Origin of the sequence: Ruoffia tabacinasalis (genome assembly GCF_042652985.1) — a bacterium.
Taxonomy (GTDB): domain Bacteria; phylum Bacillota; class Bacilli; order Lactobacillales; family Aerococcaceae; genus Ruoffia; species Ruoffia tabacinasalis.
The window spans coordinates 1-57671 of the sequence record NZ_JBHSHQ010000011.1; the positions used below are offsets into that span (position 1 = coordinate 1).

The 57671-nt window shown below is 38.1% G+C and carries 57 protein-coding genes, 1 pseudogene, 1 riboswitch and 2 other annotated features (1 of these 61 running past the window's edge); of the genes and pseudogenes, 41 read left to right on the forward strand and 17 right to left on the reverse strand.

Translation table 11 applies throughout. The features are described from left to right. Positions 1 to 128: 128 nt before the first annotated feature. On the forward strand, positions 129 to 890 hold the full coding sequence (locus ACFO5Y_RS01890; RefSeq protein ID WP_197103733.1) for a LysM peptidoglycan-binding domain-containing protein: 762 nt from the start codon (positions 129 to 131) through the stop codon (positions 888 to 890). A 531-nt stretch (positions 891 to 1421) separates the two neighbouring features. On the opposite strand, the gene ACFO5Y_RS01895 is transcribed toward ACFO5Y_RS01890, so the two are convergent. The 4 genes from ACFO5Y_RS01895 to ACFO5Y_RS01910 all read right to left on the reverse strand — a co-directional run bounded on the left by ACFO5Y_RS01895 (position 1422) and on the right by ACFO5Y_RS01910 (position 5721). Beyond that, positions 1422 to 2087 (reverse strand): DUF6320 domain-containing protein, encoded by a 666-nt coding sequence (locus tag ACFO5Y_RS01895; RefSeq protein ID WP_197103735.1) that lies wholly within the window; start codon positions 2085 to 2087, stop codon positions 1422 to 1424. Beyond that, a complete protein-coding gene (locus ACFO5Y_RS01900) occupies positions 2077 to 3468 on the reverse strand; it encodes a condensation domain-containing protein (protein ID WP_331459498.1) in 1392 nt (463 codons plus the stop codon). The genes ACFO5Y_RS01895 and ACFO5Y_RS01900 overlap by 11 nt, the downstream gene beginning before the upstream one ends. Further along, the gene (locus ACFO5Y_RS01905; protein WP_197103737.1) at positions 3449 to 4408 is read right to left on the reverse strand and encodes an alpha/beta hydrolase; all 960 of its coding nucleotides are present in this window, start codon (positions 4406 to 4408) and stop codon (positions 3449 to 3451) included. Before ACFO5Y_RS01905 ends, ACFO5Y_RS01900 begins: the two co-directional genes overlap by 20 nt. Positions 4409 to 4665: 257 nt before the next feature. Next, complete coding sequence (locus tag ACFO5Y_RS01910; RefSeq protein WP_197103739.1) at positions 4666 to 5721, reverse strand: peptidoglycan-binding protein; 1056 nt, start codon at positions 5719 to 5721, stop codon at positions 4666 to 4668. Between the two features lie 182 nt (positions 5722 to 5903). Between ACFO5Y_RS01910 and rlmD (ACFO5Y_RS01915) the strand changes: the two genes are divergently transcribed. The 3 genes from rlmD (ACFO5Y_RS01915) to rlmD (ACFO5Y_RS01925) all read left to right on the forward strand — a co-directional run bounded on the left by rlmD (ACFO5Y_RS01915) (position 5904) and on the right by rlmD (ACFO5Y_RS01925) (position 9831). Next, positions 5904 to 7274, forward strand: a complete 1371-nt coding sequence (rlmD, locus tag ACFO5Y_RS01915; RefSeq protein WP_197103741.1) for a 23S rRNA (uracil(1939)-C(5))-methyltransferase RlmD — start codon at positions 5904 to 5906, stop codon at positions 7272 to 7274. A gap of 209 nt (positions 7275 to 7483) precedes the next feature. Then, entirely contained in the window at positions 7484 to 7765 is a 282-nt protein-coding gene (locus tag ACFO5Y_RS01920) for a DUF1538 family protein (RefSeq protein ID WP_331459499.1), read from the forward strand. A gap of 515 nt (positions 7766 to 8280) precedes the next feature. Next, a complete protein-coding gene (gene rlmD, locus ACFO5Y_RS01925; RefSeq protein ID WP_197103745.1) occupies positions 8281 to 9831 on the forward strand; it encodes a 23S rRNA (uracil(1939)-C(5))-methyltransferase RlmD in 1551 nt (516 codons plus the stop codon). Positions 9832 to 9917: 86 nt separating this feature from the next. Here rlmD (ACFO5Y_RS01925) and ACFO5Y_RS01930 read toward each other — a convergent pair whose 3' ends face one another. Beyond that, positions 9918 to 10778 (reverse strand): patatin-like phospholipase family protein, encoded by an 861-nt coding sequence (locus ACFO5Y_RS01930; protein ID WP_197103747.1) that lies wholly within the window; start codon positions 10776 to 10778, stop codon positions 9918 to 9920. 114 nt (positions 10779 to 10892) lie between these two features. On the opposite strand from ACFO5Y_RS01930, the gene ACFO5Y_RS01935 reads away from it, so the two are divergent. From ACFO5Y_RS01935 to ACFO5Y_RS01945, 3 genes are read left to right on the forward strand one after another with little or no spacing between them, the layout of a single operon-like run. Then, the gene (locus ACFO5Y_RS01935) at positions 10893 to 11219 is read left to right on the forward strand and encodes a TetR/AcrR family transcriptional regulator (RefSeq protein ID WP_197103749.1); all 327 of its coding nucleotides are present in this window, start codon (positions 10893 to 10895) and stop codon (positions 11217 to 11219) included. Further along, positions 11213 to 11491 carry a TetR-like C-terminal domain-containing protein gene (locus ACFO5Y_RS01940; RefSeq protein ID WP_159431711.1) on the forward strand — a complete coding sequence of 93 codons (279 nt, stop codon included), beginning with the start codon at positions 11213 to 11215 and terminating at the stop codon, positions 11489 to 11491. The genes ACFO5Y_RS01935 and ACFO5Y_RS01940 overlap by 7 nt, the downstream gene beginning before the upstream one ends. Beyond that, complete coding sequence (locus tag ACFO5Y_RS01945) at positions 11491 to 12381, forward strand: DegV family protein (protein ID WP_231606820.1); 891 nt, start codon at positions 11491 to 11493, stop codon at positions 12379 to 12381. Before ACFO5Y_RS01940 ends, ACFO5Y_RS01945 begins: the two co-directional genes overlap by 1 nt. Before the next feature lie 645 nt (positions 12382 to 13026). Here ACFO5Y_RS01945 and pdxR read toward each other — a convergent pair. Continuing rightward, positions 13027 to 14415: a MocR-like pyridoxine biosynthesis transcription factor PdxR gene (gene pdxR / locus ACFO5Y_RS01950; protein WP_197103753.1), complete on the reverse strand. Its 1389-nt coding sequence runs from the start codon at positions 14413 to 14415 to the stop codon at positions 13027 to 13029. Between the two features lie 134 nt (positions 14416 to 14549). On the opposite strand from pdxR, the gene pdxS reads away from it, so the two are divergent. Continuing rightward, positions 14550 to 15407, forward strand: a complete 858-nt coding sequence (pdxS, locus tag ACFO5Y_RS01955; protein WP_197103755.1) for a pyridoxal 5'-phosphate synthase lyase subunit PdxS — start codon at positions 14550 to 14552, stop codon at positions 15405 to 15407. 800 nt (positions 15408 to 16207) lie between these two features. On the opposite strand, the gene ACFO5Y_RS01960 is transcribed toward pdxS, so the two are convergent. Further along, positions 16208 to 17056, reverse strand: coding sequence for an NAD(P)H-binding protein (locus ACFO5Y_RS01960; RefSeq protein ID WP_197103757.1), 849 nt, complete (start codon positions 17054 to 17056; stop codon positions 16208 to 16210). Positions 17057 to 17158: 102 nt separating this feature from the next. On the opposite strand from ACFO5Y_RS01960, the gene ACFO5Y_RS01965 reads away from it, so the two are divergent. The 5 genes and pseudogenes from ACFO5Y_RS01965 (at position 17159) to ACFO5Y_RS01985 (ending at position 20991) form a co-directional block, all read left to right on the forward strand. Beyond that, entirely contained in the window at positions 17159 to 17632 is a 474-nt protein-coding gene (locus ACFO5Y_RS01965; RefSeq protein WP_197103759.1) for an Rrf2 family transcriptional regulator, read from the forward strand. Between the two features lie 35 nt (positions 17633 to 17667). Continuing rightward, positions 17668 to 17796: pseudogene (locus tag ACFO5Y_RS01970) on the forward strand (TfoX/Sxy family protein); the annotation flags it as partial. 343 nt (positions 17797 to 18139) lie between these two features. Further along, positions 18140 to 18349 carry a cell division protein MraZ gene (locus tag ACFO5Y_RS01975; protein WP_197103761.1) on the forward strand — a complete coding sequence of 70 codons (210 nt, stop codon included), beginning with the start codon at positions 18140 to 18142 and terminating at the stop codon, positions 18347 to 18349. 501 nt (positions 18350 to 18850) lie between these two features. Then, on the forward strand, positions 18851 to 19453 hold the full coding sequence (locus ACFO5Y_RS01980; RefSeq protein WP_138405393.1) for a CadD family cadmium resistance transporter: 603 nt from the start codon (positions 18851 to 18853) through the stop codon (positions 19451 to 19453). A gap of 347 nt (positions 19454 to 19800) precedes the next feature. Beyond that, a complete protein-coding gene (locus ACFO5Y_RS01985; RefSeq protein ID WP_197103763.1) occupies positions 19801 to 20991 on the forward strand; it encodes an NAD(P)/FAD-dependent oxidoreductase in 1191 nt (396 codons plus the stop codon). A 526-nt stretch (positions 20992 to 21517) separates the two neighbouring features. After that, positions 21518 to 21615, reverse strand: a riboswitch (SAM riboswitch). 631 nt (positions 21616 to 22246) lie between these two features. On the opposite strand, the gene ACFO5Y_RS01990 is transcribed toward ACFO5Y_RS01985, so the two are convergent. Then, positions 22247 to 22525, reverse strand: a complete 279-nt coding sequence (locus tag ACFO5Y_RS01990) for a MarR family winged helix-turn-helix transcriptional regulator (RefSeq protein ID WP_197103765.1) — start codon at positions 22523 to 22525, stop codon at positions 22247 to 22249. Between the two features lie 643 nt (positions 22526 to 23168). Between ACFO5Y_RS01990 and spxB the strand changes: the two genes are divergently transcribed. After that, positions 23169 to 24947, forward strand: coding sequence for a pyruvate oxidase (spxB, locus tag ACFO5Y_RS01995; protein ID WP_197103767.1), 1779 nt, complete (start codon positions 23169 to 23171; stop codon positions 24945 to 24947). 334 nt (positions 24948 to 25281) lie between these two features. Then, positions 25282 to 25920, forward strand: a complete 639-nt coding sequence (locus tag ACFO5Y_RS02000) for a DNA alkylation repair protein (protein WP_197103769.1) — start codon at positions 25282 to 25284, stop codon at positions 25918 to 25920. A gap of 565 nt (positions 25921 to 26485) precedes the next feature. On the opposite strand, the gene ACFO5Y_RS02005 is transcribed toward ACFO5Y_RS02000, so the two are convergent. Next, positions 26486 to 28144, reverse strand: coding sequence for a hypothetical protein (locus ACFO5Y_RS02005; protein WP_197103770.1), 1659 nt, complete (start codon positions 28142 to 28144; stop codon positions 26486 to 26488). A 145-nt stretch (positions 28145 to 28289) separates the two neighbouring features. Here ACFO5Y_RS02005 and ACFO5Y_RS02010 point away from each other — a divergent pair, with 145 nt between their 5' ends. From ACFO5Y_RS02010 to ACFO5Y_RS02080, 15 genes are all read left to right on the forward strand, one after another. Next, positions 28290 to 28490: a putative quinol monooxygenase gene (locus ACFO5Y_RS02010; protein ID WP_197103771.1), complete on the forward strand. Its 201-nt coding sequence runs from the start codon at positions 28290 to 28292 to the stop codon at positions 28488 to 28490. 608 nt (positions 28491 to 29098) lie between these two features. Beyond that, a complete protein-coding gene (locus ACFO5Y_RS02015; protein ID WP_380706334.1) occupies positions 29099 to 29380 on the forward strand; it encodes a putative immunity protein in 282 nt (93 codons plus the stop codon). Beyond that, complete coding sequence (locus ACFO5Y_RS02020) at positions 29377 to 30738, forward strand: aldehyde dehydrogenase (RefSeq protein ID WP_197103772.1); 1362 nt, start codon at positions 29377 to 29379, stop codon at positions 30736 to 30738. Before ACFO5Y_RS02015 ends, ACFO5Y_RS02020 begins: the two co-directional genes overlap by 4 nt. A 15-nt stretch (positions 30739 to 30753) precedes the next feature. Beyond that, positions 30754 to 31296, forward strand: a complete 543-nt coding sequence (locus ACFO5Y_RS02025) for a DUF1697 domain-containing protein (RefSeq protein ID WP_197103773.1) — start codon at positions 30754 to 30756, stop codon at positions 31294 to 31296. 16 nt (positions 31297 to 31312) lie between these two features. After that, complete coding sequence (locus tag ACFO5Y_RS02030) at positions 31313 to 32185, forward strand: Rossmann-fold NAD(P)-binding domain-containing protein (protein ID WP_197103774.1); 873 nt, start codon at positions 31313 to 31315, stop codon at positions 32183 to 32185. A gap of 6 nt (positions 32186 to 32191) precedes the next feature. Then, a complete protein-coding gene (locus ACFO5Y_RS02035) occupies positions 32192 to 32524 on the forward strand; it encodes a putative quinol monooxygenase (RefSeq protein ID WP_197103775.1) in 333 nt (110 codons plus the stop codon). 717 nt (positions 32525 to 33241) lie between these two features. Beyond that, positions 33242 to 34045 (forward strand): ATP phosphoribosyltransferase regulatory subunit, encoded by an 804-nt coding sequence (locus ACFO5Y_RS02040; RefSeq protein ID WP_138404154.1) that lies wholly within the window; start codon positions 33242 to 33244, stop codon positions 34043 to 34045. After that, entirely contained in the window at positions 34042 to 34650 is a 609-nt protein-coding gene (gene hisG / locus ACFO5Y_RS02045; protein WP_197103776.1) for an ATP phosphoribosyltransferase, read from the forward strand. Before ACFO5Y_RS02040 ends, hisG begins: the two co-directional genes overlap by 4 nt. After that, positions 34651 to 35892, forward strand: a complete 1242-nt coding sequence (gene hisD, locus ACFO5Y_RS02050; protein WP_231606821.1) for a histidinol dehydrogenase — start codon at positions 34651 to 34653, stop codon at positions 35890 to 35892. It begins immediately after the preceding gene. Beyond that, entirely contained in the window at positions 35889 to 36878 is a 990-nt protein-coding gene (locus tag ACFO5Y_RS02055; protein ID WP_197103777.1) for a pyridoxal phosphate-dependent aminotransferase, read from the forward strand. The genes hisD and ACFO5Y_RS02055 overlap by 4 nt, the downstream gene beginning before the upstream one ends. Continuing rightward, complete coding sequence (gene hisB / locus ACFO5Y_RS02060; RefSeq protein ID WP_197103778.1) at positions 36871 to 37455, forward strand: imidazoleglycerol-phosphate dehydratase HisB; 585 nt, start codon at positions 36871 to 36873, stop codon at positions 37453 to 37455. The genes ACFO5Y_RS02055 and hisB overlap by 8 nt, the downstream gene beginning before the upstream one ends. Positions 37456 to 37469: 14 nt before the next feature. Then, on the forward strand, positions 37470 to 38171 hold the full coding sequence (locus ACFO5Y_RS02065; protein WP_197103779.1) for a HisA/HisF-related TIM barrel protein: 702 nt from the start codon (positions 37470 to 37472) through the stop codon (positions 38169 to 38171). A 1-nt stretch (position 38172) separates the two neighbouring features. After that, positions 38173 to 38931, forward strand: a complete 759-nt coding sequence (gene hisF, locus ACFO5Y_RS02070; RefSeq protein WP_197103780.1) for an imidazole glycerol phosphate synthase subunit HisF — start codon at positions 38173 to 38175, stop codon at positions 38929 to 38931. Continuing rightward, positions 38924 to 39550, forward strand: coding sequence for a bifunctional phosphoribosyl-AMP cyclohydrolase/phosphoribosyl-ATP diphosphatase HisIE (gene hisIE / locus ACFO5Y_RS02075; RefSeq protein ID WP_138404160.1), 627 nt, complete (start codon positions 38924 to 38926; stop codon positions 39548 to 39550). The genes hisF and hisIE overlap by 8 nt, the downstream gene beginning before the upstream one ends. Before the next feature lie 11 nt (positions 39551 to 39561). Further along, positions 39562 to 40368: a PHP domain-containing protein gene (locus ACFO5Y_RS02080; RefSeq protein ID WP_197103781.1), complete on the forward strand. Its 807-nt coding sequence runs from the start codon at positions 39562 to 39564 to the stop codon at positions 40366 to 40368. 163 nt (positions 40369 to 40531) lie between these two features. Here the strand turns inward: ACFO5Y_RS02080 and ACFO5Y_RS02085 are convergent, their stop codons facing one another. The 5 genes from ACFO5Y_RS02085 to argF all read right to left on the reverse strand — a co-directional run bounded on the left by ACFO5Y_RS02085 (position 40532) and on the right by argF (position 46182). Then, on the reverse strand, positions 40532 to 41722 hold the full coding sequence (locus tag ACFO5Y_RS02085) for an aspartate aminotransferase family protein (RefSeq protein WP_197103782.1): 1191 nt from the start codon (positions 41720 to 41722) through the stop codon (positions 40532 to 40534). A 4-nt stretch (positions 41723 to 41726) separates the two neighbouring features. After that, positions 41727 to 42626, reverse strand: coding sequence for an acetylglutamate kinase (argB, locus tag ACFO5Y_RS02090; RefSeq protein WP_197103783.1), 900 nt, complete (start codon positions 42624 to 42626; stop codon positions 41727 to 41729). 10 nt (positions 42627 to 42636) lie between these two features. After that, complete coding sequence (gene argJ, locus ACFO5Y_RS02095) at positions 42637 to 43851, reverse strand: bifunctional glutamate N-acetyltransferase/amino-acid acetyltransferase ArgJ (protein ID WP_197103784.1); 1215 nt, start codon at positions 43849 to 43851, stop codon at positions 42637 to 42639. Between the two features lie 22 nt (positions 43852 to 43873). Further along, complete coding sequence (argC, locus tag ACFO5Y_RS02100; RefSeq protein WP_197103785.1) at positions 43874 to 44911, reverse strand: N-acetyl-gamma-glutamyl-phosphate reductase; 1038 nt, start codon at positions 44909 to 44911, stop codon at positions 43874 to 43876. Positions 44912 to 44959: 48 nt separating this feature from the next. After that, positions 44960 to 45175, reverse strand: a binding site (T-box leader). A gap of 2 nt (positions 45176 to 45177) precedes the next feature. After that, positions 45178 to 46182, reverse strand: coding sequence for an ornithine carbamoyltransferase (gene argF, locus ACFO5Y_RS02105; protein WP_197103786.1), 1005 nt, complete (start codon positions 46180 to 46182; stop codon positions 45178 to 45180). A gap of 54 nt (positions 46183 to 46236) precedes the next feature. Beyond that, positions 46237 to 46448, reverse strand: a binding site (T-box leader). 365 nt (positions 46449 to 46813) lie between these two features. Here argF and pyrR point away from each other — a divergent pair. From pyrR to ACFO5Y_RS02125, 4 genes are all read left to right on the forward strand, one after another. Next, on the forward strand, positions 46814 to 47320 hold the full coding sequence (gene pyrR, locus ACFO5Y_RS02110) for a bifunctional pyr operon transcriptional regulator/uracil phosphoribosyltransferase PyrR (protein WP_197103787.1): 507 nt from the start codon (positions 46814 to 46816) through the stop codon (positions 47318 to 47320). A gap of 112 nt (positions 47321 to 47432) precedes the next feature. Then, a complete protein-coding gene (locus ACFO5Y_RS02115) occupies positions 47433 to 48329 on the forward strand; it encodes an aspartate carbamoyltransferase catalytic subunit (protein WP_197103788.1) in 897 nt (298 codons plus the stop codon). After that, a complete protein-coding gene (locus ACFO5Y_RS02120) occupies positions 48326 to 49591 on the forward strand; it encodes a dihydroorotase (protein WP_197103789.1) in 1266 nt (421 codons plus the stop codon). Before ACFO5Y_RS02115 ends, ACFO5Y_RS02120 begins: the two co-directional genes overlap by 4 nt. Positions 49592 to 49603: 12 nt before the next feature. Continuing rightward, positions 49604 to 50533 carry a dihydroorotate dehydrogenase gene (locus ACFO5Y_RS02125; RefSeq protein WP_197103790.1) on the forward strand — a complete coding sequence of 310 codons (930 nt, stop codon included), beginning with the start codon at positions 49604 to 49606 and terminating at the stop codon, positions 50531 to 50533. A 444-nt stretch (positions 50534 to 50977) separates the two neighbouring features. Here the strand turns inward: ACFO5Y_RS02125 and ACFO5Y_RS02130 are convergent, their stop codons facing one another. Then, positions 50978 to 51286 carry an MGMT family protein gene (locus ACFO5Y_RS02130; RefSeq protein WP_197103791.1) on the reverse strand — a complete coding sequence of 103 codons (309 nt, stop codon included), beginning with the start codon at positions 51284 to 51286 and terminating at the stop codon, positions 50978 to 50980. Between the two features lie 250 nt (positions 51287 to 51536). On the opposite strand from ACFO5Y_RS02130, the gene ACFO5Y_RS02135 reads away from it, so the two are divergent. The 3 genes from ACFO5Y_RS02135 (at position 51537) to ACFO5Y_RS02145 (ending at position 53447) form a co-directional block, all read left to right on the forward strand. Further along, positions 51537 to 52301, forward strand: a complete 765-nt coding sequence (locus tag ACFO5Y_RS02135) for a macrolide 2'-phosphotransferase (RefSeq protein ID WP_331459500.1) — start codon at positions 51537 to 51539, stop codon at positions 52299 to 52301. 23 nt (positions 52302 to 52324) lie between these two features. Next, positions 52325 to 52627, forward strand: a complete 303-nt coding sequence (locus tag ACFO5Y_RS02140; protein ID WP_231606822.1) for a DUF1294 domain-containing protein — start codon at positions 52325 to 52327, stop codon at positions 52625 to 52627. Between the two features lie 100 nt (positions 52628 to 52727). After that, the gene (locus ACFO5Y_RS02145; RefSeq protein ID WP_197103792.1) at positions 52728 to 53447 is read left to right on the forward strand and encodes a dihydrofolate reductase family protein; all 720 of its coding nucleotides are present in this window, start codon (positions 52728 to 52730) and stop codon (positions 53445 to 53447) included. Positions 53448 to 53502: 55 nt separating this feature from the next. Here ACFO5Y_RS02145 and ACFO5Y_RS02150 read toward each other — a convergent pair whose 3' ends face one another. Both ACFO5Y_RS02150 and ACFO5Y_RS02155 read right to left on the reverse strand, forming a co-directional pair. Beyond that, positions 53503 to 54201, reverse strand: a complete 699-nt coding sequence (locus ACFO5Y_RS02150; RefSeq protein WP_138404174.1) for a PspA/IM30 family protein — start codon at positions 54199 to 54201, stop codon at positions 53503 to 53505. Between the two features lie 24 nt (positions 54202 to 54225). Then, on the reverse strand, positions 54226 to 55290 hold the full coding sequence (locus ACFO5Y_RS02155) for a hypothetical protein (protein WP_197103860.1): 1065 nt from the start codon (positions 55288 to 55290) through the stop codon (positions 54226 to 54228). Between the two features lie 176 nt (positions 55291 to 55466). Here ACFO5Y_RS02155 and ACFO5Y_RS02160 point away from each other — a divergent pair, with 176 nt between their 5' ends. From ACFO5Y_RS02160 to ACFO5Y_RS02175, 4 genes are all read left to right on the forward strand, one after another. Continuing rightward, positions 55467 to 56294, forward strand: coding sequence for an exodeoxyribonuclease III (locus ACFO5Y_RS02160; RefSeq protein ID WP_197103793.1), 828 nt, complete (start codon positions 55467 to 55469; stop codon positions 56292 to 56294). Between the two features lie 136 nt (positions 56295 to 56430). Continuing rightward, entirely contained in the window at positions 56431 to 57201 is a 771-nt protein-coding gene (locus ACFO5Y_RS02165) for a M15 family metallopeptidase (protein ID WP_197103794.1), read from the forward strand. 31 nt (positions 57202 to 57232) lie between these two features. After that, on the forward strand, positions 57233 to 57580 hold the full coding sequence (locus tag ACFO5Y_RS02170) for a zinc ribbon domain-containing protein YjdM (protein WP_138404178.1): 348 nt from the start codon (positions 57233 to 57235) through the stop codon (positions 57578 to 57580). A 66-nt stretch (positions 57581 to 57646) separates the two neighbouring features. Then, positions 57647 to 57671, forward strand: partial view of a serine hydrolase gene (locus tag ACFO5Y_RS02175; RefSeq protein ID WP_197103795.1) — the 5' portion only. It continues 908 nt past the right edge of the window; the window shows 25 of its 933 coding nt (coding positions 1–25); its start codon is at positions 57647 to 57649; its stop codon lies beyond the right edge, outside the window.

A 57671-nucleotide genomic window follows, 5' to 3' on the forward strand; every position in this document is an offset into this window, starting at 1 on the left:
CTCCTGTTACTACTGCAGGGTGGTCCCTTTTTCAACAGCAAGGTGGTCCCTTTTTCAATTGACATATACAGTAAGATTAAGTTAGAGAAAGAGAGCACTTAAGTTTGAAATTGAAAGAGGTGGGAACGATGAGAAAAGTAAAATTATTAATGGTTCCTTTAGCAATATTGACACTTGCTGGCGCAATGAACACGAGCGTTGGAACCGTCATGGCCCAAGCAAACGCAGACTACAGTACAGGCACAGTGATTACTCATACGGTTAGACCAGGCGAATACCTCAACAAAATCGCAAACGACTACGGCGTAACAGCTAACGAATTAAGATTATGGAACCATTTAACTACTGATTTATTACAAATTGGGCAACAATTAAAAATCGTCACAGACGCTGAAACACCACCGCCAACAGGCTCAGTATATACAGTAAGAGCTGGAGATACTTTATGGCGTATCGCTAACACTTATGGTGTAACAGTCAATCAGATTAAATCATGGAACAATCTATCATCTGATTTCTTATACATTGGCATGCGACTTGTTGTATCTGATCAAGGTACAACACCACCTCCATCTGAAGGATTAACTTATACAGTCAGATCAGGAGATACATTATGGAGCATTGCGAATCGTTACGGCGTAACGGTTAACCAATTGAAGTCATGGAACAATTTGTCATCTGATTTCTTAGCCATCGGCATGCGCTTAAATATTAGAGGTGGCGATAATCAACCGCCATCACAAGGAACCGTTCACCGAGTACAGCCCGGCGACACATTATTTAACTTAGCTTACCGCTACGGAACTTCAGTCAATCAATTAAAAGCATGGAATAACTTAACATCAGACTTAATCTATATCGGCACTTACTTAAGAGTGTCACAACCATAATATAGATTGAACAGCGCCAACCACTTCGGTGATTGGCGCTGTTTTTGTGTTGGGAGCGGGATGCAGGATTTAATTTCCCCTGTCATTCGGTGACAAGTCCCGTTAAGTGTTTAATTTCCCATGTCATTCGGTGACCCGTCCTGTTAGGCGTTTAATATCCCCTGTCATGTGATGACGTGTCCTGTTAGCCGTTCAATTCCCCCTGTCATGTGATGACGTGTCCAGTTAGCTGTCCAATTTCCCTTGTCATTGTGTGACCTGTCCAGTTAGGCGTTCAATATCCCGTGTCATTATGTGACCCGTCCCGTTAGTCGTTTAATTTCCCCTGTCATTCGGTGACCCGTCCTGTTAGTCGTTTAATTTCCCCTGTCATTATGTGACCCGTCCCGTTAGCCGTTCAATTTCCCTTGTCATATTGTGACAAGTCCCGTTAGACGGTTAATTTCCCCTGACATCCAATGACAAGTCCAGTTAAACTTTCAACTCCAATCCAAACAAAAAGCACCGACCGAAGTCGATGCCAATCGCATTTTATATAAATGTTCGTTTCTTGATTTCTCCCCAAATCACTTGGCCTTTTGTCACTAGCATATAAATCAACACAATTAAACCAAAACCAAAGGAAATTAGGGAAGGGGTTTTAAATTGAATCCAACCGATTAAAAGGAAGATTATCGGCACTAAACTCAAGATTGCTACTGCAGCCCAGTATAGAACATAGTCACCTGGTTTCATGCGGGTCATCCGTGCGGTGATGATCATACTAATTAAAGTCGAGCTACATATGATAGGAACTGCATAAGTTAGCGACCAAGCTGACCAACCAATCGTGTAATCTAAGTAAATGCACATGAGGGACAAGATGATTAATAAATAGAGTAAGCTTTTGGCAATGTTACGACGCTTGCGAATCAAGGTCAGCACTGCCAACCACATTGTAATTATTCCAAAGGCTGCCCCTTGAAACAATTGGATACGACCGTGATAGAGTAAGCCAATCCCAAGAATAACTGCCACAACAATTAAAGAGAAAGCCATCAAAAATTGAGTAATGAAACGGCGATTAAATTGCAAGGGCACATCTGGCATTGAACTGGATGTGACTGGAATATTACTATCAAGAGGCGCCTCACAAAGAGGGCATTTATCCCAATCACCTTTCACGCTCACGTGGCATTCTGGACACTTACGCATCATAACGACCTCCCAACTCTTCTTCAGTCACTTTGTTTACCGTCATCGTCACCGGAATATTCTCGTCACTTAAGAACCTAACATAATGACGGTAAATATCTGTTTCAATAAATGGGGACGTAAAAGTTATCGTCAATACATCATTATGACTAATTGCGCAAAACTGCGGACGAACCGCAATCGTATGGAAGTAAACTTGATGAATCATTTGATCAACTAAATAAGGGAAACTAACTAAACCAAGATTGGAAATCGCAAAAGTGAGCTTACGATTATTCATGTAATTAGCAAATTTTAAAGCCAAATCTTTAATCGGTCGTAAAATAATCCGACTTAAAGGATGGTACTCATATTGAATTAACTGACTAAGCCAAGTTTCTAAAGTTTCTTTCTCTAGTTGCGGATCTAGCTGATTTTTTAATTCCTGAGAAATTGCTTCTAAAGAATTGTCACCATTCTTCTTATATTTATATTCCAACCGTGTCACCGCAAAGAAATTTCGCGCGGAATCAGAAGGGAAGAACTGACGCAAATTCACTGGCACAGAGACAGCCATCGTCTCATTCCCTTGGAAATTCGGTTCGGCTTTGCGAATCGATTCCATAAAGACAGCAGTCAGATAAACTGTTAAAGAAACATTCATCGCTTTCGCTTTTTTCAAAATATCTTTGACAGGCATTTCCAATTCAACGACGCGCGGACGGTAATCCGACGTGTAAGTTCCTTTGTAGCGATAGACTTTCCGACTCGGTTTGGGTTCATTTTCAACGGCAGGGAATAAGAAGTTTTTTGCCTTGGCACCGACCATTGTAACTCCACGTAAAGCCGACTGAGCAGCTTTCGAAAAGTTCAATTGATCCTTTCGTCTAAAATGGCGCTCGAAACTGTCTTCACTCGATTGGTCATGAATATAAGTCGAAACTTCAACGTCTTCATCTTTTAAATCAGGATGTTTTAAACTCAAGTACTCGGTAATTAAATCTTGAAAGAACCACATCGCTCCCGTTCCGTCAGATAAGACGTGAAAGACCTCAAGACTCACGCGCTTCTTCCAGTACATAACGCGAAATAATAAATTCCGTCGATCGAAAAAATATAAAGGGCGACAAGGCGTGTTCGTATCCGGCTCTACTTTGGGCTTCAAATCACTTTCTTCCAAGTAATACCAAAAGAAACCGCGTCTTAATACACTGTGATAAAGTAAATTTTGCTCAAAGACTTTACTCAAAGCTTGTTGTAACAAGTCAGGGTCCACAGTATCAGTGACTTCAGCACTAATTCGAAACACTTTACTATCACGGTTAGACATCGCCGCTAAGAATATATTTGATGCGTTATCTAGGCGAACCCATTTTTTACGTTGATTAACTTTCTGATTCTCCACGTATGTCACTCCTTCTCAAGTGATTCTCTAAAAAGTCTTTGATTAATAAATACGTTGTATCAATAATATCTTCATTTAATGGGGCAAATAGAAAATTATGAACAGTATCTTTAGCGCGCATAATTTCCACTTGGTTCCCAGCTTCTAACAACATGTAGCCATAAACTTCACCTTCATCACGTAAAGGATCAAATTCAGATGAAATGACTAAAGTGTCCGGTTGATTACTAAAATCCTCAGTCATTAATGGTGCGATGTACGGATTCTGTCTTTTGACCTCATCCGGTTCATACATCTCCATATATTCCTGCATTTTCTTTGCAGTGAGTCCATAGTCGTATCCATTCTCCTCAACACTTTCAAAAGGAGACGCTTCATCGTGGCGCCAATACGTTACAGGATTAATTAAAATTTGTTTACTTGGTAAAGGCTTGCCTTCATTGCGTAAGCGTAAAGAAACGGCTGCAGCTAAATTTCCTCCAGCTGAGTTTCCAACAATAATAATATTACGCGTGCCTTTAATTCCCGTTAAATCCGGACGTGATAAAAGTAGTTGAGCGACGTGATAACAGTCTTCGAAACCAGCAGGGTAAGGATTCTCAGGTGCTTTTAAATAATCAACCGCTAAGACAATCCGCCCCATTTGATCAGCCAAACGACGACAATCTTTTGTATAGGTATCTATATTTCCTAAAACCCAGCCCCCACCATGAAAGAATAATATAATTTCACTACTCATCAATTTTTTTGGACGAAAAATGCGAATCGGAATTTCATGACTTTGATCTGCAGAATAAATCTTCTGATCCAAATACTGAAAGCGGGATTTAGAAGGGGTGACAAAAACCTTTTGTAATTGCCGTACGAATTTGTATGATTCATGCATATTAATCGTTGGCGATGATAATAATTTTAATGCAAAACGTTTAAGAGTATTCATATTACTACCTCATAATATTTAGTTTTCTTCAGTGTGTCGTATATCTAGAGAAGTGTCAAGTTGTTAGTAAAAAATGCTCGAAAAATTCTTATAAGACTTATAAAATGATAATTTCGACACTTTACCGTTAAAAGCGACACTATGGGAACTCAAAGTATCGCTTTCTACATAATTCCCCAAAAAAATCATAAACCTCAACAAAAAAGACAAGCCCACCTGAGCTTGTCTAATTAGGAAGTTAATTTTACGGCTAATAATTATTGGTTAGCTACGTCTACAATCGCTTGTAAGTAACCTGAAGTATCAGCTAAAGTTGAACCTGATACAACATCAGCAACATTTCCTTCTTCGCCTAAGTCTTGTAACTCAGCAACCGCTTCTTCTAATTCAGCCGTAGTTTTACCAGCAGCGAATTGAGTAATTGCTTGTAAGTTTTCTGCGTATGGAACAGTTGATCCAGCAATGTCAGTCATTAATTGAGAGTATGCTTCAGAGTTTTCTAATTTAGAAACTAAAGTTACACCTTCAGCGATACCTTCACCAAATGCAGCATCCGCGTTTGGAACACCTGACCATTGGTCGCCTTCAACAAATTGGAATTCATCAAGAGAAGCAGTGACAACTGTATCACCATCAACCGCTGTAGTAACGATTGCGAATGATTGGTCACCATGTGGTGCAGCTACGGCTTGTTTTAATTCTAAGTTAGCAGCATCTGCTTCAGCACCAGTGAATTCAGTACCTTCATTAGCAGCGTCAATAATGGCTTGTAAGTAACCAGCTGAGTCACCTAAAGTTGCACCTGAGACTACGTCAGAAACATTTCCATCTTCACCTAAATCATTTAAAGCAGTAATGCCTTCTTCGATTTCAGCAACAGTTTTGCCTTTAGCAAAGTCTTCGATAGCGTTTAAGTTATCTGCATAAGTAACAGTTGAACCAGCCATATCAGCCATCATAGCAGAGTAGCCTTCGCTGTCCGCACGTTTACTGATTAGTGTTACACCGTCAGCGAAACCTTCACCAAATGTAGCATCTGCGTTTGGAACACCAGTCCATTGATCACCTTCAACAAATTGGAATTCATCGATTTGTGCGTCAACAACGACATCACCTTGCATTGCCACAACAACAGAAGCGAATGATTGGTCACCGTGAGGAGCTAAGTAAGCCACTTTTAAAGTTGTTGCTTCTTGAGCTTGAACGGCAACTGTCTCAGCAAAAGGCGTTACATTGTTCACCGGTGAACTTACAGCTAATGCAAGCGAACTTGCTGTTAATAACACTAATGGTAGTAATAATTTCTTTTTCATTTTATATCCCCCTTGTTTCTTTGAGTTTATAGTAGCACGTCTTGTGATTAAATGCACGTATTTTTTAACATTTCGAATAAAATAATTTAATGACTTGAATTCTTCCTCATTCAATACTAATTAGGAATAATGGCTAGGTTTTGATAAAATGGGTTAGACATTGAAATTGGAGGAAATAAAAAATGGCAAACAAAGTACCATTTAAGAAAAATGACACGTTCACCGGAACGGTCGAAGACATAACATCACAAGGGCAAGGCGTTGTGAAAATTGATCATTACCCATTCTTTATCGAAGGAGCGATGACAGGCGAAGTTGTTAAATTCAAAGCGATGAAAGTTGGAAAGACTTACGGTTTCGGATGCTTACTTGAAATTATTGAAGAGAGTCCAGAGCGCGTTGAGATGACAGATTTAATCGGACGTCAAATCGGGACAATGACACTGCAACATATGAGCTACGACGCTCAATTAGCATACAAAGAACAACAAGTTAAATCAGCTTACGAACGTATTGGACACTTTGAAGATGCACAGATCCGTCCCGTACTAGGTATGGAAAATCCGTGGGAATACCGTAATAAAGCACAAATCCCAGTAAGAGAAATCAATGGCCAACTAGAAACAGGCTTCTTTAGAAGAAACTCACATGATTTAGTGCCAGTTGAAAACTTCTTTATTCAACATAAAGAAATTGATGAAGCCATCTTAATTGTGAGAGATATCTTAAGACGATTCCATGTGCCTGCTTATATTGAAAAGAATCATACAGGAATTATCCGTCATGTAGTTGTAAGACGTGGACATTATAGCGGTCAAGTAATGGTGACACTTGTAACGAATAAACGTAAGATGCCAAACGAAGAAATCATCGTCGATGCAATTGCGGAAGAAGTACCAAATATCGCAAGTATTGTACAAAACGTTCAAACGAAACGTACGAATGTCATTCTAGGTCGTCAAAGTTTAGTATTATGGGGCCAACCTTATATTGAAGATTCGATGTTAGATTTAACTTTTAGAATCTCATCTAAATCTTTCTACCAAGTGAATACACCCCAGGCAGAAGTTCTATACAAAACTGCAATTGATGCAGCGGACTTACAAGGGAATGAGACTGTTCTGGATGCGTATTCTGGAATCGGAACAATCGGTTTATCACTCGCTCAACATGCGAAACAAGTGTATGGGATGGATATTGTGGATGAAGCCGTTGAAATGGCTAAGCAAAATGCGAAATTAAATGGCATAAAAAATGCAGCCTTTGAAGTCGGAAGTGCGGAAGAATGGTTACCAAAATGGAACGAAGCGGGCATCAACTTTGATGTCATCGTCGTTGACCCACCGCGTAAAGGTTTAGATCAAGTCTTTGTGGATGCAGTGATTGAACAACAACCAGAAAAGATTGTCTATGTTAGCTGTAATCCAGCAACTCAAGCAAGAGACGCACGATTATTTGCAGATGCGGGTTATGATTTACAATTTGTTCAACCGGTTGATTTATTTGGACAAACGACTCACGTTGAAGCAGTAGCCCTATTTACAAAAGCATAATTTAAATTTGAAAGAAGTCTGTGTGAACGGGCTTCTTTTTTTAGTGTCATTTGTAAAAAATGCTAAATAACGCTTAAAATGTTACTATATTATTAGTACAAATTATTTCGATAAATTTTTGAACAGGAGGAGATTATACTGGGTCGATTAATAGATAACTTTAAAGAAACGTCATCTTCCTTACTACCGATGGTTGGTTCGTACTTTTAATTCAATTTATATTGCAGCCGGTAGCTTGGTTAACGATACTTCGATTTATTATTGGTGTCGTTTTTTTATTAATAGGGTTACCGCTGTTCTTAGTTGGTGTCGATATGAGTGTTGAGAAGATGGGTGACTTATTCAGTCACTACTTAATTGAACATCCGAAAAAAGTGATTGCGATGATTGGTATATTTGGTTTAGGATTCATTTCAATTATAGCTGAACAAAACTTTGTTATGGTACTGTCCCTAGGAGTAGGAGCTATGTTGACTTTCGGGGTATACTGAATTATTAAAGACTTTAATTTACGACATAACTTTGCCGCTATCTACGTATTAATAGGTATCTTTTGCTTATTCTAAACGTCTGAATTTAATGAGATTGCTTTTACTCGTGACATCGTTTATTTGTATCGCTTTTAGGAGGGGGTTCATATATGGTATTTAATCTATGCAGTCGTTCCAAGTGGGGATGCTGGAGAAGTCATTTGGTTTATAGTTGAGAAAGATAAATATAAAGAAGTGAGTCAAATTATTTTCCAAAATATGGACTTAGACAAAGAAGGTAACGGAATTCTATTTGTGGAACCTTTAAGTGAAGTTCATGGTTTGGTGAACCAATTACCAAGTGAATAATTTTAAATGAGGCATCCTTAACGGGATGCTTTTTGTATGGATAAACTACTAAAAAATATGCACTTAAATTTACTTAAAAGATAGACACAACGGCTACATATGATAAACTAGGGAATATTGTAATAATACACAGGCTTTTGTATAAATAATAATATTGAGGTGATTCAATGAGAAAAGGCGATTACCCAACAGAAGTGTTGGATGTAGAAATCGATTATGTAGATTCAAAAGGACGTGGCTTCGTCCACTATACCCATGCACCAGATAGAGGCTCAAACGGTAGAACGTTAAAAATCATAACGTCGAATGTGGTTCCAGGTGATGTGGTTCGAGTAACAGTTGATAATGCGAAAGGTCGTTACAAGGCAGTTGTTCCCTATGATAAGTTATTGAAACCAGGTCCAACACGTAACTTAGATATGCCAACTCACTTTGATGTGTCTGGTTCAGCGCCACTGCAATATATGAAATACCCTGATCAATTGGAGTTTAAGGCGAATATTGTCAAAGAATCTTTAGAGCAGGCTGGCTTTAATACATCATTAATCCAACCAATTATTGGTATGGATGAGCCAAACCGTTACCGTAATAAGATGGAATTATCTTTCGGACCAACCGGTGAATTAGGTATGCACCAACAAGGAAATTACCGAAAAGTCATTGATTTAAACGATTCAATCATTGCACCAAAAGTGATGATTGAAGTGAAACACATTGTGAGCCAATGGCAGAAAGATAATGATTTCAAAGGCTACGATAAAGACGCACATACAGGACTTTTACGTAACCTAATGATGCGAACTTCTTTTGAAACGGGCGAATTAATGGTCGTTGTTTATGCGACAGAAAAACCCGAAGCACATCCAGAAGCTGTAAAAGACTTAACAGACCGCTTAAGCGAAGCTTTCCCAAGCTTAGCCAGTCTAGTTTGGATTGAGTATACAAATATCTCTGGGCGTATTCAATCAGAAGAGTCCTTTACTTTATATGGACGCGATTTTATCTACGATGAATTAGGTGGCTACCGCTACCGTATCTGGCATGATACATTCTTCCAACCGAACCCAGTTCAAGCTGAGAAAATGGTGGACTATGCCCTTGAGATGGCTGATGTGAATGATGATATGCGCGTCCTTGACCTATTCTGTGGGGTAGGAACATTCAGTTTACCTTTTGCGAAACGCAGTAAAGAATTAGCTGGAATTGAAATTGTTGAAACTTCAATTGAGTCAGCGAAGCGTAATGCGAAAGATAATGGCTTAGACAATACTTTCTTCATGGCGAGTGACGCTCGACGCGGAATGAAAGAACTCCCAGAAATTTGGGGCCAACCAGACTTATTACTGTTAGATCCACCAAGAAGTGGTGCCGGCGGGAAAGTGATGCGAAGCATTGGAAGACTTGGAACGGATAAAGTTATCTATGTCTCATGTAATCCAAAAAGCTTAGCTGAAGACTTAGTTTGGTTAAGAGACTTTGGTTATGAATTGAAGACGGTTCAACCGATTGACCAGTTTCCGCATACACCGCACGTGGAGACGGTAGTACTTTTATCCAGAATAAAAGGAAACAAATCGATTCAGGTAGATATCGACTTAAATGAAGTGGATTTGACGAAAGCAGAGAGTAAAGCGACATACCTACAGATACAGGATTATGTAGAAAAAAATTATGATTTAAAGGTAAGCTCACTATATATTGCATACTGCATAAGTTAAAAGAAAACAAGGTATCATGAAAGCAGAGAATTATAACAAAGGAGCCAATATAGAAGTAAAAATTGAAATCCAATACATTGGTGAATTTATTCTTTCAAAAAAGACTTAACATGATTAGCATGGTGAGCACCAGAGGATAATCCAATCTTGTATAAAGACTCAAGCTTCGTTTTATCCTTTTCAATTTTTTCAATTTTGACTGGACGATCAGGTTGAATCAGATACACTTTTCCGTTTTCCATTTCTCTATGAACAGTTTTTAGACTATTATTATAGTTAAAGTGACGGTTCTTAAGTGTTGACAGAAAACTAGGATAATTGCGATATTTCAAGCGTAGTAATCTTTCTACTGATTTTGACAACGACTTTTTTGTAAAACTACGATCTTGAGTAAGAATCACAACGATTTTTTCAAATCCTAAGTCCAAAACATGTTGAATCGGTATTGAATCAGCGATACCACCATCTAAGTAAGAAACATTGTCTATATTGATTTCTTTAGAGATTAGCGGCAGACTACCTGAAGCTTTTGTGATATCTATCATTTCTTGCTTATTATCATTAATAAGAAAATACTCTGCTTTACCAGTTTCACAATTTGTGACGACCACTTCAAAATCAGCTGAGCGATTTCCAAAAGTATTATAATCAAAAGGGGTTTCATCGCCATTTCCAAGATATTCAAATAAAAAATCAAAGTTAATTACACCATCTGATTGAAAATAGTTTGTTAATCCGATATATCTTTTGTCGTTATTGTATTTAGTGTTGATATAAGCAACCCTACCTTTTTGTTTTGACAAGTAGTTTATAGCAACGAGTGCTCCTGCAGAAACTCCGATTACATAATCAAAGGAGATCTCGTTCTCTAAAAAAACATCTAATACTCCTGCCGAGAACATTGTTCTAAATGAACCACCTTCTAAAATTAACGCTGTTTTTTTCATATATTATCCCTCCAAATGTGAGCTAAAAACTTTTTGTATCACCAAAGTTACACATGTATATCATAATACGAGTGTATATTAAATGCAATTTATCTAAGGAGAGTGACGAATTTTATGACCATAGATCGTCGTATATTAAAAACAAAGGAAGCAATAAGAAAAGCTTTAATAAATCTTCTAGACAACAATGAGATAGAAAATATTTCTGTTACTGAGATTGCACAAGAGGCAGATATTACACGAAAAACTTTTTACACCTACTATGATAGTTATGAAAAATTAATTGATGAATTGGAGAATGATCTAATTGAAATGTTCGAAAAACCAATTAATAAAATGGAATTTAGTGAAAGTGCATTTAACCCGCAATTGATTTTTGAAACTTTAACGGATTTAGTGAGAGAAAATCTAGAATTTTATCAACATTTTATGTTATGGTAGGTAATAATCATAATTTTCTTGCGAAAATAGCAAAAAAACTTAAGGAAATAATCAAGAGGAATAAAACCATGTTTGCTGATTTGGACGAGATTGATAAAGATATGATCATTGACTATACAATAGCTGGGATTATAGCTGTATATCAAACTTGGTTTAGAAACAATCAGAACGTGTCTATTGATGAGATTTCAGTTAAGCTTTCTGAACTTTCTGCAAATGGATTCAATTATTTCATTAAAGGCGTATGTGAGAAGAGAAAAGAGGTAAGATGATGCCAGAATTTATTTTAAGTTGTTGTTCGACTGCAGACTTAACAGAAAAGCACTTCAACAGTCGTGGTATAAATTATGTTAGTTTTCATTTTATGGTAGATGGAAAAGAATATAAAGATGATCTTGGTAAGTCGATTTCATATGACGATTTTTATAAAGCAATGAGTAATGGGGCTGAGACGAAAACATCACAAGTAAATGTAGGAGAGTTTGTAGATTACTTTTCTTCGTTTCTGAAAGAAGGGAAGGATATTTTACACGTATCACTGTCTTCAGGATTATCTGGAGTATATAATTCAGCGTGTGCAGCAAAGCAACTATTGGAAGCGGAATATCCGGATCGAAAAATATACATCGTTGACTCCCTTGCGGCATCCTCTGGTTATGGTTTATTGATGGATAAACTGGCAGATCTAAGGGACGACGGATACACACTTGAACAGTTGTATGACTGGGTAGAAAATAACAAACTGAATCTACATCATTGGTTTTTTTCGACTGATTTATCTTTTTATGTTAAAGGAGGAAGAATCTCAAAGACATCTGGATTTATTGGAACAACATTTAAAATCTGTCCATTGTTAAATATGGATGAAAATGGAAAATTAACTCCTCAACAAAAAGTAAGAGGTAAGAGACGTGTAATTAGTTTAATTGTAGATAAAATGAAAAATCATGCTATTAAAGATCTTGAATATTCTGATAAATGTTATATATCTCATTCTGCTTTTAATACTGAAGCTCAAGAAGTCGCGAGATTAATCGAGGAATCATTTCCCAACTTGAAGAACAAGGTTGAAATAAATAATGTTGGAACTACAATAGGTTCACATACCGGTCCAGGAACTGTGGCACTCTTCTTCTGGGGAGACTCAAGAAAAAATAGATGAAACCTTTAAACTTCCCACTTCACATATTATTTTGCATCGATAGCTAAGCTACAACACATGTTGAGGCGGTAACGCTACTTGTGAAAGAGCGTTAGCGACAGAAGAAGTAGATGTTCCGCCCATGCACGGATTTCCCAAGAAGACAAGCCGATAGGCGCAGTCTGATTGGTAGAAGTCGGCTGCTGAGTGTATAGTATTGATGCAAAAGGTATCTCCCTAGAACCTTGATACAATAAGATTATTAATTAAAACAGCCTCACGGTATGCTAATATTAAAAGGAGTAAACTTAGTTTTAAGATTAAGTGACTCCTTTTTATTATGCAAACAGGGGTATGTCTGTGGGAACTAGTCAATAAGTGCAAGAGTGTTAGGTTGGATAGGGAAATTATCAAACTTATGAAGAAAGTAGTCAACACGTGAGTACAGGTACACTTACCATTACTTATAGAGCTTTTATATAAGCTTGAAATCACAGCCTACATTGATAGTTTTGAACATGTAGGCGTATGTTTGTTTTATGTTTCTTGTGTGACTTTAGCAGTTATGATGGTGTCGGTAATCGTCGTTTATCTCGTTGAATCTCTTTTAATCTAATTAAAAGACTCAGTATGTAAGCTTTTCGCTGACTTACTGAGTCTTTTGCTTTATCTAAAAATATTGGTTAAAGCTTGAATAGCTTGATCAATTTCATCAAGCTCTAGCCCACCATAACCTAAAATATAACTTTGGTCGAACCGGTTCTTTAATTTAGCGTAGTGGTTGACCGGTTGTAAGCGGATCTTATTTTCAGCTAGCCTAGTTTGAATCACGTCAGTCGGTGGAATCTCACCCTCAATGTTAATAATAAAGAAAAGTCCAGCCCCTGCTTCCTTAATGGTTAGGGGTAGTTGGGTTTGGTTAAGCGCTGCTAGAACCGCTTTTTCCTTACGACGGTAATTAGTCCGCAGGCTATTAATATATTTAGGAAAATGGGCAGAATTGAGAAAATCAGTCATTAAATATTGCTCAAAGCTGGAAATATCACTGGTTTTTAATTTAGCTTGATGGAATTTTTTCATTAATTGATCGGGTAAAACTAAATAAGACATCTTAAAAATTGACCCCATACTTTGACGAAAGGCCCCTAATAAAATGACTCGCTCCTGGTCGTCCAGACTAGTCAAAGCAGGAACAGGACGGCCCTTAAGGCGGAACTCATTATAGTAGTCATTTTCAATAATATAACGGTTTTCTGCCTGATAGGCCCATTTTAATAAGCGCTGACGTCGACGCATCCCCATGATAATGCCAGTGGGAAACTGATGGTTGGGCGTAGTAATCACGATGTTAGCTGAGGTAGTCTCCAAATCTTTAACTGAGAAACCATATTTATCAATCGGAATTCGAATAGTCTTTTGCTGATAGTCTGTAAAGAGATCTAAATTTTTATAATAGCCAGGATCTTCTAAGGCATAAATCGCATCTTCTAATAAGGCAAATAGAGTCTGTAAGCTAGCCGTATGACCACCTGTAATGATGATATTATCAGCTGAAGTCATCACTCCCCGGTATTTACGTAAATAATTAGCAATAGCCAAGCGTAAAGAGAGAGCACCCAAGTCATCTTTTAAATTACAATTAACCACGCTTCTTGCTAGAGCTTCGGGTGCATACTGCAATAATTGTTTGGGATTTAAAGTAGACATATCACGGTTGGCAAAGTGAAAATCATAAGTATATTGGCTGGCTTCACTTATTTTAAAATGCTCATGTTTTGTCGACTTTGTCTCAATTTCCTCAGAGGGCAACATATCAATTTCTAGTAAATCCACATAATAACCAGATCTTTCCCTCGGCACTATATAGCCTTCATCTGTCAGTTGGTCATATGCGTTAATGACCGTATTAAGGCTGACTTTTAAATGATCTGCCAAGGCCCGCCGTGAGGGTAGTTGGTCACCACTTTTTAAATGTCCTTGGGCAATTTGCCGGATGACTTCATCGACTATTTGTAAGTAGAGGTGTTGGTCTTCGTTAAAGTTCACCGTAATCATGCTTTTCCTCCTCTCGTGTTATCCATTATACAATAAAAAACTATTTGGACCCATAAAAATATCCATTTTTGCATCTTAAGAAACATCCAAAAGACTGTTAAAGTGGAGACAATATTTATAAAGGAGCAATCAAAATGAAACGATCAATTGAAGAAGTACATAAACAATTAGCTGGTGGTGTAATCATGGACGTTGTAAATGTGGAGCAAGCTAAAATTGCTGAAGCGGCTGGTGCCGTAGCGATCATGGCTTTAGAAAGAGTTCCTGCAGACATTCGAGCTGCTGGTGGTGTTAGTCGGATGAGTGACCCTCAAATGATAAAAAAAATTCAAGCAGCAGTTTCTATACCAGTCATGGCGAAAGTAAGAATTGGTCACTTTGTCGAAGCTCAAATCTTAGAAAGTTTACAAATTGATTATATTGATGAGTCAGAAGTCTTATCAGTAGCTGATCATGTTTATCATATTGATAAACAACAATTTGAAACTCCTTTCGTTTGTGGCGCTAGAGATTTAGGTGAAGCTTTACGCCGTATTCAAGAAGGGGCTAAAATGATTCGTACTAAAGGTGAAGCAGGAACGGGGGATGTCAGTCAAGCGGTTACCCACTTAAGAAAAATCCATGAACAAATCCGCTATGTGGCTTCGTTACAAGATGATGAGCTCTTTAACCAAGCTAAGGAATTAGGTGTCTCTTATGATTTATTAAAGCGAGTACATGATACTGGTAAATTACCTGTGTTGAACTTTTCAGCTGGCGGGGTGGCAACACCTGCTGATGCAGTTTTAATGGTGCAATTAGGTGCTGAAGGCGTTTTTGTTGGTTCAGGTATTTTCAAATCAGGTAATCCAGAAAAACGTGCCAAAGCCATAGTTGAAGCAGTAGCCAATTACAAAAATGCTGCCAAATTAGTCGAAATCTCAACTGATTTAGGCGAAGCGATGGTAGGTATTAATGAAGACGAAATTAAAGTCATCATGTCTAACCGTTAACCATTAAAAACAAGGGTTTCAAAAGTCAGTGGGCTTGGTCTACTGACTTTTTTTATTTTGTCCTAGACCGTCTGGGAGCTCCTCTTGCGTGGAGGGTTATCGAGGAGTTACTTAACACCACGTCAAGGGAGGAAATTGTAAACGACGAAGAGTATTGGTTTATAAAAGAAGAATACTTAAAAGCATTAGGTGGCATGTATGCTCGTTTAAGATTAGTGGCTCAAGTTGATTCAGAAAAGTTAACATTAGTAAACAAGTATCAGTGAAGTTCTATAGCACGTCAAAAGTGTATTCAATATTATGGATGTAAGTGTTTTGTCTGTGGCTTCGAATTCGAAAAGGTATATGGCGAACACGATAAAAACTTTATTCGTGTTCACCATCTAATACCAATGAACTAAATTGGAAAAGTCCATGTCAATGATATGATGGATTTAAGGAGTCAATAAGGCCTGAAACTTACGATCAATTAATCATTTTGATTACTAATTCTTCATATACAGATTTGGACTATAAAGCAATACGGTAGTAAAAAAAGAAAAATTACGCTTTTAGTAGTTGATTAAATGATGACGTAGATTAACCATACGGCAATACATATGATAGACGGGTGCTTAATAAAAGGCTGTCCCTATTGGTGGTTGGATCTTTGACTTGATGTCAAATTTTAGGTAGCCAGAAACGATTTTTCGATTTGAAGGTATTCATATTCAAAAAGAGCCCCTACTAGTTGTCATTAAGGCTAGCTAGTAGGGGCTCTTGATCTTTTTATGAAGAATGGTTTATTGAACGATATGAAATTATTGAAGTAATTCTTTAAAGGCATCCACAAGCGGTGTTAATGGCTTGCCTAATACCGTTTCAAAGTCATCTGATTGTACATCTAATACACCATTTTTGATGTCACCTTGGATCGCTAGGAAGAAGCCTGCTACTGGATCTGGTAATTGATTGTCAGTTAGATTTTTAACGAATGCTTCGTCGTTAGTATCTAGAGGGGTAATTTCTTTATCTATTGCTTCTGCTAGTGCTTTAGTTAAAGTAACGTAGTCTACTGGTTTCCCAGATAATTCTAGAATATCAGGGAAAGTTTTTTCACCAGCTAAAACGATCGTAGCTGCTTCAGCGTATTCGCGACGTAATGCCCAACCTGCTTTACCATTTTCAGCGGTGTATAATAGTTTACCACTATTTAAAGCTGCACCTACTAGCGGTAGTTCATTTTCCAAGTACCAGTTGTTTCTTAAAATTGTAAATGGAATGCCGGATGCTTTGATGGCTTTTTCGGTATAACGGTGGTCAGTTGCTAGGTCGGCAGAAGATTGGTCTGCATGGGCAAAGCTTGTATAGGTGATAAAGCTAACACCAGCTTCTTTGGCTGCATTAATCGCATTTTGATGTTCTTCTTGACGAGTGCCGGGTGCTGATGAAACTAGTAATAAGCGGTCAATACCTGTGAAGGCAGCTTTTAAAGAGGCTTTATCTAAGTAATCGCCGATGTGTACTGTATAGCCAGCTTCAGCAAGTGGCGTAGCTTTTTCTTTACTACGCGCTAAGATGTGGATATCTGATACGGGAACTAATGTTTTTAATTTGTCTAATGCGAGGCCACCAAAGGCACCTGTTGCGCCAGTTACTAAATATTTCATGAATAAACACTCCTTTTTCATTAACCTGTAATAATTAAAGTCACAGGTTAATGATAGTGAATGTGCTATAATAAGTCAAGAGAAAAGAGGTGGGATATTCATATGAAATATTCAGTAAAATTTAGTAATGCTATTCATATTCTAGTTTATATCGAGATGCTTCAAGGCACAGACTTATCTAGTGAGGTCATTGCCAAAAGTGTGAATGCTAATCCCGTTTCTGTTAGACGCATTATGAGTAGCCTTAAAAAGGCTGGCCTGATCACCAGTCAATCAGGAAAAGCCAATCCGAAATTAAGTAGAGAACCCGAAAATATTTCGTTTTACGATATCTATCAAGCAATTGATGAAGCGCAACAACTATTTCGTGTGGATGAGAAGACAGCACCTGCCTGTATCGTAGGAGGTAATATCCAAGGTGTATTAGCCGAAAAATATGATCGATTGCAACGTAGCATTGAATTGGAGATGCAGCAAATCAACTTAGGAGATATTATCTATTCCGTCTCTCAAAGTGCCAATCAATCTGAATCAAACGACGAAGAAACTAAGCAAATACTTCAACGATTTTTATAAAAATAAGCTAAGTCGATAATACTTGGGGGTGCGCTATGTCATCCAGTAAAGAATGTTTAGATTATATTTTAGAACAACTTGGGAACTTATAAGATATTACTCATCGAGCCATGATGGGAGAGTATATTATGTATTATGCAGAAAAAATTGTAGGAGATACTTATTAAAAAGGAAATTTTTTTTTGGTTATCGGGCTACGGCAATTGACCTGGTGATACTTTATTTGTAAATATTTGATTGGATTGGCAAGATGTGCTGATAGTAGGTAGGAGTGCTTTAGGGAGTGTGGGAATTGAAAAATCATTAGTGGTTTATCCGGTTTGAGTGACACTTAGCTAACTAACTGAAGAAGAACCAGTTGAAGGTGGCATTAAACCTGAAACAATCCGTTTATCTTTAGACTCGAAGGTGTCAGTAATATCATGACAGATCTAGACAAAGTATCAGCAGTAATTTAATGCGTAAGTAAAAGTTGCGGAGAGATTACCTGTAAGCAAAAATTCAGTTTTGGAACGAATAAGAGAAGATAGCAATGCAAGGCTAGATGAAGCTGCCTTTGAAGAAAGAGTCATTGGGATTGAAAAGGCAACTACGGCTCTGAAGGAAGCCAAAGTTGAAGATGAGAAAATCATTTACCTTTTGCAAAAATATTGGGATTTACGCCTTAGCGAGGCAAAGGAATTTTTGCAGCAAGAAAGATACACTGAAGAGAAGTAAAGGATTCCTGTAGGTAAACATCTCAAAGATAAATTCCATTTAAGCTGAAAGTACATTCAGTTTAACTATACAAATTTAGTGGATATGTTCCTGCCTACCGATAGTGCAAAAAACGCCGTGGATATGTTTCCGAGAACGGGCAACTTCGAATGACATCAATTCTGTCCTCTCGAGCCATGTGGAGACAGTGACACTACTTGAGAAGAAACGTTAGTTTCGCAGAAGTAGATCTCCCGCCCATGCACGGATTTCCCAAGAAGACAAGCAGAATGAGCAAGCTGAGTGGCTGAAACATTGTATGTTTAATGGTATAATTCATGAGGGAACAAAGCGACTTCATAAACGTTGGTTTAGAAAGCATATGTGCCATGTAAAAAAGAATATGAAAGTAGGATGTTTTATATGAAGCAATTTATTAAACATTCCCCCTTGGCTTTGGCCAAGTTGATGTGTTTGTGTGAAAACCACCAATTCTAATAAACATATTGAAAGGGGAGGCTTATGGAAATAATTATATCTTCAATGTTAGTTTTTATCTCTACGTCCATCGATTATTTGGTTGTTTTAACGATTCTTTTCTCTACCATGAATACTGGTAAACAACGATCAATTTATATTGGCCAATATATTGGAACGGGGTTGCTCGTTGGCTTTAGTCTCATTGCAGCGTACTTCCTGAACTTTATTCCACAAGATTGGGTGATCGGGTTACTTGGTTTACTTCCTTTGATTCTAGGGATTCGGGCTATCTTCATCGATGAAGATGTAGATGAAAAGGACTTGGAAGAAAAGATGTCGCATAGACAGTCAGAAGTTGCGAGTGTGGTTGCTCTGACCATTGCCCTTGGCGGAGATAATTTGGGAATTTATATTCCTTACTTTACTGGTATGTCCTTCCAGGAAGTCATGGTTGTGATCCTTGTTTTTATCATTGGGATTTTTATCTTATGTTATTTATCCAAACGACTGGCTTCGGTTCCTATGATTGGTGAAGTAGTTGAGCGTTACGAAAAAGTCATCGTACCAGTCGTTTTCATCGGCTTGGGTATTTTTATTCTGTTAGAGAATGGTACGATTCAACATCTTTGGTCACTGATTGCATAGAATTTTAAGCAGCTTCACGGATAGTAGAATATACCATTAAAGTATTTAAGGTTGAACTTAGATACATATAACACAACCGAAATATTAAAGAGGCACAGAACGATGCAATATCATTTGCATCGTTTTGTGTCTCACTTTTATGTATATTTTTAACAATTATGGATCGCAGCTTTCTTTTTCTCTAAATGGGCAATAAGTAAGCTGATATTTTATTAATAGGTTATACTTGAATGACTGAGACAATCATAGATATAATTCGAGAGATAATATGAAATATAGCATATACAAAAACATTTAAGAAGAATTTTGGTAATATATGTAGGAAGAGAAAAAGGGAGGCATGATTTATGCAACATTCATATAAATATATAATATTAGGTGGCGGGATGGCTGGGGCCAATGCCGCAATGGAAATTCGTAAGTATGACCGTGAAGGGACATTGTTGATAGTCACACAAGAAACTGACAAACCCTACTATCGTCCTCCATTAAGTAAAGAATTTTGGACAGAGCCAGACTATCCAAAAGAAACGATATATTATAATATTTCGGATGATGAATCAATTGATTTCTTAACTGGGACAACTGTTAAGAAAATTAATGCCGATCAACAAACGATTGAGATTGAGAGTGGAGAAATCTATCAATACGAAAAATTGCTTTATGCACCGGGTGGCGCTCCAAAGTGGATTGATGGGCTGGAGAGTGAGCGTGTCCTAGCTTTAAGAAACTTAGAAGATTACCGAAACCTCCGAAAATTAGCCAAACCTAGGAGCAAAGTCATTATCGTTGGAGGAGGCTGGGTTGGAGCAGAAATTGCAGCAGGTCTAAAGCTCAATGATATGGATGTGACGCTTGTTTTTCCTAATGAAATATTAAACGAAAAACGACTACCACTAATGCTTGCTAAAAAATTTCAACAGCGCTTTGTAGATATTGGCGTTTCTTTGATAAACAATGCCTATGCTGATAGTTACAAAGTAGAGGACGATCAAGTAAGTCTAAAACTAGAGAATGGCGCTGTATTGAAAGCGGATATTCTTGTTGTAGGAATTGGATTAAAGCCAAATGTTGAATTAGCAGAAGAGGCTGGCTTAGAAGTGGGTAATGGTGTTATTGCTGACAAGTATTTGCAAACTTCCAACAAACATATCTATGCTGCAGGAGATGTGTTGAATTATCCAGATGTAATCATAGGACGTAATCGATTTGAACATGAAGAGCAAGCGGAGTATTCTGGGAAAGTAGCGGGACGGAACATGACGGGCGCTGAAGAAGTTTATAGTCATGGTGCGCCACTCTCTTATACGGATGTCTTAGATATTTCTATTGAAGGTGTCGGTGAAATGAGTCGCAACCGTGATGATGCGATCATTGAAGAAGTTGCCGGAGGTTATATTGTATATTATCTTTTTAAAGGCAAACCATCTGGAATTTTAACATATAATGTGAAAGTTGATATGGATAAGGCCCGTGAAATTCTTGTTAACCCACCGAAAACATTAGATGAGCTAACAGGGATGTTGAAGCCTATTTGAATCATTTATTGTTTAGCTATATTAGTGTAGAATGAAAAAAACAGGCGATAAAACTGAAATAATACAATAAAGAGAGTCACAACACTATGCAAATAAGGCATGGTCTGTGACTCTCTTCATTTTGTGCTTTATAAAATTACTAGTTAATTGCTTTGTATCTCAAGTCAGTATATGTGAAGTTAAACAAAAGGGTCAAGAGAGTATCATAATCATTCGAACTCATACTGTCTTTAAAGCTTTCATAGTCATTAATACTAGCAGACCCGATGCAGCAAAGACATGTTCGACCTATGTGTGCACCTTTTTTTGAGCCTTTCGTACAAACTAGAAAAATCAAATCATGTTCATCTAGATCTCCAGATTGGCTCCGTCGAAATCTAAATTGAGGCATAATTTGTAACTCACTCAATCCCTTTATGAACTCCTCAAAACTAATATTCTTTTCTGGTAACAAGACAACCACTCCTAGTTATTTATTCAATTTAAAAAAGCACAACGAGATTCGTCGTGCCAAATAACTGGGTTAGACTCATCTTCCTCTTTCGAGTTGGATTTAGCACCTTGCCAATGGTAGGTTGCTGAAGCTTCATCGGGCCAATTCCCTCTGCTTACTCTGGATAAGTTGTGATTTCAAATTGTATATTAGATTTTAACATAAAACATACGGATAAACAAGAAGCGTAGGATGTATTACTAGCTTGGAAAGCAAATTGCAATAAATAAAATGGTAGTCTTTGCAAATTATTATTTAATGCAGGGTCTTCAGAAGCATAAAACTTGTGTAGGATATGATTAAAACTAGTTAATAACTGATATTGTATAAAAATAAAGGAGAAAAAATAGTTTTACAATGCATACATGCTCAACATTTCCTGCCTATGCACAGATTTCAAAGGGAACTCAAGCAAAATATACAGGTTGATTTATTGAACACGGCTGTTGAAGGAATGATTTTATTGACAAAGCCAATGTAAAATAATCAGTATTATTAGACTATTACTAACTCCCATTGATGTAACAGAAAATATGGAATTACCAGAGTAGTTAAGATAAAAGAAAATGATAATAACCGTAGACGGAACAATGGAATTTTGATGGGTTTATTAATCGGAATCGTATTTGGGGTAACTTGGTTAATACTATCAAGATTACTGAGTCATTATATTATTCATAAAACGTTGAAATGAGATCCATTATCTGTCCTTCAAATTGAGTGGTGTCAATGTCAACTTTATCCTAATGTTCTTTTACTAATTTATCTAGAACTTGGGGTCACTACATTTAATATCCGAGTGCACCCATCGGTCAAGCGAATTTGATTATGGCGGTTATTCGCTGGATTCACGTATATATCTAGCAAGCCATGTTCGCTTAGTTTAGTCATTTGCATACTGATGGCTCCGTCACTCATATTCACTCGATGAGCTAATTCTCGTAGAAAACTGTCAAATTGCTTCTCAAACACTTGTAATGAGTGGTCTGCAATTTTAGTTACTAAGATAAATAATTTACAAGAAATAGGTAAATTATCCAATTCAGCCAGCTTCCAGTTGCGTTGTTGGTTTGACGGGATTAAATAATTTTCTGTATAAATAACTACCTACTAACGCGATGATTGAGAGTACAAGCCAGATGACTGCGATCTCCAAAAAAACAAATTTAATCACAGCTAATGTTGAATCGGCGAATACTAACCAGTCGGAAAAAGAGACTGGATTAGCAGTCAGAAAGAATGAAACGATATTCACTAATACATCAAACAGTCCTCCGAGTGGCAGAGCAAAGGCAAACCACTTACCATATCGATTGAAACATGATCCTTCTTTATGGAGATTACTGACGAAAGTTCAGACAGTATAACCCATAAATATAACCTTTAAGATGTAGACACAGTCAAATAAATGAGTGTTCAAGCACATAATTTTGCTGATTTTAAATAAAACCTTTTCGACAAAGTGTTTTTTTTCTGTTTTTATTTAACTGAATAGGGTATATATATATATGGTAAAACCCCAACGAAGCGTGTTATAATAACGATTATGACTATATTATACGTGCTTATAGGTAAAGTTTATCACTTAATATGAATATTTAATCTACAATATAGTTTAAATTATTCTAGAGAAGTGGTATTATCATAACGTTAGAAATAAGAATATTTTGGGAGGATTTTTTGAATGTCAGGAAGAAAAATTAAAATCGGCTTGGCCGTATTGAAAGTATTAGAAGGATGGGGCGTTGATACTATCTATGGTATTCCATCTGGAACATTAAGCTCATTAATGGACGCGATGGGAGACGAAGAGAACAATATTAAGTTCTTACAAGTTAAACACGAAGAAGTTGGAGCTATGGCTGCAGTGATGCAGTGGAAATTCGGTGGAAAATTAGGTGTAACTGTTGGGTCTGGTGGACCAGGTGCATCGCATTTAATTAACGGTCTTTATGATGCGGCTATGGATAATATTCCAGTTGTAGCGATTTTAGGATCTCGTCCTCAAAGAGAATTAAATATGGATGCCTTCCAAGAATTAAATCAAAATTCAATGTATGATCAAATTGCTGTTTATAACAGACGTGTGGCTTATGCAGAGCAATTACCTAAATTAATTGACGAAGCTGCAAGAACTGCAATCTCTAAACGTGGAGTAGCTGTATTAGAAGTTCCAGCTAACTTTGGTTTTGAAGAAATCGCTGAAGACGCATTCTATTCTTCAGGATCAAGCTACCGTCACTACGTTCCATCAGCAATCAACGATACAGATATTGATGAAGCAGTTGCATTATTAAACAAATCTAAACGTCCTGTAATCTATGCAGGTATTGGTACTATGGGACACGGACCAGCTGTTCAAGAATTAGCTCGTAAAATCAAAGCACCAGTAATTACAACTGGTAAAAACTTTGAAACATTCGAATATGACTTCGAAGCTTTAGCTGGATCAACTTACCGTGTTGGTTGGAAACCTGCGAACGAAACAATCTTAGAAGCAGATACAGTATTATTTGCTGGATCAAACTTCCCATTCGCAGAAATTGAAGGAACATTCAGAAACATTGAAAACTTCATCCAAATCGATATCGATCCAACTATGTTAGGTAAACGTCATAAAGCTGATGTAGCTATCCTTGGTGATGCTGGTGAAGCTGTGAACGCGATCTTAAATAAAGTAGATGCTGTTGAAGAATCTGCATGGTGGAACGCTAACCTTAAAAATATCGAAAACTGGCGTCAATATATCAATAAATTAGAAACTAAAGAAGAAGGACCTCTTCAATTCTATCAAGTATATAACGCTATTAATAAACACGCTGACGAAGATGCTATTTACTCAATTGATGTTGGTAACTCAACTCAAACATCTATCCGTCACCTAAACTTAACTCCTAAGAATATGTGGCGTACGTCTCCATTATTCGCAACAATGGGGATTGCAATTCCGGGTGGTATCGGTGCGAAAAATACTTATCCAGATCGTCAAGTTTGGAACATCATCGGTGACGGTGCGTTCTCAATGACATATCCAGATGTAGTAACAAACGTTCGTTATAACATGCCAGTTATTAACGTAGTATTCGCTAATACTGAATATGCCTTCATTAAAAATAAATATGAAGATACTAACAAAAACATCTTCGGTGTTGACTTTACTGATGTTGACTACGCTATGATTGCTGAAGCTCAAGGAGCTGTTGGTCTAACAGTTTCACGTATCGAAGATATGGACAGCGTTATGAAAGAAGCAGTAGAACAATACAAACAAGGCCGTACAGTTGTCATTGATTGTAAAATTACTCAAGACCGTCCAATCCCAGTAGAAACTTTAAAACTGGACTCTAAATTATACAGTGCTGAAGAAATCCAAGCATATAAAGAAAAATATGAAGCTGAAGAATTAGTACCTTTAAGAGAATATCTTGAAGCTGAAGGCTTAGAATCTAAATACATTAAATAATTAAACATTTATCGCTTTCCAAAAGTAGAGTCCGACTCGCTTTTGGAAGGCGTTTTTTGATGGAAAATTTTTTGTTAAATTCAAAATGCTGAATCTGATGCCAAACCAAATTTCATATGGCTTAAGATTGCTAAACTCGCGCCAAATGGAGTTGCTGTTTGTCTTAAGATTGCTCATCTTGCGCTAAATGGAATCTCCGTTTGTCTTTCGTTTACCCAACTCACGCCAAATGACACACCCATTTGGCTCAAGTTCACATTTTCAATGACTTAAGATTGGATATGATATAATTAATTCGCGAGAGTAAAGAATTCAAATACAAAGGAGTCGAATTATGACAACTAAAGCTAAAGAATTACTAGCTGAAATAAAGCCGGATACGAAACTAGGCGACTTAAGAAAAATAGCCAAAGAAATAAAAAAAGATCATGATTTAGCACTAGAATTATGGGAGAGTGAAGAGTTTAAGCCAAGACTTTTAGCCATCCTCATTATGGATAAAAAAGAACTTTCAGAAGAAGTCTTGGATGCTCTATGTCTAGATATGGCAATACATACTTATGATGAGCGTAATAATTTAATGGACTGGCTAATGACAAATCACTTAACAAAAACTAAGCGAGAAAAAGCCATCTTAGAATCTTGGAAAGACAGTTCGATTGTCCTGCAACGCCGCGCTTTCTGGAGTTATCAAGGGCGTCAACGCTGGACAGGAAAGAATATGACGGATGATACTGAAGCGCTGCTAGATGATATCGAAGAAAGAATTATGGACGAAGAGCCAGAAGTTCAGTGGGCGATGAATTTTACTGCAGGTTGGATTGGAGTTTATGATGAAACCTTGCGCGACCGTTGTGTTTCTCTAGGTGAGGAGACAGAATTATACAAAGGTGATTTTGTTTCAAAAGGATGTACACCAAATTACTTACCTGAATTCATTCGTATTGAAACGGATAAACGTGCAACGAAGTAAACCTCCAATCAAATTTATGCTTTAAAAATTTATCGATGGAAAATCATATTATTCGAAATACAATAAAACTTTTATCGAAGAAAATGTCATCGAAGTTACTGGTAAAGTTCGATCAACTCGGTATATTAAAAAGTTATCATCAACTGAACAATCATTTAGAATGAAAAAATTATTGAGATCAGTAGAAGGTAATATTCTGTATGAAGACTCTGAATAAACGTAGTGATTATATTTACAAATATTATGGATTTAATTAGTTTGTTTAACTTAAAAATAATTAGTAAAATTCCTTTTGGTAAGTATGGTTGTTAGATATAATAAAAGTATTTCTAATCGAATTAATATATGTAAATTGGCTTTTTTATATAATAATATAATGTCATCTAGGTGTAAAAAAAGTATAATAGCAATCTTATACATTAAATATTTTCGCTGATAAATGTTGCTTTATAAAATTTAACATTTTAGGCTGATCATTAAAAAAGAATCCAATAATAAAAAGAGTTGATGCTAAATAAATAACATCAACTCTATTTTTCTATTGATTAGAAAATTTTAAAAACTACTACTCAACCATTTGATATTCAATCCAAGTTTGTTGATCGACATTTTGTAATTCATTCTTTAAATCGGGTAGTGCAAGTGAAATGCCTCCGTCACTATTATAGAAAAGGTATGCAGCGTTAGTACCTAATCTGTAATGAGCTGTCTCTCCTTGAATAATCAAATTAGTTACTGCGGAAACATTTCGACTGCTCGCTTCATCAAAGTGTGCAACGTTTATATTTCGTACTTCATTATTTTCAACTCTTACATTGTAAAGACCAGGGTCATTAGCGACACTACCTTGGTATGACAGCTGTCCAGTTGAAAAGTCAATTTCTATTTGTTTGAAATTAGGTTGAAAACTTTCGAATAAGTGTCGTCCATTTAATTCAGACATATCAACTGAATAGTCAGTATTCGTATTAGTTGTTGGGACAGTTGAACTATGTGCAGCATTTAGACTATCGATATAAGCATAGAAAAAATCAGGAATCGCAAGGGTTTGGCCAGTTGAGAAGCTCCCCGGCAGGTAATCCTGAAGGGCATTATTAAAAGCTCTCCGGTTATTAGGTGTATAATTATGATGGTTTTCTAAGATATTTGCGATAATTTGGTCTACGATAGCTTGAGCTTCGTTATAAGACAAGCTCTCGTTTAATGCATTTGGTTTTTGTAATTCTTCAAGCACACCATCGATATCGATCAAATCAATTGGATTATCAAACGCACTTTCTGCTTTAGGTTCCGGACCAGTGAATGTTCCAAGTATTTCAGGGTATAAGGTCGAAAGAAGATGCGCAGTAGTTGAGGGATCTCCGCCAGTAGGCATACTTGTTTTATGAAGAACGAGAGTATTAAAGTATGCGTCCTCAGGCAATGCAGCTAATTGTTCCTCAGTAAAATTATGGAATTCGCCGTATCCATCTTCTATTACGGATCTAAATTGTTCAACTAATTCTGGATGATCATGGGCATATTCAATCGCTTCTTCTTGGGTTAAAACCCTCATATCAGATGCAACTACTTCTGTATCGGTAGATTGTGGTAATGCTGAGTTGCTCCTATAATCCACTAGTTGAGTTGTAATATTGAATTGGCCATCATCACTGACTTTATTTTCTAGTATTATTCCTGTGTGCGGTGCTAAGTAAGCGATGTAAGTATAGTTATCAATCTTCTTCTCTAAGACGACCACGTTTTGATAAGCGGTATCTAAATGCGTAAACGAATCTAAAATATCAACAACTAAGACTGGTTCATCTTGATTATAACCTTGATAAAAAACTTCGCCAGTAGTTAAACTTCTCGGTAAAATAAGGGATTGATATGAATCAGTTGAATCGGAATGATTTCTGTAATCAACCGTAGGATTTTCATGTGGGAAGTAGGCTAATTCATAAATGCCATCCTCTTGAATTTGGTAAACATAGACGGTATTTGTTGCGTTATTATCAAAATTAAATTGATAAATCTTCGCTTCGTCCGCCGGGTAGTTGCGAGTCACTTCGTAATCATCAAACTCCATAAAATCAGCGACATGATTATAAACATCATGGAAATAATAAGGCGCATAGTTAGCGCCATCTACTGTCGTAGCAGCTTGAGCGTCGGGCATTTGAATTGAAAACAGGAACAGACAAGTGATGAAACTGAGAATGAAAGAGGACTTCTTTTTCATATAGTAAACTCCTTAAGTATTTTTTATGCATTTATTATATCATATGTTTGAATAAGAGAGTCATGAGTCATGAGTCATAAAATAAAAGTGCAAAGCTCAAAAGTCAGTCAGACGGTCAGAAAAGCAATGAATAAGGAGTAAAAAGATGGAATTATACAGTGTCGGCATTGATCTAGAAGATGCAAATAAAGTGTATATTTATGAGGTCTGGGAAAATGAAGAAGCCCACCAAAAATCCTTCTCACTAGATGTATTTAAAAAGCTTATTACAAAAGCCAAACCCATCATTACAGGCATGTCAGATTATCCATCACTAATTATAAAAGGTGGTAAAGGAATTAAATAACTCTAATTGAGAGACCGTTGTATTACTGGCAAGTTAGGAAAAACTGACTTGCCGGTTTTATTATTGATAATTTAATTAAACATGCGTTCGAATTTAAATCGAGTACTAGATTAGGGTTATATAATGATCCTATGAACGTGGACAATTAGAGACATACCGATTTCATTCATGGACTCAGGTTATTTCGGTCATAATCTAAGTAGATTTAGGTGTATTGTTGTCATTTCCTTCTAGACAAGGTATCAAGGACTTAAACGTTTATTGAAAACAAGAAAGTTATCAGAAAAGAAAGATGTCTATGGATCCTCAAGCTAACGCCTGGAATGGCCGGGAGAGGTAGTTATACACAGACGGTCAGGTCGAACTCCCTAAAAATACAAGATAAAAATTCAAGTGTCAGCTGACTTAAGACTTGAGTTAGAGGAATTACTCGAGACAATACCTCAAAAATCTTTAGCAACATGGGCCAGCCAAAATGCCCGGAACGTTCTCGAATACATTGATATCGAAGATGAGAGTTTAAAAGACAGTATCATCACAGAAGCAAGTAAAGTGCGCATCAACTGTGTCAGACAGGCTTTCTCGCTAACAAGCTAGGCCAACAGTCCATTAATTACATCAGCAAGTTTTCAGTCAGAGTCTTTGCTCAAGTCGTGGCAACCGGACATATGCAAGGAGACGCGATAGTCTCTTCAGATTATGCGATTAAAGTAGTCAATATACTCTATTACCATGATGAACAAGCTGCCATTAACGAAATTATTTTGATAAATCTTTTTACAGGCAAGATCTCTAGAAGGGTTTTTATTTATTTTCAAACAATCCATTCACATGTTTGGAGGTTAATTGCGGTCAATGATATACTTTTAACTGAAAAGGGCGTTTCATGATGCAAGTTAAAGCAGAACAAGAAATGTTTTTAAGAAGTGGCATAACCTTGGATGTGAAATTTAGAATTAGACAATTAAAACGATTAAAAGAGGCAATTAAGGCGCATGATGTTTTGATTTATGATGCGCTGAAAAAGGATTTAAATAAACCCGTCTTTGAAAGTTATGTGACAGAGTTAGGCTCGGTCTATGGTGAAATTGATTATATGATTAAACATGTAAAAGATTGGGCTAAACCTAAACGCGTTCCAACGTCTCTGGCGCATTTTTATTCTAAAAGCCACATATATCAAGAACCATATGGGCGTGTCTTAATTATTGCACCATGGAATTTTCCTATTCAGTTAAGTTTCGTACCACTTGTTGGGGCGATTGCGGCAGGGAATTGTGTCGTATTAAAGCCTTCCGAATTAGCACCACATACAGCTAGGGTAATTCAACAAATTATTGAATCAGTGTTCGCACGCGAATATATTGCAGTTGAACAAGGTGATGGGAAAGTATCTCAGCAATTGCTAAAAGAAGGCGTCGATTATTGTTTCTTTACTGGAAGTAATCAAGTTGGAAAAGCAATTATGGAGACAGCGAGTCAGACTTTAACGCCAGTAACTCTAGAACTAGGTGGGAAAAGTCCAGTTATTGTTGCAAAAGACACCAATATCAAGCATGCAGCCCAACGGATTGTTTGGGGGAAATTTACCAATGCTGGTCAGACTTGCATCGCGCCCGATTACCTTCTCGTTGATGAAGTGATTCGTGATGACTTGATCAGCGCCCTCATTGAAGTCATTGAAGAATATTACACGAAAAATCCTTTAGAGAATTCAGATTATTCTAAGATAATTAATCGAAAACACTTCAAGCGTGTGAAGAAATTAATGAAAGACCAAAGTGTTATTTATGGTGGAGGCAGTAATAAAGAGACGCTAACTATTGAACCAACATTGGTCTTGGAACCGGAACTCGATACAGAATTAATGCAAGAAGAGATCTTTGGTCCGATATTACCGATATTAACTTATAGAGAAGTGAGTCAAGCAGTAGAATTTATTCGTTCGAAAGACAAACCGCTTGCTTTATATTTATTTACGCAGGATAAAGCTTTGAAAGAGTATATAATAAAAAATCTATCTTTTGGTGGCGCAGCGATAAATGACACGCTGATTCATCAAAGTAATTACAATCTCCCATTTGGTGGAGTTGGTGCGAGTGGTATGGGGCAATATCACGGCAGATATAGTCTCGAAACCTTCTCACATCCAAAAAGCGTGATTGAGAAGACTGACTTGTTTGATATTAAATTACGCTACCCGCCCTATAAAGATTGGGCCCTAAAATTAATTCAAAAAATTATGTAAAAAGGAGTCCAAACTATGCGCTATGTACTTTTACTCAGAGGAATTAATGTCGGTGGTAAGAATCGAGTGGTGATGGCGGAACTTAGGGAAAAACTAGAAGCGCTTGGATTTACCGAAGTGACTTCCTATATCAATAGCGGTAATCTTTTCTTTAATAGTGAGGAAGATATCAATTCGATTAGAGAAAAAGTTCAAACTCATTTAAAAGAGTCATATGATTTTGATTTACTTTCAATTATTATTAGCGCTGAAGCTTACAAAGCAGATTACTTAAATTTACCGGCGTGGTGGAATGAGGAATTTGCTCGTCGAGATGTTTTATTTTATACAGAAGCTGTAGACCGAGACGCCTTTAAAGAAGAAGTAGCAAGTATGAGTTTAGGGAATGAAGAAATTCATTTTGGTGAGTTAGCAGTTTATTGGGGGAAATACGACGAAGCCAATTACAAAAAGACGGCGTATGCAAGATACTTAGTGAAGTCTCCATTTTATAAGCAAATTACTGTTCGAAATGGAAAAACATACGAAAAGATTTATCAAAAACTAATGGAAAATTAAAGAAGGCAGGTACAAAATGAAATTATTAGTATTAGGTGGAACCAATTTCTTTGGAATGAAGGCAGTACAACAATTATTAGATAACGGTCATGACGTGACGATTGCAACACGTGGAAATAAACCAAATCCCTTTGAAGGAAAAGCTATGCACATTACTTTAGATGCGCGCGATGCGAGCCACGAAGGATGGACTGAAGTGACGGACCAGCAATGGGACGCAGTCTTTGACAATATTTGTTATACGGCAAATGATGCGCGAATTATTATGGATAAATTCAAGGATTCTATTGATCATCTTTACTTTACTTCGTCTATGGCGGTTTACAATGGGGATATTGATGGGTACTCTGAAGCAGATTTTGATCCTTTAACTTATCACATTGACCCAAATATCGAAGTGAATTATGGCGAAGGAAAAAGGCAAGTTGAACAAGTATTATTTACTGAGGCACCGTTTAAGCTCACAGCATTTCGCTTCCCAATTGTCCTAGATTTAGATGATTATACTGAGCGACTGCACTTTTATGTTGAGAAAGTAATGAATGACGAAGTTGTTTACTTTATGGATCCAAAGAATAAAGTAAACTACGTCAAAGGAACGAAAGCTGCAGAGTCGATTGTGTGGGCGATTGAGAACCAAAAAGAAGGCATCTATAATATTAGTTCACGCAACGCAATCACTGTCGAAACTTTTATAGCTTGGTTAGAAGAGATGACTGGTAAAGAAGTGAAGGTTGAATATACGAATGACCGGACACATGAATCACCATTTAGCACCGTTCACGACCAATACTTGCGTTCAGATAAGATTGAAGCTGAAGGTTTTGAATTAAATAATCTTGAAGACTGGCTGAAACCTCTAATACAAGATATTGCACAAGAAGGGTAGAGTTGCATGGCAATTACAATTAATATTTATTACACAGGCAAGGAAGGCAATGCTCTAAAATTTGCGAAAGAGATGATGTCAAAAGGTGTTGTTGAAAGAATCCGAAGCGCTGAAGGGAATTTAAAGTATGAATACTTTGCGCCATTAGAGGACAAAACGACCATTCTATTAATTGATAGTTGGACCGATCAAGCAGCCATTGACCGACATCACGCCTCTTCAATGATGCAAGAAATTAAAGATTTGCGCGAAAAATACGATCTCACCATGAAGGTTGAACGCTATATGAGTGATCAAGACGGTGTGCCTGAGTCGGATCAGAAATTTATTAGAGAATAGAAGAAAGTAATAAAGACGTAAATGCGAGCTTAGAAGCTACTTGCATTTACGTCTTTTTTAAATTATTGAAATGTTAATAGTTCTAGACTCGAACATTTTAATAAATTAGACATTCACAAAAATACGAATTAACACAAATCAACTTGACTATATAATTAAAATTAGATAAGATAGATTAAAATAAGCTGATATATGCAAGGACAAAGACTAGTTAAAGTGACGACAGAGAATTTGCGGTTAGCTGAGAAGCAAAGCATCATAGACTAGTTAGACACACCCTTGAAGAGTGGTTAGCACCCGGTAGTCCCGTTATCGCTGGAGTATTTATACTCCTTGAGGCTATAATTGTGAGATTATAGTGAACAAAAGGTGGAATCACGTCGCGACGTCCTTTAATCCTACATGGATTTTAGGGCGTCTTTTTTAGCTTTATAATTAAAATGTATCTAGAGACAAATGATAACTGGATCATATTAAAGAGAGTTTACTAGGTGGTGAGAAGTAAACATATGATAGTTATCATGACACAACTCTACGGCAGATGAATGGAAATCCGGTAGCCCCGTTATCGCTTCAGTAGTCAGTGACTACTGTCAGAGATAGGTGTTGTGAAATACCTGTAAACGAAGGTGGCACCACGTTGTGAAACGTCCTTTCAATCCTTTTTTAGGGTTGAAAGGTTTTTTTATATGAAGTGAATAGAAAGTGAGGTTTCTAATGGAGAATACATCGATTTTAAAACGAATTAGCTTAGCGAATGACTACTTACAACTTATTGATGAAGCGGGGTATGAGTTGATTGATTTGAATATGGTGGAACCATTCAAGATGGAGAATAAAAACTATCATCCGGATAGTATTGTTTTTGAACGGAACCATCAATTATTCGCAATGCGTAGTGATTGGACGCGAAGTATTTTGAATTATAATAATACCTTTCAATTATCGCAGCAAAAATTTGGTTATTTTGGTCCTGTATTAAGGCAGTTCAATACACAGTATCAAGCGGGCGTAGAGCTATTCCAACCATCTGTGACAGATATTATTGAGAGTATAGAGTTGCATCTTAACTTTGTTGAAAAGATAAGTGAGTCACCCTTTACAATTCTAGTAGTCAATAATGACGTTTTATTAGATATGTATATTGAATTGTATGATTTACCAGATCAAGTTAAGTCTTATGTGATTGATAAGAACTTATCAGCTATGCGAGACATGTTGGGTGAAGACCATCCTTTCTATCAATTGATGATTCTCCCTGTGAGTCAGCAGTTCGATCGTGTTGATGAGCAGTTTGGCGAGAGTGAACCTATGCAAATTATTCACCGTCTTAAAGACAAGTTGCCAAGTTCACAGACCCGATTTGTTTTAGACTTATCTTTCCGTTCATCACAGTTATATTATAATGGGTTTTATTTTCAAGCCTTTTTAACTAGTAATACGCCCATCCTTTCTGGTGGTCAGTATGCGGAAGGTGCCTTTGGAATAGGGATTAACTTATCAACGGGAGGGTTATTATGATTACAGTTGCTTTATCTAAAGGTCGTCTCTTCAAAGATTTTATAAAGTTTTTAAGTACTAAGGGGTTAAACCACTATGCGAGTCCATTGCAAGAGAACGGGCGATACTTATATAAGATTATTGGCGATGTAAAGTTTATCTTCGCTAAAGGATCTGATGTGCCTACTTACGTCGAGCAGGGGATTGCTGATTTGGGGATTGTTGGGCAGGATATTATTACAGAGAATTTTTTTGATGTGTTGAATGTATCTAAGTTGCCTTTTGGTCAGTGTCGTTTAGCAATTGCCAGTTCGCCTAATCTTAATCAACATGAGTTTAAAGTAGTAGCAACCACTTTCACTAATATCACGCGCCAGTACTTTAACGAACAAAGGCAAGATGTTGAACTTATTCATCTTCACGGATCGGTGGAATTAGCGCCCATCTTAGGTTTAGCGGATGCCATAGTGGATATTGTTCAGACGGGGACTACCTTAAAGGAGAATAACTTGGTGGAATACAGTACTATCATGAATATTCAAGCGCGACTGATTGCTAACAAGCAGTCCTTTTATATTAAGGATGAGGCGATCTATCGATTTATTAAAGAGATTGGGGTGATATAGTTGGATGCGAATGAATTTATTAAGCAAAATAAAATAAAAAATAAAAGCACCAATGTCGATCAGATGATTGCTGTGCAAGCAATTATTGACAAAGTTAAAGTAGACGGCGACCAGGCATTGTACTCCTTAACTAAGGAGTTTGATCAACAAGACTTAGACAAGTTAAAAGTTGACCCAGCTTTATTGAAAGCAAGTTGGGATGCTTTAGAGCCGGAGTTACAACAAGCATTGAAGCTAACTAAGCAACGCATTGAAGATTATGAGACAAAGATACTGTATAAAGACCACCAAGATGATGAGTTAAGTTACGTCTATCGTCCTCTTGAGCGAGTAGGTATTTATATTCCTGGGGGCACTGCACTCTATCCATCAAGTGTGTTGATGACAATTGTGCCAGCTTTAGTCGCTGGGGTTAAAGATATTATTGTCACGACACCTGTCTTTCAACCGAACAATATCACTTTTGCGGCTCTTTATCTATGTGGTGTGACTGATTATGTGTTCACAGTTGGAGGGGCTCAAGCCATTGCAGCGCTGGCCTATGGAACTGAATCTATTCCTAAGGTCGATAAAATTTGTGGACCAGGGAATGCTTATGTAGCAATGGCCAAGCGACTAGTCTTCGGGGATGTCGGAATTGATAGTATCGCAGGTCCAAGCGAGATTTTATTATATGTAGATGAATCAACACCTGTTGATGCTGTTGTCTATGATCTATTTGCCCAAGCTGAGCACGATGCTAATGCTCGCACTTTTCTACTGAGTGAGTCACAAGAATATGTGGATAGAATCGAAGAACGAATGGAGGAACTAGTAGAGAGCCAAGTGCGTGGGGATATTATTAAAGCATCGATGGACAATAATCACTATGCCATTGTTGATAGTCGCGATAAGTTATTAGAAGTGATTGATTATATCGGAGCTGAACACGTATCAATTCAACATAAAGATCAAGATAGCATAGTTGAAGCTATAAACTATGCGGGTGCAGTATTCAAAGGCTTCTATTCAATGGAAGCTATTGGAGATTATGTAGCGGGACCGTCCCATGTTCTACCAACCAATCGTAATGCTCGCTTTAGTCATGGACTTAATGCCAATGATTTCAGAACAAGTCACGCCATTATTAGTATTAAAAAAGCCACTTATAATCAGATAGCTCCTGCGGCTGAGAAGATTGCACAGAGCGAAGGATTATTTGCACACCAAAGATCTGTATCGATTAGGAGGGAAAGTTTATGACAGTATTTATGAACCGTAATATTAGTCCTAAGAGGCCTCTCACTGATGAGCAATTAATAGAAGTAGTTACCCAAACTGCCTTTCATGAATACCCTGAAAAAGAGTCCACTCGCTTTAAAGAATTATATGCTAACTATAATCAATTGGATCCTAATCAGATTGAATTAGCTAATGGAGCGGATGAGTGGTTGCAGAAGCTGATGATTCAATTCGGGCAAGAGGGTGTCTTGACTATTAGTCCAGACTTCTTTATGTATGAAGATTACGCTCGACAAATTAATCGCCCCTTTTGGAAAGTGGAGAGTGACGAGAACTTTGACTTTGACTTAGAAAAGGTCTTAGAAGAGATTCAAAAACTTCGACCGTCATTACTTCTAGTGTCGAATCCACAAAACCCAACGGGTAAGCAATTTAGTTCTGAATTTCTGCAAGCTATCGCAGATGAGATGGAAAGTATAGGAGGATATTTCGTTATTGATGAGGCTTATGTTGAGTTCGGTGACGATTATCATAGACCATCGAATGACAATGTTATTATTATTCGCACACTCAGTAAGATATATGCTATGGCAGGACTGAGAATTGGTATTGCTATTGCTAAGGAAGAAACCTTCGCGAAGTTAATTGATATTAATCATCCTTATCCTGTTAGTAACTTAGCTTTGAATGTGGCCAATGCCATGTTCTCTAATAAGGAACAATTGGATGCATGGGTAGCTTATCAAAAAGAATGTCAATTGAAGCTCATTCAGGCGCTTACCTTAGTGGACGATGTCATCAAGGTAAAGCCTACTCAAAGTAATTTTATTATGACTTACGGAAAATCTGCACGTGATCTTGGAGAATATTTGAGTGAAAATGGCTTTGTAGGTAGGACATATGATGCAGATCACTTAAAAGATGTTGTTCGTTATTCAATCTTAGATATAGATAAATACGACGAATTTGAAGACTTATTAAAGACTTGGAGGAAACAAATTGATTAAAAAAGACCGACAAACATTGGAAACTCAGATTAAGTTAGAACTTGCCCAAACTCTTGGAAGCAACGATGTAGACATGGGTATTGAGACAGGAGTAGGATTTTTTAACCATATGTTAACTTTATTCAAGTTTCATTCTGGTCTCTATATTGGGATAGAGGCTCAAGGAGATACGGACGTGGATGACCATCACACGGTTGAAGATATTGGGATTTTACTCGGGGAAGCGATTCGAGACTTCTACCAATCCCTTAATAGTTATCAGCGCTATGGCTCATTCTACTTGCCTATGGACGAATCCTTGGCACGTATTGTCTTAGACTTATCAGGTCGTCCGCACTTGAATTTTAATGCTGACTTTTCAAAAGGGAAGGTAGGTTCTTTTGATACAGAATTAGTGGAAGAATTCTTCAATGCGATAGCTATGAATGCACGAATGACATTACATATAGATTTATTGAAGGGTGGCAATACCCACCATGAGATTGAAGCGATATTCAAGGGCTTTGCCAGAGCCTTAAGTATTGCTTTAACAGAGACTGAGGGTGGCGTACCATCATCTAAAGGACTTATTGCATAAAGGAGAAGAAAACAATGAAAATTATTCCTGCTATTGACTTAATTGATGGACAAAGTGTACGACTGTCACAAGGAGATTATGATGAGAAGATTATCATGCCAAAAACGCCACAAGAAGCTGTCATGTATTATAGTCAATTCCCACAAGTATCCCGGATTCATGTCGTGGATTTGATAGGAGCAGCAGAACAAGAGTCAGTGGAAGCGCCATTGATTGGACAAATAAAGAAATTAACGAATATTCCGCTTGAATTAGGGGGTGGCTTAAGATCGCTTGAAACGATTGAACTATACGATGACTTGGGTATCGATTACTTTATATTAGGCTCGCGAGTCATCCTAGATGTTCCTTGGTTGATTGACGTAGTCGAAAAGTATCCTGGCCGTATCTTTGTTGGGATTGATGCGCGGGGTGAGGACATCTATGTGAATGGATGGAAAGAAAATAGCCAGCGCCAGATTGAAGAATATGTTAAAGAAATTGAGTCGTTGAATCTAGCTGGAATTATCTATACGGATATTAACAAGGATGGAATGGAGCAAGGCCCTAATGTGAATCGTACGGCTCAGCTAAATGACTCAACCCGCCACTTGGTTGTTGCAAGCGGGGGCGTCCGCGGTCAAGCTGATTTAAAGCAATTGGAAGCGGCAGGGATAACAGAAGCAATTGTTGGAAAAGCTGCTCAGAATGATTCATTCTGGAAAGGATTGAGTTAATATGAAGAAAATAATTCCATGCTTAGATACAAGAGACGGCAAGTTAGTTAAGGGTGTCAACTTTGTGAATGTCAAAGAATTGGGTGACCCGGTTGAATTTGCTGAACAATACGATCAAGAAGGAGCCGATGGTTTAGTAGTCTTAGATATTACTAAGACCTTGGATGGCCACGAATTACGGACTCAGATGATTGAAGCTATCGTAGCTAAGATTTCTATTCCTTTAACCGTAGGTGGTGGGATAGCCAGTCTTAATGACATCGAGGCGGTCTTAAAAGCTGGCGCGAGTGGCGTAGGAATCAATTCAGCTGCTGTAAAGAATCCTGATTTGATTAATCAAGCTTCTGAAGCTTTTGGATCAGAAGCAATTACAATTGCAGTAGATGTGGCTTATGATGATGAGCAGGACGATTACTTTGTTTATACACAAGCAGGTCAACACCAAGAACCAGTCCCCGCCTTTGAGTGGATCCAAGAATGCCAACACCGTGGTGCTGGCGGGTTATTGATTACAAGTATTGACCATGATGGTGTCAGAGGAGGCTTTGATATACCATTTCTAAAGCAAGCAGCAGAATTGGTGGATATTCCAATTATTGCAAGTGGAGGTGCTGGGAATAGCCAACATTTTATTGATTTATTCAAAGAAACAGCGGTAGACGCAGGGTTAGCCGCTTCTATCTTCCACCAAGGTGAAGTGATGATTAAAGAACTGAAAGAAGCGATTAGTGTAGAAGGGATTGAGGTAGACATTGACTAAAATTGATTTTGAAAAGGCAGGTGGCCTAGTCCCTGCAATATTACAACATCACCAGACTGGGCAAGTCTTAATGCTTGGTTATATGAACCGAGAATCCTTTGATAAGACTCGTGAAGAAGGTGTGGCATGGTTCTATTCTCGTTCCAAAGAGCGTCTCTGGAAAAAGGGTGAAGAGAGTGGTAATGTGCAGAAGGTTGTAGACATTGCATTAGATTGCGATCAAGATACAATCTTGCTTCAAGTTGATCCTCTAGGGCCAACTTGCCATACAGGTCAGACAAGTTGCTTCGGTGAAGGTCATTTTAACCTTTCTGTCTTAGAGCAGACGGTTTCAGAAAAGATTAAACACCCGCAAGAAGGTTCTTACACTAAATATCTAATTGATGAGGGCCAGGATAAAATCATCAAAAAATGCGGTGAAGAAATGACTGAAGTAATTATTGCGGCTAAAAATAATGATAAAGAAGAGTTAATTAATGAAGCCAGTGACCTTGCCTACCACTTATTAGTATTGCTTCAGCAGCAAGGTGTTAGCCTTGCTGAGGTAGAGGCAAAGTTGGGTGAGCGTCATGGACAAAAGCAACACTACTCCATTCGTTCAGAAATTAATGAGTGGTAAGGAGGGAGAACATGAATTTTTATGATCAACATTGTCATACACACTTATCTTTTGACAGCGAAGAAAGCATAGATAATTACTTAGCTTTAGGGCTAGAAAAATTAACCTTCACGGAACATCTAGACTTAGACAATCCAGTGAATGGTGGGCACGATGATATTCCCGACTTTGAGCAAGCCGTTATTTGGCAACAGGAAATGAAAGAAAAGAACGATGTAGACTTATTATTAGGTGTGGAAGTAGGTTATGTTCCTGGTCAAGAGAATCGCCTCAATGAGATATTATCTAGCTATGATTTTGATATTAAACTCTTAAGTTGTCACCATAATCGCATCTATGATTACATGGACACAAAGGAAACAAATGCAAAGGTAGAGTCCAGCGAGCAAATGATGGATCAATATGTCGATCAATTATTAGAAGCTGTAACTCATATGACCGATGTTCAAATTATGACTCACTTTGATTATGGCTTTAGAGTGCATGATGCCAGTTTAGAGACCATTCAAGAACGATACACTGAGAAAATCACTGAGATTTTCCAGCAAATTATTAAGCATGAGATTGCTTTTGAATTAAATAGTAAAAGCATCGTAAAGTATAAAAACTTAGACTTATATAAATGGGCAATCCCCCTTTACTTATCCTTAGGTGGGAAGTTATTCACCCTAGGTTCAGACGCGCATCTTGCGAGTGATTATATGCTGGCCTTTAATGATTTGAAAAAGTTATTGCAGCAGTATGGTGTGGATGAAGTAGCTCTCTATGAGAAAGAGCAAGCTAAGATGGTAAAGCTATCTGAATTATCATTTGTTTAATGAGACAAGCTTTTTACGGACTTAAATTAGAAACACTCAACAATTATTTGGTCATTAACCAAATTGTTGAGTGTTTTTTACTTTGAAAAGAATGAATTGAATGATTGAAACAAAAGATATAAATATCCCAAAACAAGTGAAAAATACAGCTTATAGCCTGAAGTTATTGCGTTGAGAGAACCGCCCCAAAAATATCTAGCGCCTGGTTGATTTCTTCTTCTGAGACATTCAACGGCGGCAGGAAACGAATAACATTTCCCTTGGCGCTAATCACTAATAAGCCTTGGTCGAAACAATCATTAATGATGTCATCTACAGCCTGGTCAAATTGAATACCAATTAATAGACCGCGACCTTTAATGGAACTAATCGTGGGATGCTTAGCTTGTAATACTTGTAGTCCTTCAACCAATTGTTTATGGCGTTGGTTGACATTGTTTAGTAAGTTGTCTTCATTTATAGTGTCTAAGACAGTATTAGCACAGGCAGTTGCTAGTGGATTGCCTCCGAATGTCGTGCCATGATCACCCACTTGGAAGTGCGTAGCTAAGTCATCTTTGGCGAGGAAGGCGCCAATAGGAAAACCTCCACCCAGACCTTTAGCAAGAGTTATGATGTCAGGGTCTAAATCGAATTGTTCATATGCAAAGTAGCTTCCTGTTCGTCCAATTCCTGTTTGGACTTCGTCAATGATAACTAGAACTTGCTTTTCTTGTTGAATCTCATTAATGGCTTGGACGAAGTCCTCAGAGAGCGTATTGACACCACCTTCACCTTGAATAACTTCGATAAGTACGGCACAAGTCTGGGGTATAATTGTTGCCTTCAATTGGTCAATATCATTGAAAGTCACATAGTCAAAGCCAGGTAAGTTTGGTGCATAATCTTTATGCATAGCCTCTTGACCCGTGGCTGCCAATGTTGCCATAGTTCGACCGTGAAAGGATTGCTTCATTGTAACAATGGTTGTTGCATTAGGGCCTTTAACTTCTCGCCCCCACTTCCGAGCAAGTTTGATGGCACCTTCATTGGCTTCAGCTCCTGAATTGGCAAAGAATACTTTACCTAAGCCAGAGAGTTTTGTTAATTTCTCAGCCAGTTGAATAGAAGGAGTATTCCAAAATAAGTTGGAACTATGAATGAGTTGTTGACCTTGATTGACCAGTGTTTCTACTAATTTCTCATTGGAGTGGCCGAGTGAGTTGACGGCGATACCTGAGATAAAGTCAAGGTAAGTTCGGCCCTCTGCATCAGTCAGAAAACTACCTTGACCAGAGACCATTACCTTACCATCGCGTTTGAATGTATTCATAAGTACGGCTTCGCCACGTTGTGGCCAGTTGTGTTTTTCCATGATATTAAACCTCCTTATTATCGTCATTACTGTGAGCTAACATCGTTCCAATTCCCATGTCGAAGAATAATTCTAGCAGAAGGGAATGACTCATACGACCATCAATGATATGAGCTTTATCAACTCCGTTAGTTATAGCCTCTAAGCAACAATTTATCTTAGGTATCATGCCTTCAGTAATAACTTTGTTCTCAATGAGTTGATTGGCTTCGTCTATACTTAGTTTAGAAATAAGACTGTCAGGGTCTTGGCTATCAGCTAAGAGTCCCGGGGTGTTAGTTAAAAATATTAACTTGCTGGCACCTAAGGCAATGGCCACAGCGCTTGCAACCTCATCTGCATTGATATTATAACTATGACCGTCACTACCAATTCCCACTGATGAGATAATTGGGACATAATCTGCCTGGATAAGGTTGGTTAATAATAAGGTGTTGACTGATTCGACATTACCTACGTAGCCCAAATCAACTTGAGTCTCAGAATCTGGATCAATCACTTTCTTTTTAGTGACAGTAATAAGGTGGTCATCTAAACCCGATAAGCCAATGGCATTTCCTCCTAAATGGTTGAAAGTTCGTACAATATCATTATTAACTGAGCCTGATAAGACCATCTCTGCCACCTTCATGGCTTCCTCACTGGTAGAGCGAAGTCCATCCACAAAGTGACTTTCAATGGATAAATTATCTAACATCTGTGAGATGAAGGGACCACCACCGTGAACGACAATGGGGATCATACCAACCGACTTCATCATAAGAATATCTTGCATGACCGAGTGTCTTAAGTCGGAATTAATCATGGCATTACCACCGTATTTGATGACGATGATATGTTTTCTAAACCGATTGACATAGGGTAGAGCCTCAATGAGAACGTTTATCTTTTCTGTATAATTCATTCAATCACTCCTAAGTGTGGTAGTCAGCATTAATTTCAATATAATCATGCGTTAAATCACAAGTCCAAACAGTAGATTGACTTGTGCCTTGGTTGAGTTCGACAATCATTTCAATATCAGTGGCAGTGAGAATCTTTTGGGCAAATTGAGGATCAAAGGGATGATAAGCGCCGTTACGGCACGGTTGAATAGAACCGATGTCAGATTTAAATATGATATCGATCAGCCATGGATCAAGAGTTTCAACGCCACTATTACCAATGGCTGATAGGGCGCGACCCCAGTTAGGGTCTTGCCCAAAAAGTGCTGCCTTCAGGAGGTTGGAAGTGGCCAGAGACTTAGCGACTGCTTTGGCATCTTCTGTTGATTGAGCCCCACCTACGGTTATTGTAATGAATTTCGAGGCACCTTCTCCGTCTCTGGCAATCATTTGAGCTAAGTCTTGGCTGACTTTTGTTATAAGGGATTGGATTGTTGCAAGATTGTGGTCTGTTAAGTCAATTGAGTTTTCCCCTGTTGCACAAAGTAAGACTGTATCATTGGTACTAGTATCGCCATCAACAGTCATGCTATTGAAAGATACGTCTACCGCATTCTTTAATAGTTGGTTGAGTGTCACTTGATCACAGGCGATATCGGTAACAATATAAGCTAACATAGTGCCCAAATTAGGATGAATCATGCCTGAGCCTTTAGCCATTGCGCCGATGTGAATAGTCTGTCCATCAATCTCCAATGAATAAGCAGTTTCTTTTGCGACAGTATCGGTAGTCATAATCGATTCACTGACCGCTTGACTAGACTCTGACTGCAAGGAATTCACTAATGTTGGTAGTGCCTTTTTAAAAGGAAAGAAATCAAGAGGAGCCCCGATGACCCCCGTAGAACTCATCAGTATCTCTGACGGTTTAATCGCGCATAAATCTGCTAATTCTTGAATGGTTTGATGCATCGTTTTCTCACCATCTGGACCATTACAAGCATTGGCATTGCCACTATTAATCAGAATCGCTTTGAAGTTAGAATGATGCTTCAGACTCGCTTGACCGTGAATAACTGGCCAAGCTTTGACTAAGTTTTGGGTAAAGACACCTGATACAGTAGCCCCAGTGGGGAAATAAATTAAAGCCAGGTCATTGTGGGCGGCATCACTTTTAAAGCCAGCATGTAAGGCTTGCGATTGTATATTGGCTACAGCATGAATACCTTTGTCTAATTGTTTCATATGCTTCTCCTTTGTATAGAAATTATGGCATCACGCCAGATTGACTTAAGCCTAATGATTCATCCAATCCCAACATCACATTCATATTCTGAATAGCTTGGCCGGAAGCGCCTTTGACTAGGTTATCAATGACTGAAAAGATAATGATGCGACCTGTTCGTTGGTCTACCTTAACTTGGATATGACAATGGTTGGAACCACGGACCGCTTTGGTTGTAGGAAGTTGCTCTGGATCCAATAGATGGACAAAAGCTTCCTCGGCGTATTTATCTTTATATAATTGGCGTAATGCTTCTTCACTTATATTACTCCTTGGTTGAACATAGATAGTTGAATATATGCCGCGTTCTGTAGGTAATAGATGCGGAGTGAATTGAATTTGCACTGTTTGGCCAAAGCGTGACAACTCCTGTTCGATTTCAGGGATATGACGGTGCTGGAGTGGGTTGTATGCTTTGAAGTTATTTCCTGCTTCACTAAGTAAATTATCTACATTGGCACTTCGACCGGCACCGCTGATTCCTGATTTGCTATCAATAATAATTGATTCAGAGTCAATCAGATTAGACTCAACTAGAGGAGAAAGAGCTAAGAGTGCATTGGTAACAAAGCAACCTGGATTTGCAATCAGCTGAGCTCCTTTAATGGCCTCACGATGGTATTCCGTTAGGCCATACACTGCTTTCGCTAATAAGTCTGGTGCTGTTTGCGGTAATTTATAAAAAGCTTCATAAGTATCTGAATCCTCTATCCGAAAATCAGCGCCAAGGTCAATGATTTTAATATCCTCGCCTAATTCTTTAGCTAAGGTCATTGCGTGACCGTGAGGTAGACAAATAAAGACGACATCGCTATCTTGTTTAATTTGCTCTATATCTAAGGTGACAAAGCACTTATCTTTTAAGAAAGATGTGAGGAAAGGGAAAGTATGTGATATCTTCTGTCCAGCTAATTTCCGTGCAGTTAGATGTTTGAGGGTTACCTCAGGGTGATTGACCAATAAGCGCATCAATTCAGAACCTGTATAGCCTGTCGCGCCAATAATACTAACATTAATCATATGTTTTCCTCCTAAAAATATGTATATAAAAGGCACACTCATCTCATTGATAGAGACGAATGTGCTTCGTGGTGCCACTCTAATTCAAAGATTATTTAACATAATCTTTCTTTAGTGAATGTTAACGTTATTCCAACGAAGATACTTAGTAATTCTAATATCTTACCTCAAAAGTGCGATTCAACTTAGTATATGTATCGGCCTTTCACCACCGCCGATTCGCTGAAATTCTGATAAGTTTACTTTCTTTTGATAGGGTTATGTATTTAATCTAATTGTTTGATGAATAGGTTACCATTGGTTGCTGCCATAATGGCTTTAATTGAGTGAAGGCGATTCTCACCTTGGTCGAATTGTTTAGCATGGTCTGAGCGGAAGACCTCATCAGTCACTTCCATCTCTGTAATATTATATTTGCTTGCAATCTCTTGACCTATATTAGTCAAAGTATCATGGTAAGCAGGTAGACAATGTAGGAAGATAGCATCTTCATTGGCTAAATCAAATAATTCTTGAGTCACTTGATAAGGCATTAACTGCTTAATGCGCTGATCGAATAATGCTTCTTCTCCCATTGAGACCCAGACGTCGGTGTAGATAGCATCTGCGTTTGTGACTGCTTGCTTGATGTCTTCTGTCAGAGTGATGGTTGCACCTGATTTTTTAGCGTAGGACTGAGCCAATTCAACTAGGTCTGAATCAGGGAATAATTCCTTAGGACTAGCTACTGTATAATTGACACCTAAGATGGCACTTGTAATCATCAAGCTGTTGGCAACATTATTACGCCCATCGCCACAATAGACTAAGTTAAGTCCAGACAGACGATTGAAGTTTTCTTTCAATGTCATAAAGTCGGCAATCATTTGGGTAGGATGCCATTCATCTGTTAACCCATTCCACACGGGAACGCCAGCGTGAGTAGCCAATGCTTCCACATCCGATTGCTTATAGCCTCTAAACTGTATACCGTCGTACATACTACCTAATATTTTGGCAGTATCTTCAATGGATTCCTTTTTACCCATCTGCATATCACTCGCACCAAAGTAATCCGCCGTTGCGCCAAGATCGCTGGCAGCAACTGAGAAGGCTGCACGTGTTCTTGTTGATGTTTTCTCAAAGATTAAACAAATGGACTGACCTTTAAGGTATTCGTGGGGGATACGTTGTTTTTTTAATTGTTTAAGATGAATGGCAAAGTCAATTAAGTAATTGAGTTCGTTTTGTGTAAAATCTATTTCTTTAGTAAAACTTCTTCCTTGAAACATAGTATCGATCCTTTCTAAGGGTGAATTAAGCGACAAAAAAGCCCGCCTCTAATAATTAGAGGCGGACGAATCCACGGTACCACTCTAATGACGTCATAAACTTCCAGACATCACTCAAAGTGTTAACGCGACTAGCGTCTTGAACTACTCATTTCATTCAAGAGTCCAAACAATGCGGTTCACAAACTCATTAAGGTAGATCTTTCAGCTAGCGTCTACTCTCTGTTCATAAATAAGTGTGCTACTCTTTGTTTCATTGACTTTTATATTTTCAATCATATTAAAGAATAAAGATTTAAAAGTCAATCTTTAAATTAAAATAAGATTATTTTTCAGATAATTCCTCATCTATATTTAATGTTAAGCGGGCACATAAATGCTAGAATGTCTTGATTTTGAAAGGCTTATTACGTGAAAAATTTAGAATAATGAAGTATTAAATTCGAAGAACCCTAATTTTTACAGTTGCTTAATAAAAATATAGTATATAATTTAGCTTAATAAGTATCCTTTAATTGGCGTCCTGTGAGACGAAGAAGGTAAGTACAGTCGGAAACTCTTTATTTAGAGACCTCTTCTTTCGCATGCCCGCGGTTAAGGAGAGGTCTTTTCTTTATCAAGGAGGTAAACAATGGAAAAAGTTGTAATGAATGAGATGGAAATGAAACGTGCTCTGACCCGGCTAGCTTATGAAATTATTGAACATCACAAAGGTATTGAAGATATTGTCCTTATGGGGATTGCGACGCGCGGTGCACCTCTGGCTGAACGCCTAGGTAAAAATATTGCTGAGATCGAAGGACCCGTGCTAGTTGAGTCAATGAATATCGAAGCCTACCGCGATGATATTGAGTATACCGACCAGAGACCAGAAAATTCTAGTGATCTATCAGGTAAAAAAGTCATCTTAGTTGATGATGTGCTCTTTACAGGCAGATCGATTCGTGCGGCAATGGATGCCTGTATGGATCGAGGACGCCCTGCAGAAATATCTTTGGCTATATTAGTAGACCGAGGACACCGTGAATTACCAATTCGCCCAGACTATGTTGGGAAAAATATTCCTACATCTAAACAAGAACGTGTGCGAGTTCAAATCAAAGAAATAGATGGCAAGGATGCTGTCACACTATCATAAATTATTAATCAGTTTTTGACTTTAAATAGATCCGAGAGATCATAAGCGAAACTATCCTTATTTAGGTGCGTTTAGTCTCGAAGATTAAAGGCGCTTTTTTGTTAGGAGGAAGATGATTGTGAGAAATTTTTTATCTGTAGAGCAATTTGATAATGAAGGGTTACTGAATTTATTGAAGACTGCTATCGACTTTAAGGAAGGTCGTAGAACATATCAGAGTGATGCAACAGTGGTGAATATGTTTTTTGAGAATAGTACCCGGACTAAGCATAGTTTTGAGGTGGCTGAGCATAAGTTAGGCATGCATCAAATTAATTTTGATGTCGGAAGTTCGTCAGTCAATAAAGGTGAGAGTTTATATGATTCTGTTCTAACTATGCAAGCGATAGGGGTAGATGTAGCTGTCATTCGCCACCCAGATCGAAATTATATGGACCAACTTATGAACTTAAAGATTCAAATTATTAATGCGGGTAGTGGTAACGGACAGCATCCGTCGCAATCTTTATTAGATATTATGACTATTTATGAAGAGTTTGGTGATTTTAAAGGGTTAAAAGTTGCGATAATTGGAGATATAGTTCATTCACGCGTTGCCATGAGTAATATGACATTGCTTAATCAGTTAGGGGCTGAAGTTATCTTTGCTGGGCCGAATGATTACTTTGACATAAGCTTTGAGCAGTACGGAACGTTTAAAACAGTGGATGAAGCAGTAGCGGAGGCAGATGTGGTGATGATGCTTCGTGTTCAATTGGAGCGCCATGGATCAGAGGATATGCTTTACGTAAAAGAAGATTATCATGCGATGTATGGATTAACTCGTCAACGTCATCGAACAATGAAGGATACAGCCATTATTATGCATCCAGCACCAGTGAACCGTGATGTTGAGTTGGCGGATGAATTAGTGGAATGTGCACAAAGTCGAATTGTTACTCAAATGTCCAACGGGGTCTATGCACGTATGGCAATTCTAGAGTGGGTCTTAAAAGGGAGAGTAGAATGAAACTAATATTAAAGAATGGTCAAAGAGTGGTAAAAGATAATGAATTAGAGTCTATTGATATCGCAATTGAAGAAGGAGTGATTGTTGAATTAGGGCATGACTTGGAGGGTGAGCAAGTGATTGATTTAAAAGGAAAACTCATCACAAATGGTTTAGTTGATATTCACGTTCACTTTAGAGAACCTGGCTTCACTGATAAAGAGACTATCTTGAGTGGATCCAAAGCCTCAGCACGTGGTGGTGTTACAACAGTTTGCGCGATGCCTAACACCAATCCTGTTCCAGATACACCTGAGAAGTTCCAGGCTATTCAAGATATTATCGAGCGTGATTCAGTTGTTAAGACTTTTCAATATGCGCCGATTACTGAAGAATTACGAACAGATAAATTAGTTGATATGGTAGCTATGGATTCCTTCGCATTCACTAATGATGGCGTGGGCGTTCAAACAGCTGGGATTATGTATGAAGCGATGAAGTTAGCTGCGAGTCTTGATAAACCCATCGTCGCCCACACTGAAGACGAGAGTCTACTTTACGGTGGGGTCATGCATGAAGGTATTCGCAATAAAGAATTGGGTTTGCCAGGGATTATGGGAATTGTAGAAAGCAGCCAGATTGCTCGTGACATTCTCATTGCTAAAGAAACTGGCGTCCATTATCATGTTTGTCACGTCTCTTCGAAAGAATCCGTCGATGCCATTCGAGAAGGTAAGCGACAAGGAGTGAATGTTACTGCAGAGGTGACACCACATCATCTAATACTTAATGAGATGGATATACCAAGTGATAACGCTATCTTCAAGATGAATCCACCATTACGTGGCAAAGAAGATCAACGCGCATTAATTGAAGGACTAGCTGATGGAACGATCGACTTTATTGCGACTGACCATGCGCCCCATACTATGGAAGAAAAGTCTGGTGGATTTATTGATGCTCCATTTGGAATAGTGGGTATCGAGACGTCCTTTGCTTTAATGTATACTCACTTTGTTGAAAAGAATTTGATGACTTTAGAATTTCTAATTGATCGCATGAGTCACCTGCCAGCCCGACTCTTTAACTTACCTATGGGTGAATTGAAAGTGGGTGGTGTTGCAGATATTGCTGTTTTTGATTTAGAAAAAGAGTATGCGATTAACTCGGATGATTATTTATCTAAAGCTGCTAATACGCCTTTTAATGGCTATAAAGTCAAAGGTATGTGTGCTTTAACTCTAGTTGATGGTGAGATAGTGTATCACGCATTTGAAAATTAAGGAGAGAATATAATGAACAGACTAAAAGTAAATCTTCCGGGTATTGAATTGAAGAACCCTATTATGCCAGCTTCAGGTTGCTTTGGTTTCGGTGAAAGTTACGCAAAACACTATGACCTAGGTTTATTAGGTGCCTTAATTACTAAAAGTACAACGCTTGAAGAACGTGTGGGTAATCCTGCACCACAATATGTGCATAGAGACAGAGATGTACTGAACTCTTTAGGATTAAAGAATCCAGGCGTCGAAGCCGTTCTATCTGAGAAATTACCTTACCTTGAAGGCTTTGATGTACCAATCATTGCGAGTGTCGCAGGGTCTACCGAAGAAGATTACATCGAAATGTGCCGTCAGATTTCTACAGCACCCAATGTCAAAGCAATTGAATTAAATATCTCCTGCCCGAATGTTAAAGAAGGTGGTGTAGCTTTTGGTACGAATCCAGAAGTGGCCGCTCGCTTAACTAAAGCTTGTAAAGCTGTGACCAGTCTACCTATCTATGTGAAGCTAACGCCCAACGTAACAGATATTGTAGAAATTGCCCAAGCGGTAGAGGCAGCGGGAGCCGACGCCATCTCAATGATTAATACGATAACAAGTATGGCCTTTGACTTAACGACTGGCCAGCCTATCTTAGGTGGGATCACAGGTGGTTTGTCAGGTACCGCACTCAAACACGTTGCCTTAAGAATGGTCTATCAAGTTGCGAATGCCGTGACTATACCAATTATTGGTATTGGCGGCATCAAGACGGTTGATGACGTGTTAGAAATGTATATGGCGGGTGCCACAGCCGTTCAAATAGGAACAGAGAATTACAATAATCCGATGGTTTGTCCAGAAATTATTCGCGACTTACCAGCAAGAATGGATGAATTGGGGATTGAGTCAATCCAAGCTCTTATTGATCAAGTTAAAAGTAACCGCGCTTCTAATAAATAGAAAAAATAAACATTTGAGTGAATTCAAGCAAAATGACATCGCCGTTTTTCTTTAGCTGCCCAAACTCAAGCCAAATGGAATCGGCGTTTGTCTTTAGTTGCCCAAACTCAAGCCAAATGAAACCGCCGTTTGTCCTTAGTTGTCCGAACTCAGGACAAATGGAACTGCGGTTCGTCCTTAGTTGCCCAAACTCAAGCCAAATGAAACCGCCGTTTGTCCTTAGTTGTCCGAACTCAGGACAAATGGAACTGCGGTTCGTCCTTAGCTGCCCAAACTCAAGCCAAATGAAACCACCGTTTGTCTTTAGTTGCCCAAACTCAAGCCAAATGAAACCGCCGTTTGTCCTTAGTTGTCCGAACTCAGGACAAATGGAACTGCGGTTCGTCCTTAGTTGATTGAACTCAAGCCAAATGGAATCGCCGTTTGTCTAAAGTTAAGGCGAAATCACATATCCCACTGGAAATTTTTCATATCCACATGCGTTGGTTTTTTAAATTCAACGCCTTCATCAAGTAACAAGTCCTTTTGGTTAGGGAAAGTTGGGGCGAGTCTCCCCGCATGATTCACCACACGATGGCAAGGGTAATCGCCGTAGTAACTAGCCTGGCTGAGTACTTTTCCGACGAGGCGAGCGTTTTTTGGGCGGTCAATGAGTTTAGCAATTTGTCCGTACGAAGCGACTTTTCCTTTAGGAATCTCGTCAACGACGGAAAGTATTTCATAGATTAAGTCTTTTGATAATTTTGCGACCATGAAAAGTCCTCTGATCTTACATTTTATATATAATATACCATAGAGGGCATTTGGTATTCGCTACTGACTAAGTTATAATTAGAGGACAAGATTTGAAGCAGTTATTATATAGGGCCAACGAAAGGGTGATGACATGATTGAATTAGCTAAGAAAAATGGCATCCAATTAAAAGAGGAGACCTTACAAGACGTAAATATTGGCTTAGATTTTAAAGTTGTGATCGCAGAAGATATCAATGGGTAAGAGTGGATATTACGCGTGCCAAGACGAAGGGACGTTTTTCTAAAAGCGCAAGCCGAAAAGAAAATATTAGAACTCGTCAATGAAAATACAAAGTCGATCCAAGTTCCAAATTGGGAGGTTTTTACTGAAGAATTAATTGCCTATAAGTCACTGGAAGGGCAGCCGGCTGTCACGACTGATTCGGTAACTCAAGAGACAAGTTGGGTTTTTGATGTGAATCAAGCGCCAGCTGAATTTACAAAGAGCCTAGCTAAAGCAATGGTAGAAATTCACAGCATTTCCAAAGAAAAAGTGGCAGAAGCGGGCTTGCGAGTAGACTCAAAAGATCAGTTACAAGAGATGATGCGCCAGCGAATAAATCGTGTGAAGGAAAACTATTCGGTTCATGAATCGCTTTTAGAGCGGTGGGAAGCTTGGTTAAGTCAAGACGACTTGTGGCCAAAAGAGACCGGCTTTACTCATGGTGATTTGTATCCAGGTCATATGTTGATTGATTCCAATTCAAAAGTCATCGGAATTATCGATTGGACCGAAGCGAAGCATACGGATATATCCAATGATTTTACAGCACATTATTTATTGTTTGGTGAAGCTGAATTGGAAAATTTAATTCAGGAATATCAAGCAGCGGGCGGATTTACTTGGCCAAAGATGAAAGAACATATTATTGAGCTTTTGTCGACGCAAGCCATTACGATTGCGGAGTTTGCGGAATCGTCTGGAAGTGAAGATTATAAAAAAGCAGCTCAAGATATGTTGAGTCAAGGCTAAGTTACAATAGAAAGAGTGAATAAATGCAAGAGTATATTAGAATGATAGAGATGATCGTCATCTTATTTATTGGTTTAATGAATGTGTACACGTGTCATCTTTACTACCGTGATAAACAATATTCACGAACTGGGCAATACCGAATTTCAGAAAGAAAATTACTACAAGCGAGTTTTCTGTTAGGAGGTCTAGGTGCTTTCTTAGGCATGCGTTTCTTTAGACATAAGACGAAGCATCGTAAGTTTCAATTTTGGATTCCAATTACTGCAGTGTTCACTGTAGGAGTGTGGGCTTGGTTAGTGATGGAAGTGCTTCAATCTTACTAACTATGCGTTTTATCTATCGATTGTTATAAATTATAGTCATTTCACATTTTTATTATTCTCGATATAATGGAAGAGTAAAAGTAAGGAGAGGGAGTTTACTATGAAGAAACCATTCGTAATTATTCATACCCATGTGTCTTTAGATGGAAAGATTAAAACAGTTGATAGTCCAAAGTTTAAGACAACAAGTCAACAGTACCAAGAATTAGCTTTATATAAAGATAAGCAAATCTTTGATATAAAAGGTTACCTCAACGGTCGTACAACAACGGAAGATAATCAGCCGTTACAAAAACTTGATTTGAATTATGACGCTCAAATTCCTGAAGGAGATTTTAAAGCTGATACTGATGCAGATATGTTCTATGTTTCAATTGACCGAAAAGGTGTCATTGGTTGGAGCCAAAACTATGTTGATTATGGAAATCGCCATGCGCATGTCATAGAAGTATTAAGTGAAACAGCGAGTGATGGATATAAGGACTTCTTACGTCGAATGAATATATCTTATATTATTGCGGGTGAAGAAAGACTGAATAATCAATTAGTATTACACAAACTGTATGATATTTTTGGTTTGGACCGTTTAATGATAGGTGGAGGCGGCGTTCTAAACTGGTCTTATTTACAAGACGGCTTAGTCGATGAAATTAGTATTGTCGTGGGACCATTTGCAGATGGAGATCCAAATAATCCAAGCCTCTTTACTGCCATGGAGGGTTTATCAGAAATTGAACCGCTGTCCTTTAACTTACTAGATACCAAACCTTTAAAAGATAGTGCTGTGTGGTTACATTATTCAGTAGATAAAGAAGATTAAAAAAACGCCTTTCTTTCAGTTACAAACACTGAAAGAAAGGCGTTTAAATTTATTATTAAGATTCTGTATCTGTTGAATCTAGACCCATTTGTTGTTTAAGGCGAGATAATTCATCTTCAACAGCAGCGGAAGTATTTGAAGCGTATTTTTCTTCTAAAGCTTTGGCTTCGTCAATCGGTTCCGTATTTAATTCTGACATAGCATTTGCTTCGTCTAGCATACGGTTCGCTTTATCTTCCATTCTTTCGAAGTTTCCAATTGCATTCTCAGATTGAGTGATGTTACCAGTTGCGTCATTAATTGTTTTTTGAGTATTTGCCACTGACATTTTACCTTTAATCATCGCACGGCGTTGTTTTAATGTGTCGATATCTTTAGCAAGCTTGTCATGCATTTGACGCATTTTAACGGCATTTTCATGAGCTGCAGCGTAAGCTGTTGCGTAACCGGCACCGATATTTTCAACTTCTTGTTTTTTAGTTAAGAAGATACGTGCGTCAGCTTCGTTGTTAGCTTCTAAAGCTTTCTTAGCTAATTCTTCGAATTTCTTCACTTCTGCTTCGTTCTCATCGACTTTACGTTTGCTGCGAGTTTCTTCGGCCATCACACTTGCGGTACTTTCTTTTACTTCAGCTAAGTCTTCTAACATATCACGTAAGTATTGGTCGATCATTTTCTCAGGATCTTCCATGCGGTCAATAATTGAGTTGATATTTGCACTGATAATGTCTTTAAATCTATTTAGTATAGCCATAATGTAATTCCTCCAAATTGTATATTATTTGTCTTCGTATTTTTTTGCTAAATCGTCTGCTTCAGAACTTTTTCCGAAAGTGTCAATCGGTTTACTCAACATATCTTCGGTACGTTTGGCTTCAATCGCTTCTTGTTGCTTACGTTTACGCCACCATAAGAATAGGATTCCAACGAGAATCACGCCACCAATTACTAGTAGGACAGGTATCCAAGGTGAGGTTGTTACATCCATAATTCGATCAGCTGCATCACGGAATGACTTGCTAAAGAATTCAGATGTGTTGAGATTCATGTCATAGTAATATCGGTCAATGTAATCTAATAGTATGTCAGCCGCTTCTCTATCAATCACTTGGTCAGCTTGGGAACCCGTGACATAATAAGTCGTGTAATTACTTGGTGTTCCTTCATAAAACATTAACAATAAGTGAGCTTCATCGGTGAATAATTCATCGTAAAGTTCATTGGTATATTCCTCTACTTCCGACATTGAAGCATTGTTTGAACCATTAATTTCAGTTGTAATATAGACGTGAGGCTGCACACCTGTTTTTTCATAGAAATGACGTAATCCATCATTCATAACGGTTTGGTTTTCAACCCAGTTAGCGTCATCGGTGTAATAATCCGTTTCATTGACTGAACCTGCTGGTAGTGGCTCACGTTCAACGGTTGAGCGCGTTACAGAAGTTTCAGAGCTGGATGAATTATTATTCGAACTCCCACCCATACCACCAAATATCATTGGTAATATGAACATGATGATTACACCAATAATAACTATTGAGATGAGTGTGCTTGAACAGCCACCGCCACCTCCGCCTCTATAAGGTCCTCCACCAAAGGAGCTTCTTCTGCGACGAGAACCCCATGAGTTAAAGATTGGTCCGGTTCGAATGACTGGACGAGAATTGTAACCTCCGCCGCCCCAAGAACCGCCACCACCCCAAGAGCCTCCGCCACGACTACCACCGAATGATCCGCCACCGCGTCCACCAGAACTACTGCGACCACCGCCACCACGAGACCCACCGAAGCCACCGCTGCGACCACCGCCGCCACCTCCGCGGCCTCCTCCTCTTGCCATAGACATCCCTCTCTTCCATTATTTCCATCATCGTTATCTTTATTTAAATATAGCATAAAGCGCTATCATCAATCAATTTTGAACCCTTTTACAAAGAAATTGTCACAATGTTTGACCATCCAAGCAGTTAAATATAAAATGAATAAGAATAAATAAAGTTTACGAGGAGAATGACAGTGAAATTAATTTCATGGAATATCGATTCACTTAACGCAGCTTTAACAAGTGACTCAGCGAGAGCAGAATTATCAAGAGCTGTACTAAAGACAATTAAAGATGAAGATCCAGATATAATAGCGATTCAAGAAACAAAATTATCAAGTAAAGGACCAACTAAAAAGCATTTAGAAATCTTGCAACAAGACGTGCCAGATTATACGATCGCTTGGAACAGTTCAAAAGAACCGGCCCGTAAAAGTTATGCAGGGACAATGTTCTTATTCAAAAACTTCCTTTCACCTAATGTTACATATCCAGAAATTGGTGCACCAAGTACCATGGATGCGGAAGGGCGTATTATTACACTTGAATTTGATGATTTCTTTATTACACAAGTATATACACCGAATGCTGGTTCGGGCTTAGTTCGTTTAGAAGAGCGTCAACAATGGGATATTAAGTATGCGGATTACTTAGCAAGCCTTGATAAAGAAAAACCAGTCATCGCAACAGGTGACTATAATGTCGCTCACAAAGAAATTGACTTGAAAAATCCTAAGAGTAACCGTCGATCAGCTGGCTTTACGGACGAAGAGCGTGAAGGGTTCACAAATCTATTAGCTCGCGGTTTTACAGATACGTTCCGTTATATTCACGGAGATGTGGAAGGCGTGTATTCTTGGTGGAATCAACGCGCGAAGACTAGTAAAATCAACAACTCAGGGTGGAGAATTGACTACTGGTTAGTAAGTGACCGAATTGCGGATAAAGTTCAAAAATCTGAAATGATTGATTCAGGAACTCGTCAAGACCACACGCCAACCTTGTTGGAAATTGATATTTAAAATGTATTATAATGACACATCAGTTTGTTTTATATTGGCTGGTGTGTTTTAGTTTAAAAGCTTATTGAAAAAAGGTTGTCTTACTGAGAAAATTTGAGATAATAGATGAGTAATCTTAATGAAGGAGCTTAAATTAATGAAATTTAAAATAAAATGGTGTTATTTTTTAATGACAATGGTTGTCTTGATAACTTTACCCGTTAAAACCATTGGAGCGATTGAGTTGATTGATACCGAACTCATTGAACCATTTAAATCTGATTTAACTGTAGAAGAATTAGTTGAAGCCTTGCCAGAGGATGCGTCTTTAGATGATCCAGCACTCATGCTGATCAACCGAGAAAACCGTTTGGAAGCAGATTTAGACATGGAATTTGCTTGGACAGGGACGGGACATGCCTACAACGCGAATATTTTCGAAGAGTTTAATGCTTTAATTACCGCAGCAGAACAAGCTGGATACTACTTTGAAACTGTCTCTGCTCACCGAACAATTGCCTATCAAGCAATGAACTTTGATAGTCGTTATAATATGTATATTGCGGATGGTTATAGTGATGCGGATGCCTTTTATATGACGGACATGTTTGTTGCCCCAGCAGATGCGACTGAACATTCGACTGGATTGGCTTTTGATTTACTTGGAACGGATTGGCAAGAATACGGACGTGATTTACACCAAGCCTACGGCCAATACGGTTCTGCGATTTGGTTAGCTGAGAACGGTCATGATTATGGCTTTATCTTACGCTACTTAGAAGGCAAAACACATATCACTGGTTACGAATACGAACCTTGGCATATTCGTTATGTAGGAGAAGACCACGCGACATTTATGTATGAACATGGTTTGACTCTTGAAGAGTACTTAGCTTTAATCAATTTAAGAGATACAGCTGAGGAATGATTATTTTCAATAAAAAATAAGGAGGTGCAGAATGGAAAACGTACCTAATTGCCCACAATGTCAGTCGGAATACACGTATGAAGATGGTGCATTATTCGTCTGTCCGGAATGTGCTTACGAATGGACTGCAAGTGAACAAGCAGACATCGAGGCTAGCGAAACAATTACAGATTCGAATGGGAATGAGCTTGCGGACGGTGATACAGTTATCGTTGTCAAAGATTTGAAAGTAAAAGGTTTCAAATCAGCGATTAAGCAAGGAACGAAAGTAAAGAACATTAAGTTAATTATTGATCCAGCCGATGGACATGACATTGATTGTAAGATTGATGGTTTCGGAGCGATGAAATTAAAGTCTGAATTCGTTAAAAAAGCATAAAGTTAAGCTTTACCTCACTGTTTAAAGTGGGGTATTTATTTAACAAAAAATAATGAGGTGAGCAAGTTGTTAAAGAAAATATTATTATTCG

Excerpts from the sequence above, each read along its gene's own strand:
- rlmD (WP_197103741.1), top strand. The coding sequence starts at position 5,904 with ATGGCAAACAAAGTACCATTTAAGAAAAATGACACGTTCACCGGAACG.
- ACFO5Y_RS02165 (WP_197103794.1), top strand. The coding sequence starts at position 56,431 with ATGAAATTTAAAATAAAATGGTGTTATTTTTTAATGACAATGGTTGTC.
- ACFO5Y_RS02035 (WP_197103775.1), top strand. The coding sequence starts at position 32,192 with ATGGCAATTACAATTAATATTTATTACACAGGCAAGGAAGGCAATGCT.
- ACFO5Y_RS01985 (WP_197103763.1), top strand. The coding sequence starts at position 19,801 with ATGCAACATTCATATAAATATATAATATTAGGTGGCGGGATGGCTGGG.
- ACFO5Y_RS01910 (WP_197103739.1), bottom strand. The coding sequence starts at position 5,721 with ATGAAAAAGAAATTATTACTACCATTAGTGTTATTAACAGCAAGTTCG.
- spxB (WP_197103767.1), top strand. The coding sequence starts at position 23,169 with ATGTCAGGAAGAAAAATTAAAATCGGCTTGGCCGTATTGAAAGTATTA.
- hisF (WP_197103780.1), top strand. The coding sequence starts at position 38,173 with ATGAAGAAAATAATTCCATGCTTAGATACAAGAGACGGCAAGTTAGTT.
- ACFO5Y_RS01980 (WP_138405393.1), top strand. The coding sequence starts at position 18,851 with ATGGAAATAATTATATCTTCAATGTTAGTTTTTATCTCTACGTCCATC.
- ACFO5Y_RS02080 (WP_197103781.1), top strand. The coding sequence starts at position 39,562 with ATGAATTTTTATGATCAACATTGTCATACACACTTATCTTTTGACAGC.
- ACFO5Y_RS02140 (WP_231606822.1), top strand. The coding sequence starts at position 52,325 with ATGCAAGAGTATATTAGAATGATAGAGATGATCGTCATCTTATTTATT.
- argB (WP_197103783.1), bottom strand. The coding sequence starts at position 42,626 with ATGAATTATACAGAAAAGATAAACGTTCTCATTGAGGCTCTACCCTAT.
- ACFO5Y_RS02055 (WP_197103777.1), top strand. The coding sequence starts at position 35,889 with ATGACAGTATTTATGAACCGTAATATTAGTCCTAAGAGGCCTCTCACT.
- ACFO5Y_RS02010 (WP_197103771.1), top strand. The coding sequence starts at position 28,290 with ATGGAATTATACAGTGTCGGCATTGATCTAGAAGATGCAAATAAAGTG.
- ACFO5Y_RS01965 (WP_197103759.1), top strand. The coding sequence starts at position 17,159 with ATGAAATATTCAGTAAAATTTAGTAATGCTATTCATATTCTAGTTTAT.
- pdxR (WP_197103753.1), bottom strand. The coding sequence starts at position 14,415 with ATGATTACGGTGAACTTTAACGAAGACCAACACCTCTACTTACAAATA.
- argF (WP_197103786.1), bottom strand. The coding sequence starts at position 46,182 with ATGTTTCAAGGAAGAAGTTTTACTAAAGAAATAGATTTTACACAAAAC.
- ACFO5Y_RS02115 (WP_197103788.1), top strand. The coding sequence starts at position 47,433 with ATGATTGTGAGAAATTTTTTATCTGTAGAGCAATTTGATAATGAAGGG.
- ACFO5Y_RS02000 (WP_197103769.1), top strand. The coding sequence starts at position 25,282 with ATGACAACTAAAGCTAAAGAATTACTAGCTGAAATAAAGCCGGATACG.
- ACFO5Y_RS01905 (WP_197103737.1), bottom strand. The coding sequence starts at position 4,408 with ATGAATACTCTTAAACGTTTTGCATTAAAATTATTATCATCGCCAACG.
- ACFO5Y_RS02085 (WP_197103782.1), bottom strand. The coding sequence starts at position 41,722 with ATGGAAAAACACAACTGGCCACAACGTGGCGAAGCCGTACTTATGAAT.
- ACFO5Y_RS02155 (WP_197103860.1), bottom strand. The coding sequence starts at position 55,290 with ATGGCAAGAGGAGGAGGCCGCGGAGGTGGCGGCGGTGGTCGCAGCGGT.
- ACFO5Y_RS02125 (WP_197103790.1), top strand. The coding sequence starts at position 49,604 with ATGAACAGACTAAAAGTAAATCTTCCGGGTATTGAATTGAAGAACCCT.
- ACFO5Y_RS01935 (WP_197103749.1), top strand. The coding sequence starts at position 10,893 with ATGACCATAGATCGTCGTATATTAAAAACAAAGGAAGCAATAAGAAAA.
- ACFO5Y_RS02030 (WP_197103774.1), top strand. The coding sequence starts at position 31,313 with ATGAAATTATTAGTATTAGGTGGAACCAATTTCTTTGGAATGAAGGCA.
- ACFO5Y_RS01895 (WP_197103735.1), bottom strand. The coding sequence starts at position 2,087 with ATGATGCGTAAGTGTCCAGAATGCCACGTGAGCGTGAAAGGTGATTGG.
- ACFO5Y_RS01890 (WP_197103733.1), top strand. The coding sequence starts at position 129 with ATGAGAAAAGTAAAATTATTAATGGTTCCTTTAGCAATATTGACACTT.
- ACFO5Y_RS02005 (WP_197103770.1), bottom strand. The coding sequence starts at position 28,144 with ATGAAAAAGAAGTCCTCTTTCATTCTCAGTTTCATCACTTGTCTGTTC.
- ACFO5Y_RS02170 (WP_138404178.1), top strand. The coding sequence starts at position 57,233 with ATGGAAAACGTACCTAATTGCCCACAATGTCAGTCGGAATACACGTAT.
- ACFO5Y_RS01940 (WP_159431711.1), top strand. The coding sequence starts at position 11,213 with ATGGTAGGTAATAATCATAATTTTCTTGCGAAAATAGCAAAAAAACTT.
- pyrR (WP_197103787.1), top strand. The coding sequence starts at position 46,814 with ATGGAAAAAGTTGTAATGAATGAGATGGAAATGAAACGTGCTCTGACC.
- hisG (WP_197103776.1), top strand. The coding sequence starts at position 34,042 with ATGATTACAGTTGCTTTATCTAAAGGTCGTCTCTTCAAAGATTTTATA.
- ACFO5Y_RS02130 (WP_197103791.1), bottom strand. The coding sequence starts at position 51,286 with ATGGTCGCAAAATTATCAAAAGACTTAATCTATGAAATACTTTCCGTC.
- ACFO5Y_RS02150 (WP_138404174.1), bottom strand. The coding sequence starts at position 54,201 with ATGGCTATACTAAATAGATTTAAAGACATTATCAGTGCAAATATCAAC.
- ACFO5Y_RS01945 (WP_231606820.1), top strand. The coding sequence starts at position 11,491 with ATGCCAGAATTTATTTTAAGTTGTTGTTCGACTGCAGACTTAACAGAA.
- ACFO5Y_RS01960 (WP_197103757.1), bottom strand. The coding sequence starts at position 17,056 with ATGAAATATTTAGTAACTGGCGCAACAGGTGCCTTTGGTGGCCTCGCA.
- argC (WP_197103785.1), bottom strand. The coding sequence starts at position 44,911 with ATGATTAATGTTAGTATTATTGGCGCGACAGGCTATACAGGTTCTGAA.
- ACFO5Y_RS02145 (WP_197103792.1), top strand. The coding sequence starts at position 52,728 with ATGAAGAAACCATTCGTAATTATTCATACCCATGTGTCTTTAGATGGA.
- ACFO5Y_RS02020 (WP_197103772.1), top strand. The coding sequence starts at position 29,377 with ATGATGCAAGTTAAAGCAGAACAAGAAATGTTTTTAAGAAGTGGCATA.
- ACFO5Y_RS02025 (WP_197103773.1), top strand. The coding sequence starts at position 30,754 with ATGCGCTATGTACTTTTACTCAGAGGAATTAATGTCGGTGGTAAGAAT.
- ACFO5Y_RS02120 (WP_197103789.1), top strand. The coding sequence starts at position 48,326 with ATGAAACTAATATTAAAGAATGGTCAAAGAGTGGTAAAAGATAATGAA.
- ACFO5Y_RS01930 (WP_197103747.1), bottom strand. The coding sequence starts at position 10,778 with ATGAAAAAAACAGCGTTAATTTTAGAAGGTGGTTCATTTAGAACAATG.
- ACFO5Y_RS02040 (WP_138404154.1), top strand. The coding sequence starts at position 33,242 with ATGGAGAATACATCGATTTTAAAACGAATTAGCTTAGCGAATGACTAC.
- pdxS (WP_197103755.1), top strand. The coding sequence starts at position 14,550 with ATGAAACGATCAATTGAAGAAGTACATAAACAATTAGCTGGTGGTGTA.
- rlmD (WP_197103745.1), top strand. The coding sequence starts at position 8,281 with ATGAGAAAAGGCGATTACCCAACAGAAGTGTTGGATGTAGAAATCGAT.
- ACFO5Y_RS02065 (WP_197103779.1), top strand. The coding sequence starts at position 37,470 with ATGAAAATTATTCCTGCTATTGACTTAATTGATGGACAAAGTGTACGA.
- argJ (WP_197103784.1), bottom strand. The coding sequence starts at position 43,851 with ATGAAACAATTAGACAAAGGTATTCATGCTGTAGCCAATATACAATCG.